Source organism: Nitrospirillum amazonense (genome assembly GCF_029594735.1).
Classification (GTDB): domain Bacteria; phylum Pseudomonadota; class Alphaproteobacteria; order Azospirillales; family Azospirillaceae; genus Nitrospirillum; species Nitrospirillum amazonense.
Genome location: NZ_JARPAF010000003.1, coordinates 96,056 through 153,726 on the forward strand (window position 1 = coordinate 96,056; position 57,671 = coordinate 153,726).

The 57,671-nt window shown below is 66.8% G+C and carries 45 protein-coding genes (1 of these 45 cut by a window edge); 9 read left to right on the forward strand and 36 right to left on the reverse strand.

Annotation, left to right across the window (positions count from 1 at the left end):
- Positions 1 to 355 precede the first annotated feature (355 nt).
- Entirely contained in the window at positions 356 to 568 is a 213-nt protein-coding gene (locus P5F91_RS18895) for a hypothetical protein (protein WP_145613156.1), read from the forward strand.
- 61 nt (positions 569 to 629) lie between these two features.
- Here P5F91_RS18895 and P5F91_RS18900 read toward each other — a convergent pair whose 3' ends face one another.
- The 14 genes from P5F91_RS18900 to P5F91_RS18965 all read right to left on the reverse strand — a co-directional run bounded on the left by P5F91_RS18900 (position 630) and on the right by P5F91_RS18965 (position 16,248).
- Complete coding sequence (locus P5F91_RS18900; protein WP_145613155.1) at positions 630 to 3,824, reverse strand: efflux RND transporter permease subunit; 3,195 nt, start codon at positions 3,822 to 3,824, stop codon at positions 630 to 632.
- A 52-nt stretch (positions 3,825 to 3,876) separates the two neighbouring features.
- Positions 3,877 to 5,070 carry an efflux RND transporter periplasmic adaptor subunit gene (locus P5F91_RS18905; protein ID WP_145613154.1) on the reverse strand — a complete coding sequence of 398 codons (1,194 nt, stop codon included), beginning with the start codon at positions 5,068 to 5,070 and terminating at the stop codon, positions 3,877 to 3,879.
- 34 nt (positions 5,071 to 5,104) lie between these two features.
- Positions 5,105 to 5,878, reverse strand: coding sequence for an alpha/beta hydrolase (locus P5F91_RS18910; RefSeq protein WP_246134568.1), 774 nt, complete (start codon positions 5,876 to 5,878; stop codon positions 5,105 to 5,107).
- Positions 5,879 to 6,139: 261 nt separating this feature from the next.
- A complete protein-coding gene (locus P5F91_RS18915) occupies positions 6,140 to 6,349 on the reverse strand; it encodes a hypothetical protein (protein ID WP_145613152.1) in 210 nt (69 codons plus the stop codon).
- A gap of 472 nt (positions 6,350 to 6,821) precedes the next feature.
- Positions 6,822 to 7,328, reverse strand: a complete 507-nt coding sequence (locus tag P5F91_RS18920; protein ID WP_277907926.1) for a hypothetical protein — start codon at positions 7,326 to 7,328, stop codon at positions 6,822 to 6,824.
- Positions 7,277 to 7,705 carry a C40 family peptidase gene (locus P5F91_RS18925; protein ID WP_277907927.1) on the reverse strand — a complete coding sequence of 143 codons (429 nt, stop codon included), beginning with the start codon at positions 7,703 to 7,705 and terminating at the stop codon, positions 7,277 to 7,279. Before P5F91_RS18925 ends, P5F91_RS18920 begins: the two co-directional genes overlap by 52 nt.
- Positions 7,706 to 7,801: 96 nt before the next feature.
- Positions 7,802 to 8,791, reverse strand: coding sequence for a LysR family transcriptional regulator (locus tag P5F91_RS18930; RefSeq protein ID WP_145613149.1), 990 nt, complete (start codon positions 8,789 to 8,791; stop codon positions 7,802 to 7,804).
- A gap of 79 nt (positions 8,792 to 8,870) precedes the next feature.
- Complete coding sequence (locus P5F91_RS18935; protein WP_145613148.1) at positions 8,871 to 10,370, reverse strand: 5-methyltetrahydropteroyltriglutamate--homocysteine methyltransferase; 1,500 nt, start codon at positions 10,368 to 10,370, stop codon at positions 8,871 to 8,873.
- Positions 10,371 to 10,385: 15 nt separating this feature from the next.
- Entirely contained in the window at positions 10,386 to 11,177 is a 792-nt protein-coding gene (gene phnC, locus P5F91_RS18940; RefSeq protein ID WP_145613147.1) for a phosphonate ABC transporter ATP-binding protein, read from the reverse strand.
- A complete protein-coding gene (gene phnE, locus P5F91_RS18945) occupies positions 11,177 to 11,992 on the reverse strand; it encodes a phosphonate ABC transporter, permease protein PhnE (RefSeq protein ID WP_186454955.1) in 816 nt (271 codons plus the stop codon). Before phnE ends, phnC begins: the two co-directional genes overlap by 1 nt.
- 14 nt (positions 11,993 to 12,006) lie before the next feature.
- Positions 12,007 to 12,891 (reverse strand): phosphate/phosphite/phosphonate ABC transporter substrate-binding protein, encoded by an 885-nt coding sequence (locus tag P5F91_RS18950; protein ID WP_145613145.1) that lies wholly within the window; start codon positions 12,889 to 12,891, stop codon positions 12,007 to 12,009.
- A gap of 22 nt (positions 12,892 to 12,913) precedes the next feature.
- The gene (locus P5F91_RS18955; protein ID WP_145613144.1) at positions 12,914 to 13,276 is read right to left on the reverse strand and encodes a DsrE family protein; all 363 of its coding nucleotides are present in this window, start codon (positions 13,274 to 13,276) and stop codon (positions 12,914 to 12,916) included.
- A 24-nt stretch (positions 13,277 to 13,300) separates the two neighbouring features.
- Positions 13,301 to 13,537 (reverse strand): sulfurtransferase TusA family protein, encoded by a 237-nt coding sequence (locus P5F91_RS18960; RefSeq protein WP_246134578.1) that lies wholly within the window; start codon positions 13,535 to 13,537, stop codon positions 13,301 to 13,303.
- Between the two features lie 365 nt (positions 13,538 to 13,902).
- Positions 13,903 to 16,248 carry a TonB-dependent receptor gene (locus P5F91_RS18965; protein ID WP_145613143.1) on the reverse strand — a complete coding sequence of 782 codons (2,346 nt, stop codon included), beginning with the start codon at positions 16,246 to 16,248 and terminating at the stop codon, positions 13,903 to 13,905.
- Positions 16,249 to 16,562: 314 nt separating this feature from the next.
- Here P5F91_RS18965 and soxR point away from each other — a divergent pair, with 314 nt between their 5' ends.
- On the forward strand, positions 16,563 to 17,036 hold the full coding sequence (gene soxR / locus P5F91_RS18970; RefSeq protein WP_145613142.1) for a redox-sensitive transcriptional activator SoxR: 474 nt from the start codon (positions 16,563 to 16,565) through the stop codon (positions 17,034 to 17,036).
- Between the two features lie 168 nt (positions 17,037 to 17,204).
- Here the strand turns inward: soxR and P5F91_RS18975 are convergent, their stop codons facing one another.
- The gene (locus tag P5F91_RS18975; protein ID WP_277907928.1) at positions 17,205 to 17,429 is read right to left on the reverse strand and encodes a type II toxin-antitoxin system Phd/YefM family antitoxin; all 225 of its coding nucleotides are present in this window, start codon (positions 17,427 to 17,429) and stop codon (positions 17,205 to 17,207) included.
- Between the two features lie 163 nt (positions 17,430 to 17,592).
- Here P5F91_RS18975 and P5F91_RS18980 point away from each other — a divergent pair, with 163 nt between their 5' ends.
- A complete protein-coding gene (locus P5F91_RS18980) occupies positions 17,593 to 18,654 on the forward strand; it encodes an alpha/beta hydrolase (protein ID WP_277907929.1) in 1,062 nt (353 codons plus the stop codon).
- Here P5F91_RS18980 and P5F91_RS18985 read toward each other — a convergent pair whose 3' ends face one another.
- On the reverse strand, positions 18,655 to 19,629 hold the full coding sequence (locus tag P5F91_RS18985; RefSeq protein WP_277907930.1) for a fumarylacetoacetate hydrolase family protein: 975 nt from the start codon (positions 19,627 to 19,629) through the stop codon (positions 18,655 to 18,657). It abuts the gene before it with no gap.
- Positions 19,629 to 20,783: an alpha/beta hydrolase family protein gene (locus P5F91_RS18990; protein WP_277907931.1), complete on the reverse strand. Its 1,155-nt coding sequence runs from the start codon at positions 20,781 to 20,783 to the stop codon at positions 19,629 to 19,631. The genes P5F91_RS18985 and P5F91_RS18990 overlap by 1 nt, the downstream gene beginning before the upstream one ends.
- Positions 20,784 to 21,175: 392 nt before the next feature.
- Here P5F91_RS18990 and P5F91_RS18995 point away from each other — a divergent pair, with 392 nt between their 5' ends.
- Positions 21,176 to 24,604 carry an AAA domain-containing protein gene (locus P5F91_RS18995; protein WP_145613137.1) on the forward strand — a complete coding sequence of 1,143 codons (3,429 nt, stop codon included), beginning with the start codon at positions 21,176 to 21,178 and terminating at the stop codon, positions 24,602 to 24,604.
- A 102-nt stretch (positions 24,605 to 24,706) separates the two neighbouring features.
- Here the strand turns inward: P5F91_RS18995 and P5F91_RS19000 are convergent, their stop codons facing one another.
- The 4 genes from P5F91_RS19000 to P5F91_RS19015 form a co-directional block, all read right to left on the reverse strand.
- On the reverse strand, positions 24,707 to 26,887 hold the full coding sequence (locus tag P5F91_RS19000; RefSeq protein WP_277907932.1) for a methyl-accepting chemotaxis protein: 2,181 nt from the start codon (positions 26,885 to 26,887) through the stop codon (positions 24,707 to 24,709).
- 458 nt (positions 26,888 to 27,345) lie between these two features.
- Positions 27,346 to 29,727 (reverse strand): TonB-dependent receptor plug domain-containing protein, encoded by a 2,382-nt coding sequence (locus P5F91_RS19005; RefSeq protein WP_277907933.1) that lies wholly within the window; start codon positions 29,725 to 29,727, stop codon positions 27,346 to 27,348.
- A gap of 302 nt (positions 29,728 to 30,029) precedes the next feature.
- Complete coding sequence (locus P5F91_RS19010) at positions 30,030 to 30,431, reverse strand: Rieske (2Fe-2S) protein (RefSeq protein ID WP_277907934.1); 402 nt, start codon at positions 30,429 to 30,431, stop codon at positions 30,030 to 30,032.
- Position 30,432: 1 nt separating this feature from the next.
- Entirely contained in the window at positions 30,433 to 31,368 is a 936-nt protein-coding gene (locus P5F91_RS19015; protein ID WP_277907935.1) for a VOC family protein, read from the reverse strand.
- Positions 31,369 to 31,677: 309 nt separating this feature from the next.
- Between P5F91_RS19015 and P5F91_RS19020 the strand changes: the two genes are divergently transcribed.
- Together P5F91_RS19020 and P5F91_RS19025 are read left to right on the forward strand one after the other, a co-directional pair.
- A complete protein-coding gene (locus P5F91_RS19020; RefSeq protein ID WP_277907936.1) occupies positions 31,678 to 33,036 on the forward strand; it encodes a metal-dependent hydrolase family protein in 1,359 nt (452 codons plus the stop codon).
- A gap of 21 nt (positions 33,037 to 33,057) precedes the next feature.
- On the forward strand, positions 33,058 to 33,507 hold the full coding sequence (locus P5F91_RS19025) for a GlcG/HbpS family heme-binding protein (protein WP_145613133.1): 450 nt from the start codon (positions 33,058 to 33,060) through the stop codon (positions 33,505 to 33,507).
- Between the two features lie 12 nt (positions 33,508 to 33,519).
- Here the strand turns inward: P5F91_RS19025 and P5F91_RS19030 are convergent, their stop codons facing one another.
- From P5F91_RS19030 to P5F91_RS19065, 8 genes are all read right to left on the reverse strand, one after another.
- On the reverse strand, positions 33,520 to 35,433 hold the full coding sequence (locus tag P5F91_RS19030) for a CopD family protein (RefSeq protein WP_277907937.1): 1,914 nt from the start codon (positions 35,431 to 35,433) through the stop codon (positions 33,520 to 33,522).
- An 18-nt stretch (positions 35,434 to 35,451) separates the two neighbouring features.
- Positions 35,452 to 35,826 (reverse strand): copper resistance protein CopC, encoded by a 375-nt coding sequence (locus P5F91_RS19035; protein WP_145613131.1) that lies wholly within the window; start codon positions 35,824 to 35,826, stop codon positions 35,452 to 35,454.
- 46 nt (positions 35,827 to 35,872) lie between these two features.
- A complete protein-coding gene (locus P5F91_RS19040; RefSeq protein ID WP_145613130.1) occupies positions 35,873 to 38,185 on the reverse strand; it encodes a TonB-dependent receptor in 2,313 nt (770 codons plus the stop codon).
- 176 nt (positions 38,186 to 38,361) lie between these two features.
- A complete protein-coding gene (locus P5F91_RS19045) occupies positions 38,362 to 38,904 on the reverse strand; it encodes a hypothetical protein (RefSeq protein WP_145613129.1) in 543 nt (180 codons plus the stop codon).
- Positions 38,905 to 39,140: 236 nt separating this feature from the next.
- A complete protein-coding gene (locus P5F91_RS19050; RefSeq protein ID WP_211107157.1) occupies positions 39,141 to 42,221 on the reverse strand; it encodes a TonB-dependent receptor domain-containing protein in 3,081 nt (1,026 codons plus the stop codon).
- A gap of 336 nt (positions 42,222 to 42,557) precedes the next feature.
- Positions 42,558 to 43,475 (reverse strand): ROK family protein, encoded by a 918-nt coding sequence (locus tag P5F91_RS19055; protein WP_277907939.1) that lies wholly within the window; start codon positions 43,473 to 43,475, stop codon positions 42,558 to 42,560.
- Positions 43,472 to 45,364 carry an alpha-amylase family glycosyl hydrolase gene (locus P5F91_RS19060; RefSeq protein ID WP_277907940.1) on the reverse strand — a complete coding sequence of 631 codons (1,893 nt, stop codon included), beginning with the start codon at positions 45,362 to 45,364 and terminating at the stop codon, positions 43,472 to 43,474. Before P5F91_RS19060 ends, P5F91_RS19055 begins: the two co-directional genes overlap by 4 nt.
- Before the next feature lie 114 nt (positions 45,365 to 45,478).
- Entirely contained in the window at positions 45,479 to 47,944 is a 2,466-nt protein-coding gene (locus P5F91_RS19065) for a TonB-dependent receptor (RefSeq protein WP_277907941.1), read from the reverse strand.
- Between the two features lie 340 nt (positions 47,945 to 48,284).
- On the opposite strand from P5F91_RS19065, the gene P5F91_RS19070 reads away from it, so the two are divergent.
- A complete protein-coding gene (locus tag P5F91_RS19070) occupies positions 48,285 to 49,886 on the forward strand; it encodes a sodium:solute symporter (protein WP_277907942.1) in 1,602 nt (533 codons plus the stop codon).
- On the opposite strand, the gene P5F91_RS19075 is transcribed toward P5F91_RS19070, so the two are convergent.
- The 3 genes from P5F91_RS19075 to P5F91_RS19085 form a co-directional block, all read right to left on the reverse strand.
- Positions 49,855 to 50,952, reverse strand: a complete 1,098-nt coding sequence (locus tag P5F91_RS19075) for a LacI family DNA-binding transcriptional regulator (protein WP_277907943.1) — start codon at positions 50,950 to 50,952, stop codon at positions 49,855 to 49,857. The two genes, P5F91_RS19070 and P5F91_RS19075, sit on opposite strands and share 32 nt — an antisense overlap.
- A gap of 60 nt (positions 50,953 to 51,012) precedes the next feature.
- Positions 51,013 to 51,933 carry an ROK family protein gene (locus P5F91_RS19080; protein WP_277907944.1) on the reverse strand — a complete coding sequence of 307 codons (921 nt, stop codon included), beginning with the start codon at positions 51,931 to 51,933 and terminating at the stop codon, positions 51,013 to 51,015.
- Between the two features lie 79 nt (positions 51,934 to 52,012).
- Positions 52,013 to 52,453, reverse strand: a complete 441-nt coding sequence (locus P5F91_RS19085; RefSeq protein ID WP_145613122.1) for a baeRF12 domain-containing protein — start codon at positions 52,451 to 52,453, stop codon at positions 52,013 to 52,015.
- Between the two features lie 403 nt (positions 52,454 to 52,856).
- Between P5F91_RS19085 and P5F91_RS19090 the strand changes: the two genes are divergently transcribed.
- Positions 52,857 to 53,441 (forward strand): chorismate mutase, encoded by a 585-nt coding sequence (locus tag P5F91_RS19090; RefSeq protein ID WP_277907945.1) that lies wholly within the window; start codon positions 52,857 to 52,859, stop codon positions 53,439 to 53,441.
- A gap of 122 nt (positions 53,442 to 53,563) precedes the next feature.
- Positions 53,564 to 54,142, forward strand: coding sequence for an NUDIX domain-containing protein (locus P5F91_RS19095; RefSeq protein WP_145613120.1), 579 nt, complete (start codon positions 53,564 to 53,566; stop codon positions 54,140 to 54,142).
- 7 nt (positions 54,143 to 54,149) lie between these two features.
- Here P5F91_RS19095 and P5F91_RS19100 read toward each other — a convergent pair whose 3' ends face one another.
- The 4 genes from P5F91_RS19100 to P5F91_RS19115 all read right to left on the reverse strand — a co-directional run.
- A complete protein-coding gene (locus tag P5F91_RS19100; RefSeq protein ID WP_277907946.1) occupies positions 54,150 to 54,647 on the reverse strand; it encodes an RES family NAD+ phosphorylase in 498 nt (165 codons plus the stop codon).
- Between the two features lie 8 nt (positions 54,648 to 54,655).
- Positions 54,656 to 55,006 carry an MbcA/ParS/Xre antitoxin family protein gene (locus tag P5F91_RS19105; RefSeq protein WP_277907947.1) on the reverse strand — a complete coding sequence of 117 codons (351 nt, stop codon included), beginning with the start codon at positions 55,004 to 55,006 and terminating at the stop codon, positions 54,656 to 54,658.
- Between the two features lie 71 nt (positions 55,007 to 55,077).
- The gene (locus P5F91_RS19110; RefSeq protein WP_277907948.1) at positions 55,078 to 56,457 is read right to left on the reverse strand and encodes a serine hydrolase domain-containing protein; all 1,380 of its coding nucleotides are present in this window, start codon (positions 56,455 to 56,457) and stop codon (positions 55,078 to 55,080) included.
- A gap of 211 nt (positions 56,458 to 56,668) precedes the next feature.
- Positions 56,669 to 57,671, reverse strand: the 3' portion of a protein-coding gene (locus tag P5F91_RS19115) for a catalase (RefSeq protein WP_277907949.1). 479 nt of this gene lie beyond the right edge of the window; the window shows 1,003 of its 1,482 coding nt (coding positions 480-1,482); its start codon lies beyond the right edge, outside the window; its stop codon occupies positions 56,669 to 56,671.

Below are 57,671 nucleotides of genomic sequence, written 5' to 3' on the forward strand. Positions count from 1 at the left end.
GTCCGCCCCCACCTCCCACCACAGGGGGTAGGCCTGCTCCACCAGCCAGGCCTTAAGCTGGCCGCGCACGGCCGCCGCGTCGGCCACGGCGCCGGTGGGGGTGGAGTTGGGGGTGATGGAGGATTGGACAGCCGCGTGCATCATGGTTCGCTTTCCGGTCCAGCCTTGGGGGAAGAAATGATGGTGACCATAAAAGCGCGGCTGCCTGCCGGCCAGCGCCAAGGCCGTGACCGGCCGTAATATTTCGGTGACCGATGGTCCGACCGCTCGGTGTCCGCTCATGGGGACGCAGGGAATCGCCGCGGAGAACCGAAACAGCACGGTGGCTCGAGGTAATGTTGTGGGGAGTTCTGGCATGACACGACGAGCGTCCAAGAACATCTTCGTGGGCATGGCGATCTGCGGGATGGTCGGCGCGGTTACCACGATGCGGATCATCGAAAAGCCGCTTCTCTTCCGCTGGCTCATATCCGGGGTGCTGATCTGTTCGGCCCTTATCCTTTTGACCCCAGTAGTCTCGCGGGCACTCAAAAGGCGTGCCGATAAGAAAACGGCCCAGGTCCGGTGAAGGACCTGGGCCGCATCGTAACCGCCGCCTGTAGGGGGGGAGAGGAAGGCGGCGGGTGCGATCACTCGGCGGCGTGCTGCGCCGCGTGGCTGCCGATGGCCGGCTGATCCAGCTTCTCATGCGTGATCAGCTTGCCGCCCGCCAGCTTGCGCAGCAGGACGTAGAACACCGGCGTCAGGCCCAGGCCGAAGAAGGTCACGCCCAGCATGCCGAAGAACACGGCGACGCCCATGGCATGGCGCATTTCCGCACCCGGCCCCGTCGACATCACCAGGGGCACCACACCCATGATGAAGGCGATGGAGGTCATCAGGATGGGACGCAGACGCAGGCGGCTGGCCTCGATCGCGGCCTGGACGGGGGTCTTGCCGTGGATTTCCAGTTCACGGGCGAACTCCACGATCAGGATGGCGTTCTTGGCCGACAAGCCCACCAGCACCATGAAGCCGATCTGGGTGAAGATGTTGTTGTCGCTGCCCGTCAGCCACAGGCCGGCCAGGGCCGACATCAGACTCATGGGCACGATCAGCAGGATGGCCAGCGGCAGGGTCAGGCTCTCGTACTGGGCGGCCAGCACCAGGAAGACCAGCAGCACGCTGATGGGGAACACCCACAGGGCGGAGTTGCCGGCCAGGATCTGCTGGTAGGTCAGGTCCGTCCATTCCAGCTTGATCCCCCGGGGCAGGACCTCATGCGCGATCCGCTCCGCGGCGGCCTGGGCCTGGTTGGTGGAATAACCGGGGGCCGGGCCGCTGTTGATGTCGGCGGCGGTGTAGCCGTTGTAACGCACCACCATTTCCGGACCATAGGTCGGGCTGACGCTGACCAGCGACGACAGCGGCACCATCATGCCCTGGGCGTTGCGGGTCTTCAGCAGGCCGATATCGTCGGCATGGGCGCGGAACGGGGCGTCCGCCTGCACCCGCACCTGGTAGACGCGGCCGAAGCTGTTGAAGTCGTTGACGTACAGCGAACCCAGATAAATCTGCATGGTGTCGAAGACGTCGTTGACCGACACGCCCAGCTGCTTGGCCTTCACCCGGTCCAGGTCCACGTTCAGCTGCGGAACGTTGATCTGGTAGCTGGAGAATGTCGGCCCCAGCTCCGGCGTCTTCATGGCCTTGGCGATGAAATCGTTGGAGGCCTTGGCCATGGCCTCGTACCCCAGGGCGCCGGTATCCTCAAGCTGCAGCTTGAAACCGCCCAGGGTGCCCAGGCCCATGACGGGCGGGGGCGGGAAGACGGCGATGTAGGCGTCCTTGATGCCCGCGTATTCCTTGCGCAGGTTGGCGGCGATCTCGGCGGCCGAGATGTGGCCGGGACGATCGTCGTAATGTTCCAGCGGGACGAAGACGATGCCGGCGCTGGAGCTGTTGGTGAAGCCGTTGACCGACAGCCCGGGGAACGAGACCGCATGGGTCACGCCCGGCTGCTTCATCGCGATCTCCGACATCTTGCGGATGACCTCCTCCGTGCGGTCCAGCGAGGCGCCGTTGGGCAGCTGGGCGAAGGTCACCAGGTATTCCTTGTCCTGGGCGGGCACAAAGCCGCCGGGCACGGTGTTGCCCAGGAAGACGGTGGCACCCAGCAGGGCGACATAAATGCCGACCATGATGCCCTTGTGCCGGATGACGCCGCCCACGCTGTTGCCATAGGCCTGGGACCCGCGGTGGAAGACCTTGTTGAAGCCCCGGAAGAAGGGGCCCAGCACGGTGTTCATGCCGCGCGTCAGCCAATCCTGGCCGTCATGGTGACCCTTCAGCAGCAGGGCCGCCAGGGCGGGGGACATGGTCAGCGAGTTGAAGGCGGAGATGACGGTGGAGATCGCGATGGTCATCGCGAACTGCTTGTAGAACTGGCCGGTCAGGCCGCTCATGGCCGCTAGCGGCACGAACACGGCCACCAGGGTCAGGGCGATGGCTATGATGGGGCCGCTGACCTCGCGCATGGCCTGGTAGGTCGCTTCCTTGGGCGACAGCCCCGCCTCGATGTTGCGCTCGACGTTTTCCACCACGACGATGGCGTCGTCGACCACGATGCCGATGGCCAGCACCATGCCGAACAGCGATAGCGCGTTGATGGAATAGCCGAAGGCCAGCAGCAGGGCGAAGGTGCCGACGATGGAGACGGGCACCGCCAGCAGCGGGATGATGGACGCCCGCCAGGTCTGCAGGAAGACGATGACCACGATCACCACCAGGGTGATGGCTTCCAGCAGGGTGTGGATCACCGCGTTGATGCTGGCGCGGACGAACTGCGTCGGGTCATAGACGATGCGGTATTCCACGCCGGGGGGCATGTCGGTGGCCAGTTCCGCCATGGTCTTGCGGACCTCGTCGGAAATGGCCAGCGAGTTGGCGCCCGGCGACTGGTTGATGGCCATGGCCACGGCCGGCTTGTTGTCCAGCAGCGCCCGCAGGCCGTATTCCGAGGCGGCCAGCTCGATGCGGGCCACGTCGCGCAAGTACGTCACGCCGCCATCGGCCGTGGTCTGCAGGATGATGTCGCCGAACTCCGCTTCCGTCTTCAGACGGCCGCGGGCGTTCACCGACAGCTGCAGGGGCACGCCCTTCACCGACGGGGACGAGCCAATGACGCCCGCCGCCACCTGGACGTTCTGGTCACGGATGGCCGCCACCACGTCCTCGGCGGTCAGGTTGCGCTGGGCCACCTTCTGCGGGTCCAGCCAGACGCGCATGGAATAATCGCCCGAACCCCAGACCTGCACCTGGCCCACGCCCTGGATGCGCTCCAGCCGGTCCTTCACGTTCAGGACGGCATAGTTGCGCAGGTAGGTCATGTCATAGCGGTCGTTGGGCGAGATCAGGTGCACCACCATGGTCAGGGTGGGGGAGCTCTTGATCGTCGTGACACCCAGGCGCTGCACGTCCTCCGGCAAGCGCGGCAGCGCCTGCGAGACGCGGTTCTGCACCATCTGCTGGGCCAGGTCGGGGTTGGTGCCCAGCTTGAAGGTGACCGTCACCGCCAGGTTGCCGTCGCTGTTGGCCTGCGACTGCATGTACAGCATGTTCTCGACGCCGTTGATCTGCTCTTCCAGCGGCGCCGCGACGGCTTCGGCGATGACCTTGGGGTTGGCGCCCGGGTATTGGGCGTGCACCACCACGGTGGCGGGCACCACCTCGGGATATTCCGAGATGGGCAATTGGAATACGGATATCAGGCCGGCCACGAAAATGGCCACCGACAGCACGCCGGCGAAAATCGGCCTATCGATGAAGAAGCGGGAGATGTTCATGGCTGTTCTCTAAGGGAACGGGCGTTCATCCAGGCACCTCGGGGGTTACGCCTCACAGGGCGGAACCGGCGGCGGTCTGCCGGGTCTGGGCGGCGGGGTTCTCGCCCGCCATGGCGACGTTCTTGGGCTTCACCGCGTCGCCGGGGCGGGCGAACTGCACGCCGTTGACGACGATGCGCTCCCCGGCCTTCAGGCCCTTGGTGATGACGCGCAGGCCGTCCTGCATGCCGCCCAGGGCGACCTCGCGGTAGGCGACCTTGTTGTCGTCACCGACCACCAGGACGTACTTCTTGTCCTGGTCGGTGCCGATGGCGCGGTCGTCCACCAGCAGGGCCTCATGCGGGCTGCTGCCGCCGACCTTGATGCGGGCATACAGGCCGGGAACCAGCAGGCCGTCCGCGTTGTCGAACTTGGCGCGCACGCGGATGGTGCCGGACACGGTGTCCAGGTGGTTGTCCACATGCTCCACCGAGCCGGTCCGGGAATAGCCGTCCTCGGTGGCGAGGCCCAGCTGCACCGGCGCGGTGCCATCCTTCACGCTGGCGATGTAGCGCAGGTAGGTCTGCTCATCCACGTCGAAGGAGGCGTAGATGGGCGAGACGGAGACCAGCGTGGTCAGGGGCACGCTGGCGGCACCGGCGGCCACGATGTTGCCCACCGTGATCTCCGCCCGGGAAACGCGGCCGTCGACGGGGGCCACCACGCGGGTGTAGCTGAGGTTCAGGCGCGCCACCTCCAGCGCCGCCTCGGCTGCCTTCACGTCGGCGGCGGCGGTGCGGGCGGTGTTCTCGCGATCGTCCAGGTCCCGCTGGGGGATGGCGTTGCTGGTGATCAGCTTGCGGGCGCGCTCCAGGTCCGTGGTGGCGAAGCGCAGGCGCGACTGCGCCGACGCCAGCGCCGCCTCGGCCCGGTCAACCTCCGCCTGGAAGGGCCGGGGGTCGATGGTGAACAGCAGGTCGCCCTTCTTCACCAGGGCGCCGTTCTTGAAGTTCACGGCCACGATGGGGCCGGAGATCTGCGGACGGATGTCCACATGCTCCACAGCCTCCAGCCGACCGGAATAGCTCTGCCAATCGACGACGGTGCGGGCCAGCACCGGGGCCACATCCACCTCGGCCGCCGGCGGGGCGGCAGGGGTGGAGGCGGCCTGGGCGCCGGAGGGGCCGTGCAGGAAAAAGCCGCCGATGGCGACCAGGGCGACGCCGGCGGCCAGCGCCAGCACCAGCTTCGTGCGCGTGTTGGACATGAATGATACTCCTTGAGACGGCGTTGGCGGGGCGTTACAGGCGACGCCCGAGAAAGTTGGCGATGGCCGCCAGAGCCGCGGGATTGGCGGCCAGGTCGGCATGGGAAACGCGGGGGAAACGGGTCACCTCGGTGGGCACGCCGGCCCCGATCAGCTGACCCGCGTACTTCTCGGCCTCGACGTGCAGCACGTCGTTCTGGGCCGTGACGATCAGCGCCGGGGGCAGGCCGGCCAGGCGCCGGGACTCCAGCGGCGCCGCATAGGGATGCAGGCGCTGCGCCGCTTCGGGCAGATAGGCGCGGTAGCACTTGGCGCAGTCGGCGATGGTGATGTCCGAACTCAGCAGCGTCTCGTCCCCCACCCGGGTCAGGCTGGGGTCCAGCATGGGGCCGATCAGCACCTGCGCCTTCAGCGGCACGTCGCCCTGGTCACGGGCGATGAAGGTCAGCGAGGCGACGATGTGCCCGCCGGCGTCGTACCCGGCCACGCCCAGGCGGTTGGCGGCGCCGCCGAAGTCCTTGGCGTGTTCGGTGGCCCACAAGGCGGCGCGGTAGGCGTCGCCGGGGGCGGCGGGGAAGGGGTGGGCCGGGGCCAGGGAATAGCCCACGGAGATGACGAAGGCCGGCGTATGCGTGGCGATGAAGCGCGCCGCCGGATCGGCATCGTCCAGCCCGCCCTTGGTGAAGCCGCCGCCGTGGAACACCAGCACGACCGGCAGCGAGGGCCGCAGGGTCTTGCGCGCCACGGCCGGACGGTACAGGCGCAAGGTCACCTCCTGGGCATAGCCCGGGATGCGCGTCTCGCACACGGACACCTCATCCGGGCCGCTGGCGGTTGTTTCACAGGGATTATGGCGCGATGGCCTGGACATTTCACACGGACGCGGGCGCGTCCCTCCTGGTTTATGACAGGGTGGACTGTATGAGGGGTGCCGCGGCGAATAAATAAGTGTTTCGCTGCTACACAATTCGGATTGCCAGAACAATCGCGCCATTCGGAGACGGCGACGCGTACCGCGGCCGGTGCGCTGCGGTACGCATAGGGCGAATTGTCAGGGAGAGGGCGGTACTCAGAAACCCCGGAGCATGACGCCGATGAAGGGCAACAGGTCGCACAGCGCAAGTCCGGCGAACAGCGACAGGCCGGTGCCCATGGCCGCCAGGACGGCCAAAGTCATGCGAGCGTCCGGGGTCAGCAGGTGGCTGGAGGCAGGCGCCTCCCCCACCAGTGATGTGGGAAGCGTCAGGCTGTTCTGGACATCAAAGGTCGGTGCGGCCATCGAACGAACTCCTCACGAACGGGTGACGCCAGGCATACGCCAGGAACTGCGGCGGTCGCGTCCCGTTTCCCGCCGTCAAATCGGCGCGGATGCGGGCGGCGGTATCGGCCGCGGGTTCCGGCAATGACGCCGGCATCAGGCAAGGGGCGGCGCGACCGATGGCTGCCAAGACCAAGGGTCACGCCAGGGACAACGCGTCCGCGCCCCTCTCCAATGGAAAAGGACGATCAGGCCGCGAGACTAGGTTGGGGCCCCGAACGGGGCGGTTTCGCGAAGGGCGGACCCTCGGAGCATCCCTTGGATCCGGGCCGCCTACCGGTCCGTGACCGGCACTGCAGCAACGGTTCCATCATAGCGAACGCCGCTCTAGGCGGAATACGCGATAATGCGAATAGTCTGTTTAGAAAAAACCGTATAATCGGGGCATTGGGGGCCGCAATGCCGCGAAGGAGGCTCCGCTACGGGGCTGGACCTACTTGAGGACCAGAACGGCACCAGCTTCATAAAACAAATAAGCCTTCTGTGCATCAACGAAGGCGAAGGCACCGACATTGCTCCCGTCACAGCGGATCCAGCCGTAGGTGGCCTGGGGCTGCGGAAAGGCTGGCCATTTCCAGCTGCCGCCGAAATGTTGGCCGAGGTCGGCGACCGGCCGGGACTTGATGTCGTCATAGCTCAAGGCGTGTGTACAATCCTCGGCGAAGGGATCCGTCAGCGCGTCGGCCTTCATGACGACCTGCAGGCCAATGGCGGATGACAGGAGTGCCCGATCCTGGGTGGTCGCCCCCTCGATGGCGGTGACGGTCCAGGTCTTCTGCCAGAACGGTGCAGCCGGCTGGGCCCCCGCCGGCTGAGCTCCCGCTGGCAAGCCTAGCGACAGGGACAGGAGGACGCTCAACGCAGGGATCGACTTCATGGACGGTGACCTCAACTGATGGCTTTCACCAGCCTGATGAAGAAATGCGGTTTCTTTGACCAAAAGAAGTCATCCAGCGACACGAGGGCTACGCCGGTCGATGATTGCGATCCGATCCAGTGCGTAGTGTCGTAAACGATGCCGACATGATCGTATGGAATCTCCGGGCCCTTGCGGAAGCAAATGAGATCGCCGACCTCCGGGGTGCCCGTTACCGCAATGAAATTGGGGCTGCTGAAGATGCTGTTGGCGGTCATGAAGGTGAGGCCCCGGGACGGATACGCCTGCTGCAGCACGTACATCGTGAAGCCGGAGCAATCGAAGCCGTTCGTCGTGTGGCCTTCCCAGGTGTAGGGCTTGCCCTTGGCCTGGTCCCACACGCTCTTGGCGACAGTGGCAATCTTGGCGTCGCCGGGACCGATAGCTAACGTGGCACTCATACCTTTCTCCGCACCGATCTATTCCCTTTGCCAGTTAGGGTAGATCGGCGTGCGGGGCTGGCAATGCCTGTCCCAAGGGCGTAGCCCCATGGAAGGTCAGGCGCAGATCAGGCACTTCTCCTCATCCTCCACGTCGACCGTGACCGGGGCTGGGGGCTTTTCGGGGCAGAGGGTGGCCTGGCCGTTGAACAGGGGGCAGCTGTCGAACAGGTCGGCCACCCAGTCCACGAACACCCGCACCTTGGGCGACAGGTGGCGGTTATGGGGATAGACGGCGGAGATGGGCATGGGCTCAGGCTTCCACCGGGGCAGCAGTTCCTTCAGCTGGCCGGACAGCAGGTAGGGCTTGGCCATGAAATAGGGCGGCTGGATGATGCCCAGCCCCTCCAATCCGCAGGTGAGATAGGCGTCGGCGTCGTTCACGGCCACCGGGCCGGCGGCCTTCACCTCCTGCACCTCGCCCTCCACAATGAAGGACAGGTCGATGATCTTGCCGGTGCGGCTGTGGAAATAGTTCACGGCCTGGTGCCGCTCCAGATCCTCCAGCGTTTCGGGCACACCGTAGGCGGCGATGTAGGCCGGGCTGGCGCAGGTCACGCCCTGGAATACGCCCACGCGCCGCGCGATCAGGCTGCTGTCCTGCAGATGGCCGACGCGCACCACGCAGTCCACGCCGTCCTGCACCAGGTCCACCGGCCGGTCGCCCATGCCGATCATCAGGTCGATGTCGGGATATTGCCGGCGGAATTCATGGACGCGCGGGATGATCAGCAGCCGGCCGATGGCGCCCGGCATGTCCACGCGCAGCTTGCCGCGCGGGTTCTTCTTCATGTTGGCGAAGGAGGACTCCGCCTCGTCGATGTCGGACAGGATGCGGACGGCGCGCTCGTAATAGGCGGCGCCGTCGGGGGTCAGGCTCAGGCGCCGCGTCGTCCGCTGCAGCAGGCGCACGCCCAGGAAACCTTCCAGGTTCTGGATGATGGTGGTGACGGACGCGCGGGGCAGGCCCAGCGTGTCCGCCGCCTTGGAGAAACTGTTCACTTCCACGATGCGGGTGAACACCTGCATCGCCTGCAACTTGTCCATGGAACCCACCGGTTTTCACACGATCCGGAACAATGTAGGTAATTGGACGGTCCGGTTCCAGGTTCGCGGTGACGGGCCGTCAGCGGAAGCGCGCCGCCCCGCGCGCGATGGCGGCCAGCTTGTCCTGCGCCGTGCCGCCGGCGCAGATGGGGTTGTCGGCGAAGGTGGCGAAGCCGCAATCGGGGTGCAGCAGCACCCGTTGCCGCCCGAACAGGTCGATGGCGTGCCCGATGCGGGCCGCCACCGCGTCCGCATCCTCCACCGCCGCGTGCTTCTGATTGACCACGCCGACCCCCACGCGGGCGTCCTGCGGCAGGGCCTGCAGGATTTCCATTTCCCCGGCGCGGGGTGTGCACATCTCCAGCAGATAGGCGCCGACCCTCACCTGGGCCAGGGTGGCGACCAGGGGGGCGTAGCTGCCGGACAGGGCCACGCTTTCGTCCGGCGTCCAGTTGCCCCGGCAGACGTGCAGGGCGGTACGCTCGCGGGGGAAGCCGGCCAGGACGGCGTTCAGCAGGTCGCGGGCGAAACCCAGCTCATGGTCGGGCCCCAGCGATTCCGAGAGCGCGCCGCACATGAAGCTGCGTTTGTTCTTGGCACCGGCGAACACCACTTCCGACAGCACCGGCTCATCGAATTGGACCAGCGTGGCCCCGGCGTCCAGTACCTCCGCCAGTTCTTCCCGCAGCACCCGCACGATGTCCTGGGCCAGGGCCTCGCGGCTGGCATAGGCTTGGTCGGAAATGCATTCCATCCACATGGTGCGGGTCAGCAGATAGGGGCCGGGCAGGGCCACCTTCACTGGCTTGGCCGTGACCGTGCGGGCGAAGTCCACCTCGTGCGCCACCAGGGGGCGGGAACGGACCAGCGGTCCGAACACCGCTGGATGGCGCACCTCGCCCGCTGGAATGTCCAGGGCCCGCAGTTCCGCCTCGAACTCTTCGGGATCGTCCACCAGGGGCAGCAGGTCGGTCAGGGGAATGAGCTGGCAGTTGTCCAGCCGGCTGGCGACGAAGCTGGCATAGCTGTCACGCCGCTGCTCCCCATCCGTCACCACATCCACGCCCGCCTTTTCCTGGGCGGCGATCGCCAGCCGCACGGCGTCGTCGGCGGTCTCATGGAAGGCCTGCTCCGGCAAACGGCCCTCGACATAGGCATGCATGGCCTCGGTCATCCACCGCGGCCGCGGCCAGGATCCGATGCCCATGACCGCTAACTCCGGCAGGAGTGGCGCCGCCACCGGCTCGCGCCGCCGGGCGGGGGTGACGGGCGCTGTCACCATCGGTGCCGCCGGCTTGGGGGATGCCGCCGTCCGTTCCGCCAGGGCGCCCTTGCACACCAGGAAGCTGCGCTGGCGTCCCGTCTTGGTCCAGGACACCAGTTCGTTGCGGGTCATGCGGCACCAGGCCGGCAAATCCTCGTCCACCGACACCTCGGACGACAGGATCTCCAGCAGGCCGCCACGCGGCAGCGGGTCGATATGCTTGCGGATCAGCAGCAGCAGGCCGTTGCCGCAGTCAAGCTCCCCCCCGTCGAAGGAGACGTCCGGGCTGTGGGCGTGGCGGGCGATGGGGTCCATGGGGAAGCTGTCCGATCAATTGCCATAGAGACGCGCGGCGGCGGCGGCGTCGAAAAGACTGGCGGGCAGGTCCGCCATCACCCGGCCACCGGCCAGGCCGATGATGCGGTCAGCGGCGGCGCGGGCCAGGTCCACCTGATGCAGGCTGCATACCACGCCAACGCCGCCATCGTTGCCTTGGGCGTCGCGCGCGATGTCGCGCAACAGGTCCAGCACTCCGGCGGCCGTGGCGGGGTCCAGGCTGGCCACCGGCTCGTCGGCGACGATGAGGCGCGGGCGCTGGGCCAGCGCCCGCGCGATGGCCACGCGCTGCTGCTGGCCGCCGGAGAGGGTGTCCGCCCGCTGTCCCGCCTTGGCCAGCAGGCCGACGCGGTCCAGGCACTCCAGGGCCAGCAGGCGGTCGGCGCGATCGAAGCGGTGTGACCAGCCGCGCCAGGCCGGCACATGGCCCAGCCGGCCGGCCAGCACATTGTCCAGGGCCGTCAGCCGGCCCACCAGGTTGAACTGCTGGAACACCACGGCCACGTCGCGCGCCAGGCGCCACCGGTCGCGGCCGGCGGCCCGCGCTATGTCCTGCCCCCCCACCCGCACGGACCCCGCATCGGGTGGGGCCAGGCCGGCCAGGCAGCGGAACAGGGTGGTCTTGCCCGCGCCGCTGGGGCCCAGCACGGCCACCACTTCACCCGCGCGCACGCTGAAGCTGACATCCGCCAGGGCGGTATGGCCGTTGAAGGCTTTGGCCAGGCCGTCCGCGCGCATCAACGGTTCCGCGGGATCGACGTCAACACGGGGAAGCGGCGCGTCCATCACGCCAGCCTCCGGCGCAGCCAGCCGGAAAACTGGTCCAGGGCCGTAACCACCACCAGGATGACGGCGATGATGGTGACCAGGCGGGGGAAATCCAGCAGATCCATGCTGTTCTTCAATTCCTGGCCGATGCCGCCGGCGCCCACGACGCCCAGCACGGTGGAGGCGCGGACATTGAACTCCCACCAGAACAGGGCGGTGGACAGCATGACCGGCGCCACGTCGGGCACCAGGGCGTAAAGGATGGCCGTCAGCCGGCCGGCACCGGTGGTGCGCACGGCCTCCAATGGGCCCAGATTGGCGCTTTCCAGATGGTCGGCGAACTGCTTGGCGGCGCTGCCCCAGGTATGCAGGGCGATTCCCAGCACGCCGGCGAAGGGCCCCAGGCCCACCGCCGCCACGAACAGCAGGGCGAAGACGAAGCTGTCGATGCCGCGCAACGTGTTCAGGAACCAGCGCGCCGGATGGTACAGCCGTGGCCAGGGCGTCAAGGGGCGGCTGGCCAGGATGGCCATGGGCAGGGCCAGCAGCACTGCCAGTGTGGTGCCGATGGCGGCCATGGCCACGGTCTCGGCTGTGCGCAGCGCGAACAAGGGCAGCTCATGCAGGTCAGGCGGCCAGGCCGTGGCCAGCCAGCGGCCCAGCTTGGGCAGGCCCACCGCCAGCTTGTGCAGGTCGATGCCTGCCAACCGCCAGGATATGGCGTAGAAGGCCAGCAAGGCGGCGCAGATCACCCACAAGCGCAAGCGGCGGGCCGTGAACCCCCGGTCCGCCGCCTCCATGCGCCGTAGCGCCTGTTCCGCCCCGCTGGTCATCAACCTGTCCGATCTCAAGCCTTGGCCTTGATCTTCCCCAGCGCCAGCCCCGCCTTCTCGATCATGTCGTAAGAGGCATGGGTGGCGGCCACGAAGCCCGTGTAGCGGTTGGGCAGCAGGGCCTTGGCCTGGTCCACCGTGATGGCGGTCAGGATCTTGCGCACCTGGTCGCCCATGCCGGCTGGGGCGTTGGCCGGCAGGACGATGGCGTCGTTGGGCAGGGGGTCGGAGGTCCAGACGATCTTGTTCGCGTCCTCCTTCACCTTGCCGCTGGCGATCATGGCGTTGCGGTTGCGGTCAAAGTCGGTCGCCAAATCCACCTGGCCGGAGCTTACGGAAATCTCGTTGGCGGCGTGGGTCGCGCCTTCCGTGTAGGTCCAGAAGGTCTTGGGATCGATCTTCCAGACCTCCTTGGCGTAGTAGCTGGGAATCAGCCAGCCGGAGGTGGAGCCCACGTCGGCGAAGGAGATGGTCATGCCCTTGGTGTCGTCCGGGAACTTGGCGACCTTCAGGTCCGGCCGGGCGATGATGACGCCCAGGTAGGTGGGCTTCTCGTCATACTTGACCGTGGCCACCGCCTGGCAGCCGGTGGCGTTGTTGGCGATGATGTAGCCCCAGGGCCCCATCCAGGCCAGGTCCAGCTGGCCCGAGCCCATGGCCACGGCCATGCCGGCCCAATCGGTGGTGGCCACCAGCTCGAAATCCACGCCCAGTTCCTTGGCCAGGTGGGCGAACAGCGGCATGTAGGCCTTCTTGGTGTCCTCCGGCGAGGGCAGCAGCGGCCCGATGCCGAAGCGCAAGGTCTTGCGGGCCTGCGCCAGGGCCGGCGTGGCCAGGGCGGCGGCGGCCAGGCCGGTGCCCGTGACGATGCCCCTGGCGATGAACGTCCTGCGATCCATGTGCGTATCCTTGTCCCCGGGGTCAGTAGCTGACGCTGGGGGCGCCGTCGCTCATGAACTCCACCAGCTTGGCGCCGCCCACGATCTTGGCGCCGGGGACCAGCTTGCCCTCGTCCAGGCCGCGCTTCTTGAAGCAGGGGGAGCAGACATAGATGGTGCCGCCGGCGGCGGCGAAGTTGGCGATCAGCTCCCTCAGGGGGGCGAAGCCTTCCTCATGGATGTCGTCGGCATAGCCCGCCTGGGACAGGCGCGTGCCCTCGATGGACAGGAACACCACCGTCTCCTTGTCGGACGCCACGGCGGCGTTGGCGATGACGAAGGCCACGGTGGCCTTGTCGGTGTCGTTCTTGGCGCAGCTTAGGGAAACGACGAATTTTCCAGGCATGGTTACTCTCCGGTGAAGGGGGGCTCACGGCCAATCGGGCCGGGAGCGGATCCAGAAGCTGTGGGTGGCGGGGTCGTGGCGGATCAGCGTATTGCGGGTCATGCGGCACCAGGCCGGCAGATCCTCTGGCGCGCCGCCGTCATGGGCGATGACGCGCAGCACGGCGCCGGGCATGGCTTTCAGCCGGACGCGCAGCAGCATCACCAGCTCGCCGCAGCCCATGTGGCCGGCATCCCAGGTGTCGCTGTCCATGTCACGCATCTCCGCCACGCCAACCGCTTTCCGCCCATGCCCGACCCGGACATGAACCGCCGCGCATGCGCCCAGGCGCACGCGATCCCATGAGGATTCCTGAAGGGAAGGAGCGTGTGACGGCCACGGACGTCCCCGTGGTCACACGGGCATCGGGCCAGCCCGGACCGGGCATGACGTGGGACCGAAACGCTCAGCGATCACCCTAGGTTAGCGCCGGGACGGGCGTCAAGGCGCGGCGGTCGCCCGCCCGGTACCGGGCCCTGTTCGGCGGTGTTTTCTTATAAAAAGGTGTCAAGGATACAAGGCGTAAAGGAAAGGGCCGGCACGCGGACGTGCCAGCCCCTCGCGTCAAAGCCGCTGAGACGGCGGGCTTAGAACCCGGCCTTCAGGGTGACGAAGAACTGGCGCGGGGCCAGCGGGTAGATGGCGTAGGTGCCGGAGGCCGAGCCCACGGTGATGGTGCTGGCCGCCTTCTTGTCCATCAGGTTGGTGACGTTCAGCGCGATGGAGGACGACTTCACGCCTGGGGCGATCGCGCCCAGGTCGTAGCTGGCTTCCAGGTTGAACTGCCAGTAGGAAGGGACCCACAGGTCGTTGGTGTAGGTGGCGTAGCGCTTGCCGTAGTACTCGCCGCTGACCTTGGCGCCGAAGGCGCCGTAGTTGCTGCTGACGATGAAGCGGTTCATCCATTCCGGATCGCCGGGGATCAGCTTGCCGGCGGTTTGCACGGTGCTGGCGCCGCTGACATAGTTCTGGTCGTACTGGGAGTGGTTGTAGGACAGGGCATCGTAGACCGAGAAGTGGTCGCCCAGGTGCACGGTGGCGGCCACGTCGACGCCGTCGGTGGTGACGCTACCCACGTTCTGCAGGATGCCGACGCCGCCCACGAAGCTGGTGAGGGTGGCGTTCGGGCTGATCAGCAGCTGACGATTGCTGAAATCGACGTGGTAGTAGTTGATCTGGCCACCGATGCCGGTGATGAAGCCCAGGTCCACCGGGTGGTCGCCGCGCCAGCCGGCCTCATACGTCCACGAGGTTTCGGGGTTGCCGGTCCGCTTGAACAGGTCGAAGGCCGCCTGGCTGCCCAGGCTCCATGGCGAGGCGCCGCCCAGGCCATAGGTGATGTACTGGCGCAGGTTCTTCTGGATGTTGAAGAAAAGCTGGTCGTTGCTGGTGATGTCCCACAAGGCGCCGACCTGCGGCAGGAAGCCTTCCTTGGTGTCGATCTGGCCCTGCGGCAGGTTCACGGTGGTGCCGCTGTAGGAACCGGACAGCGGCTGCACCGGCATCTTGCCGTCGGCGAACTGCAGGCTGGCCTTGAAGCCGGCCTGCAGCTTCACGGTCGGCAGCACCTGCCACTGGTCCTGCAGGTAGGGCTGGATCACGTCGTTGGTGATCTTGCTTTCCACCTGGGTGAACAGCGCGTTGTCCGGCACGTCATAGGGCGTCAGCGGGTTGGTCAGCGACAGCTGATACCAGCGCCGGGCGGTGGTGGTCTCGTTATGCTCCCACCACACCCCACCTTCGATCTGGTGGTCGCCCAGGGTGTAGGTGGCGTTGGAACGCACGCCTTCGCGGTCGATGGTGTACTCGGTGGTGCGCACGCCGTAGCCGGTGTTGCCCAGGATGGTCTTCAGGTTCTGGCCCGGGTAGTAGACGTTGAACACCGAGGCGGCGCCGCTGATCGGCAGGGCCACGATGCCGCGGCCGTCGTCATGGTGATAGTAGACTTGGTTGTGCCAGACCAGATCGTCGCTGAACTGGTAGTCATAGCTGACGTAGCCCAGGTAGTCGGTACGCTGCGCCGCGCTGAAATAGTTGGAATAGTTGGCGCCCAGGGCCGCCGGGGTGTTGCCCTTGGCATCGACGTAGGTCAGCGCCTTGGCCAGGTCCGGGTACAGGAAGGGGCGGGTATAGGGCTGGTAGGCCTGGTTGGCGGCGATGGAGGTCGCGTCCTCGTTGGGCTCGACCTTGTCCGACCAGTCGAAGAAGGCCTTCAGCGTGCCCTTGTCACCGGCGTGCACGAACTTGCCGTTGACCTGGTAGCCGCCCTGCTGGCCGTTGAAATCCCAGGCGCGGGAGTCCTGGCGCACGAAGGAGACGTAGCCGCTGTTACCGCCGCCCAGGTCGCCGGTGTCGATGCGGGCGAAGGTGCGGAAGGTGTCGTAGCTGCCGAACACCTGCTCCACCTGCGCGCCGGCGTCAGCCTTGGGGTCGTCGGAGAACACGGCCAGCGTGCCGCCCAGGTTGCTGGTGGAGGCGGTGCCCAGGTCACCGGCGCCCGACGCCAGGCTGATGCGGCCGATGTTCTCGCTGATGATGGCGCGCTGCGGCGACAGGCCGTTGTAGTTGCCGTAGGACTGGTCGCCCAGCGGCACGCCGTCCAGGGTGTAGCCCAGCTGCTGGGCGTTGAAGCCATGGATGTAGAGCGAGGAGTTCTGCTCGTTGTTGCCCCACGGGTCGGCGTTCTGGAAAATGACGCCGGGCAGCATGTTGATGGCCTTCACCGCGTTCACGCCGGGCATGATGGCCTGGATCTCGCGGGTCGGCAGCTCGATTTCCGACGCGGAGCGGCGGGACGAGGTGACGATGACCTCCTGCATCTGGTCGGTGTCAGCGGCGACCGCGTCGGGCGCCTGCTGCGCCGAGGCCGGCAGGGTCAGGCCAGTCATCAGCGCCAGGGCGGCGGCCGATGCCAACAGGTGACGGATTTGCATTTCTTTCCCCCAGGGCTACGAAATTGCTGGGGTAATAGCCACGCTACCGCAGTGCGGCAAATTAAGATTTGATTTCAAAATCGGTGCGGCGATATTACAGGATCATGTAGGTTATACTTACAACGAATGGTTTCTGACCGCCGTGATTATGCCTTAAGGGCAATATACTGCACAATTGACGCGGTGGCGAGATGCCGCAGACACGAAAGGCGCTTGCTGGCGGGCGGTGGCGCCCGTCCTGTCGTCGCATCCTTGCCCCGTTTATCGGTGGGCCCTATAAAACCTCATCCATTGTTCAGGTTCAGGTCCACTCCATGCCCGCTCAGCCCAAGCTGAAACGTGAACTTTCCGTGGGGGAGGTGGCGAGACGCGCCGGCGTCGCCGTCTCCACCCTGCATTTCTACGAGTCCAAAGGCTTGATAACCGCCAGCCGCAGCACCGGCAACCAGCGCCGCTATCCGCGAGAGGTGCTACGCCGCATCGCCATCATCCGCGTGGCTCAGCGCGCCGGCATCGCCCTGGCGGACATCCATGCCGCCCTGGGCACCATCCCGGACGGGCGCACCCCCACCCAGGCCGATTGGCGCCGCCTGTCAAGCGGCTGGAAGGACATGCTGCAGCAGCGTATCGACAGCCTGATGCAGCTTCGCGACCAGTTGGAAACCTGCATCGGTTGCGGCTGCCTGTCACTGGGCGACTGCCCCCTGCGCAACCCCTACGACCGCTTGGGCGCCGATGCGGCGGGCCCTGTGCTGTTGCAGCTGGGTGTGGGCGGGGCAGCGGAGTGAGGCGACGGTGGTCTTACGGCAACATCAGGCGGACGTTGCTTGCCGCAACACCGTGCTCAAAGTGGCGAGCGGCAGGCCCGACCTCAACGCCAGTTCCAAACGGATTGCATCATGACGGAGAGGCGTAGGGCGAGGTTGGAGACCGCGTCCAGGGCCTGCGCCATAGGGTCATCGGCGGCCTTCAAGGCGGTATTCATCCAACTCAGCCATTGCGAAGGGCGTTTGGTCCTTCGCCGCAATGGAATGGCGCAGCGTCGTCAGCGCGGACGCTGCCGCTTTCGCTGAGGCGATATCCTTGCCACCATCGATAGGACTGAGTTTGGCGACGGGACGACCGTGGCGGGTGATGATTACTTCCTCGCCCGCTTCGACCTTATCAAGCAGCGCAATCAAGCAGCGCAGCCAAATGGGTTTTAGCTTCAAATGCGCCCACGGTGGCCATGGCGGGTCTCAAACTGGTTGGAAGACCAGTTTAATTGAGGGTGAGCTTTTGTCCCCGAAAACTTTACACCCCCGCGCCCGTATCACCGGCTGTGACGGGGTGGGAAGGGTTGACATGGCGGTACGGCGATTGATGGCGCAGGGGGTGGTGCTGGCGGCCTTGCTGCCCTTGTGCACTGGTTGCTTCTTTGCGGCGCGGCAGGGGGTGAAGGCGCTGCGGGGGGATAAGCACACGGCGCCGGCGGCTTGCGACGGCACGGTGCTGCCGCCGGGCATGCCGGCCGGGGTCGATGGTCCCTATGCCCTGGTCCAGCATACCGTGCCGAGCGCCGCCGCAGGGCGGGAGGTGCAGGTCTTTCTGCCGGCGCAGGCGCTCGGCCCCAGCCCGGTGATCCTGTTCGCCCATGGCTTTGGCGCCGACCGCTGGACCCTTTATGAAGGGCTGATCCGCCACCTGGTCAGCCGGGGGGCGGTGGTGGTCTTCGCGCCCTATCCCACCCTGGGCGCCACGCAGGACCAGCGCTATGGCGCATTGTGGGATGGCTTTGCCGCGGCCGTGGCGGCCGAGGGGGCGGCCATGGACCTCAGCCGCGTGGGCATCATCGGGCATTCCTTCGGCGGCGGGGCGGTGCCCTTCCTGGCCAGCCGCGCCTTCGTGGATCGGGGCTGGGGCAGCCGGGGCGGCTTTATCCTCATGCTGGCGCCCTGGTACAGCTATGGCACCAGCGACAATGACCTCGCCCACCTGCCGTCCTGGATCCTGCGCGGCTGGCAGGTCTATGACGGCGACACCGTGAATGACCAGCGCATGGCGGCGGACCTCTACGCCCACACGCCGGCCACGGCCGGGCGCTATTTCTTCCAGGCCAATTCCGGCACGCTGAGCCTGCCCAAGGGGTCCACGTGCCCGCTGACGGCCGATCACCGAACACCCGTTCAGGGCAATTCCCCGCTGCTGCAACGCCTGGCGGTCTATCCGGTGGTGGATGCGCTGGCCGACCAGGCCTTCATGCCCAGCGCCGACACGGCCGCGAAACTGGCGGCCCTGGGGCACCAGGGCGGCGGATACCGTCCCCTGGTACGTGAGGATACGCCCGTCCCGGCCAAGCCGCAGGACGCCTACCGTTGGCCTTGGGCGCATCCCCGCAACCCGCGCCAGGGTGAAGGCACCCCCTGATCAGCGCACTACGGGCACGACCCGCTGGTCGATGGCGCCGAAGACGCTGGCGCCGTCGGCCAGCTTCACCTCCATGCGCACCCGGTCGCCATAGCGCATGAAGGGGGTCTTGGGCTCTCCCTCGTCCAGGATCTCGATGCCCCGCCGCTCCGCGATGCAGCTGGACCCCACGGTGCGGTAGCTGTCGTTGGACACGGTACCGGAGCCGATGATGGTGCCGGCGCACAGGTCGCGCGTGCGCGCTGCGTGGGCGATCAGCTCGTGGAAGCCGAAGGCCATGGCCCCCCCATCCGCCGCGCCGAAGCGGGCGCCGTTGAACCAGACGTCCAGCGGCCGGTGCACGCGTCCCTCCCGCCAGGCGTCCCCCAGCTCATCCGGCGTCACCGCCACCGGGGCCACGCTGCAGGGCGGCTTGGCCTGTACCCAGCCGAAGCCGGTCTTCATCTCGCGCGGTGCCAGCACGCGCAGGGACCAATCGTTGATCTGCACCACCAGGCGCACATGGGCCAACGCCTGCTCCGCCGTCACGCCCAGGGGCACGGCGCCGGTGATGACGCCGAACTCCCCCTCGAAATCGATACCGTCCGCCTCCGATGGCAGGGGTACGTCCGCCGTCGCCGCCAGAAAGCGGTCGGAGATACCCTGGTACATCAGGGGCTCCGTCCCCTGGACGTTCTCGATCTTGAACACCTTGGCCATCAGCTCGCCATGGCTGAGATAGGCGGAACCGTCCAGCCACTGCCAGGCGCGGGGCAGGGGCGCCAGGGCCTGGGCGGGGTCGAAGGGGAAGGTGTCGCGGCCGATATTCACCGCCTCATACAGGGCCTGCAGCGCGGGGGCGACCTCGTCCCAGCGCTCGATGGCATCCTGCAGGGTGGCGGCGATGCCGTCGGCGTAGGCGGCACGGCGCAGGTCACGGGAGACGACGACCAAGCGGCCGTCGCGCGTTCCGTTGGGCAGGGTGGCGAGTTTCATCAGCCCACCTGTTCCCCAAACGTCTCGGCGATCCAGTCGGCGATGTAGTCGCGGCCATAGGACATGTTGTCCACGCCCACATGCTCGATGCCGCCCTCGCGCGGGGTGAAGATTTTCAGCTCCCGCTTGGGGCTGTTGACCAGCTGGTCATAGGTCTGATGGGCGTAGTCCAGGCTGATCTGGCGGTCATTCTGCCCATGAGTGACCAGGAAGGGCACCTTGATGCGTTCCACCACGCCATTCAAATTCATGCCCTCCGCCTTGGCGAAGAAGTCGTCCATGTCCTTGGCGCCGAACACCCAGCTGACATGGGCCCAGTAATGGGGCACGGGGTTCTCGCCTTCGCGCGCCAAGCGCTTGTGCTGCACCTCGGCCCAATTGTGGTTCGCACCCCAGACGACGCCCAGGGCGAAGCGCGGCTCGAACGCCACGGCGCGCGGGGTGAAGTAGCCGCCCAGGGAAATGCCGGTGAGGCCGATCCGTTTGGGGTCGATATCCTCCTGCGTCTCCAGCCAGTCCACCACCTTGGACGCCCATTCCTCCGATTTGTGGGTGGCGGGCAGGTTGTGCAGGCGCAGGGCCTCACCGCTACCCGGCTGATCAATGCACAGGGTGGAAACACCCCGGCGCAACAGCGCCTCCGGCAGGCGGGACCAGTACAGCAGCTCCTTGCAGCTATCCAGGCCATTGACATAGACGACCACCGGCTTGCGGCCGGGGCCTGGCGCGCGGGTGTAAAGGCCGGCGATGACGCCGCCCTGGTAGGGGATCTCGATGCGCTCGGCGTTCTCCTTGCCCAGCGCCATGGCGCGGCGAAAACTGTCCTGCGCCTTGGCGTAGGTGTCGGCCCGGCCGGGATGGCCGTGGCCCTGCATGCGCTCCGCCGTCGTGTAATAGAGCGACGCGCGCTGCAGCTTGGTCCCGGCGGAGAAGTTGCGGCCCCGGGCCTCATCCTCGGCGGCCAGGTCGACCAGCTTGTCGGCCATGGCCACCCAGTGCTTCAGGAATTCGCCCGTCCCCGCGTCCTCGCCCCGCGCGGCGGAGTCGCGCAGCGGCCGGCACATCTCGTCGATCTCGCCGATCTGGGCGCCGGACTCGATGGCGATGTCCACCGACAGGTTCCAGACGTAATTCTTGGGGAAGTATTCGAACATGGGGTCCTGGCCTCTGGTCGCGAAAGGGGCGCTGGGCCTGGGGTGTCCGGTTGGACCACGGGGGACGATATGGGCGCCGTGGCACCCGGTCAGGGGACCATTCGGCCCCTATTCTCGATTTTCCTCCCGCCGTCCACCGCCGCCGCAGGCATCAGCGATACGCACGGCAAGCACCCTGACGCGGAGGAAGCTATTTGGGAAATCGAACGATGCGATGGAACGCTAACGGTTTGGGTGATGATGCGGTGTCACAATCCGCACCTATGATTTGCCCCCTTTCGGGTTGCCTGGGGGTGTGACTACACTCGTATTGAGGGCATATCTGCTTGTGCGCCCGACGGGGCAAAGGCTATCAGGGGCTGCACGATTTCGACTTTCTGAACGGTTCGGCCATGGCGTTTCAGCTTCCTGCTCTTCTCCGCTATTGGCGCGCGGCGCTGCTGGATAGTTTGCGGCTTATCGATCCGCAGTCGCTTGACCTTCTGGCTTGCTCCCGCGAAGCGCTGGCCCAGGGTCGGATCGACGGTAACGCGCTGACGGAAATCTGGCACAAGGCGGAGACGGGGCTTTCGGATAAGGAAAAGAAAGAACTGCAAACTGTGGCCGTGGTGATCGCGCCGCAGGTGCTGGAGCCCGAGAAAGACCATTCCGACAGCTACAGCACTCTCAAGCGCTACCGCGTGCCCCTCTGGCTGTATGGCCGCGTGAACCGGGAGGGGCTGCTGCAGCCGACGAATGACCCGCCGTTGGTGGACCGGGCCGTGATGATGCCATTGGCTTCCGCCGTCCCCGTCTTTACCACGGTGGAGGCGCTGGACAGCCACCTCGACAATAATCGCCCTCCCGAGGCTGGCAGTGACTGGGCCGCTGTCTGGGGCTATGCCATGGCCATGTGCGACAGCCTATTCGGTGGTCGGCCAGGGGCGTGGGTTCCGGATCGCTACGTTGATCAGCAGACCGCCTTCGTCGCCTTAGGCAAGCCGCCCGTGGATACGACCAGCGCGATCCGCGCTGTGTATGAGGTGCTGATAGACACCCCGGAAGAAGCGCCGCCTCTGCTTGCGCGTCTGGCGGCACCCCCGCCGCCGCGTGAGATCACCAATTGCCTGGATGTCGAGACAGCCCGCGCTGCCCGCCACCTGGGTGAAATGGGGGGCGCCTTTCCGCTAAATCCTAGCCAGCGGCAGGCCTTGGGCGCCTTTCTTGCCCTTGCTGACGGTGACGTCCTGGCATTGAATGGTCCCCCTGGAACCGGAAAAACGACTTTCATACAGAGCGCCGTGGCGTCGATCTGGGTGGAAAGCGCGCTGGTTGACGGGGGTGAGCCACCGGTGATCTTGGCAAGCTCGACCAACAATAAGGCCATCACCAATATATTGGATTGCTTTGAGCGGGCCGCCTTGCCGGACGGGCATGCGCTATCGGGGTCACACCTTGTCCGCCGCTGGCTGCCGGACCTAACGCAATATGGGCTCTACCTGCCCTCCCAACGTGAGGTCAAAAACGGGTTGCGCACGGGGTTGGCGGCGGCTTGGTGCCCGCAGAATGGCCAGCCATGGGCAGGCTTGCCAGGAGCGATGGAAACCCAGGACTATATTAATCGGGCCGAACCCCATTGGCGCGCGCAGTTTACGCAATGGGCCGGCAAATCACCTGCGAACATGGCGGAGGCGGTGGCGACGTTGCGCGCCGCCCTCACCGCGAAAGTCGAGGCGGTCAAGGCCTTGGAACCTCGGCGCGCAGCGGCCCAGGCGATGGTGGGCGCCTATGGGGCGGTGACGGCTGAGGCCATCAAGGCGTTGCGGCTGCAGGCGGCGACCCTTCGCCGACAAATGGACGAATTACGCCAGCATGGCGGTCACGCGGTGCACCTGGTCGAGGGGTCGCTGATCGAATCGCTTCTTTCATGGTTGCCGCCGGTCAAGCGCCGGCTGTGGATGCGGGCTTATGGATACCTCGAGGTCCATGGCTTGGCGGACCCCGCCTGGGATTGGGATACTGTTCTGGACGCCACATCTTTGCGGCGTTGGCTCGCAGAGCGGATCCGGCTGGTCACCGCGGCTATGGCCGCCAACACGGCGGCACTCTCCGCTTGGGACTGCTGGGTCGCCGCAGTTGCCGACTTGTTGCCGACTCTGCCACCAGAAGCAGCGCTTGCCAGTGCCTCGGTCGTCGATGCGGCACTGGATACGCAGGTTCGGCCCGAGCTGTTCCACTTGGCTGGCCGCTATTGGGAAGGCCGCTGGCTCATCGAGGTGGGCCAGGCGCTGGAGCGCAATGACAAGACTTTCACGGGCCGAAGCCGGGATGTGTGCGAACGCCGGTGGCGCCGGTTCGCCAAGTTAACCCCTTGCCTCGTCTCCACCGCGTTCACCGCGCCCCGGCTGTTGGACTATTACAACGGTGACACCCGGCGATTGTTTAGTTTCATCGACCTGCTGATCGTTGACGAGGCGGGCCAGGTGCCCCCCCAGGTCGGTGCTTGCCTTTTCGCGTTCGCGCGCAAGGCCTTGGTGGTTGGCGACACCTTGCAATTGGAACCGGTCTGGGGCGTCAATGCAGACATCGACGGTGGGAATCTCGCGCTGTTCCAATTGGACGGCGATGCGCTGCGCGGCGCCGGCATGCTGGCGTCAGAGGGGTCGATGATGGCGATGGCCCAGTCCGCCACGACCTTCTCGGCGAAGCCGCACCAGGGGCTGTTCCTGGAAGAGCATTGGCGTTGCCGGAAGCCCGTGATCGCTTATTGCAACGAGTTGGCATATCGCGGTCGGCTTCGCCCCATGCGTGAAGACGCGCCTTATCCACTGCCACCACTGGGCTATGCACATGTTCGTGGCCGTCCTTCGCGCTCTGGTCTCAGTCGGATCAATGCCGATGAGGCGATGGTCATCGCTAATTGGCTGAAGCGTCGCCGTAAGGCACTGCTGGACCAGCATGGTGTGACTGTGCTGGGTGCCATCGTCGCCATTGTTACCCCCTTCAAGGCGCAGATTTCCATCCTGAGCCGGGCACTGAGCGCTGCCGGCCTGGATGGGGACGATATTACGGTGGGCACGGTGCATACGCTTCAGGGGGCGGAAAGGGATATCGTTCTATTCTCTCCTGTCTATGGGGCCGACGACGGGACGACTGGGGGGTTGTTCTTCGACCGCGGTGTCAACATGCTCAATGTCGCCGTGTCCCGCGCACGGCAGAGTTTCCTGGTGTTCGGCGATTTGCGGCTGTTCAACCCAAGTCAGCCGTCACTGCCGTCAGGCCTCTTGGCGCGCCACCTATTCTCCGCGCCCGAGAATGAGATCGCCGATATCGACCCTGTGGGTGGAATCGCCGCGCGTCCATTGTCAGACCTGGAGCGTTTGAGCGATCTAGCCACCCATTGCTCTACGCTACGCCAGGCTATTACCGAGGTTCGTGAGCGGCTCCTGGTTATTTCCCCCTATTTATCGCATGCCGCGATCGAGGCGGATGGACTTGCGCCTTTGCTGGCGTCGCGTCGGGGCGGGCCCAAGATTGTTGTCGCTTATGACGCGGATTTGAATAGTGGCGCCGGCCAAAAATTGTACCCCCGTGCCGCGAAGGCGCTTGAGATGCTCGGGGCCGCCGGCGTGGAACTTTGGGCGTTGACGGGCGCGCACAACAAAACATTGGCGGTAGATGATCAATGGATCGTCGAAGGATCGTTCAACTGGCTGTCGGCTGTGCGGCAACAGGACAGCATCTATCATCGCCACGAGGTGTCATTGCTTTACCGTGGCCGCGAGGCATCCACGCATGTGGACAGCGCCTGGCGGGAGGCGGAACAGCGCCGCAAGAACTGACGCCGCTGCCGCTCCAGGCAAACGGCGCTGTTGCCAGGAATGGGCGGTCCGGCCTTGGATCCGTTTTCGGCGGAGCTCAAGGCCGGACATGCCGCCCTCCCATCACGCCGCGCGGACCTTGGCCAGGAAGCCGTCGACAGCCTGACCCAAGCGCCCGGTTTCGTGAGAGATTTCGCCAGAGACTTTCATGACCTGGCTTGCCGCCTCCCGCGTGTCGGCGGCGGCCTGGGTGACGCCCTGGATGGTGACCGTGACTTCCTGCGTTCCGCTGGCCGCCTGTTGAACGTTGCGGGCGATTTCGGCCGTGGCCGCGTTCTGCTCCTCCACCGCCGAGGCGATGCCTGTGGTGATGCCGCGCATTTCCTCGATCACCCGGCCCACGCCTTGGATGGTGGTCGCGGATTCCCGCGCCACCTGCTGCATGTTGGCGATCTGCTGGGCGATCTCATCGGTCGCCTTGGCGGTCTGGTTGGCCAGGCTTTTTACCTCCGACGCCACGACGGCGAAGCCCTTGCCGGCATCACCCGCCCGCGCCGCCTCGATGGTGGCGTTCAGTGCCAGCAGGTTGGTCTGCCCGGCGATGGAGGAGATCAGCTCCACCACGTTGCCGATCTTCTCGGCCGCCGTGGTCAGGCCCATGATCTGGACGTTGGCCGCGTCCGCCGTGCGTACCGCGTCCGTGGCGATGGTCGTGGACTTGGCCACCTGGCTGGCGATCTCCTTGATCGAGACCGACAGTTCCTCGGTGGCGGCGGCGACTGTCTGCACGTTGGCGCTGGCCTCCTGCGAGCCTTCGGCCACCAGGTTGGCCTGACTATTGGTCTGGTCCGCCGTGGCGGTCATGCTGGTGGCGGCACCGCCCATCTGGTGGGCAGCACCGCTCAGGCTGGCCACCACCGCCTTGACGCTGGCCTCCAGCTCGCCTGCCATCCGCCTCAAGGTTTCGCGCCGCTCCGCCTCGGCGGCGGCCTGCATGGCGCCCCGTTCCTGCTCGGCGCGTTTCAGGTCGGCCGCCATCTTGTTCAGGGCCTGCGCCAGGGTTCCGGTCTCATCCAGCTGATCGACCACCAGATCCTTGTCCGCCCGGCCGGCGGCCACATCCTCGGCGAAGTGGGCGCTGGCGCGGATGGGGCGGGCGATGCCGCGGGCGACGAACCACATGCCGCCGACGGCGCCGGCGGCGATGGCCAAGGCCACGACTAGTTGCAGCGCCGTGTCGCGGTTGCCGCGCTGCTGCAGCGCGCTGTCCAGGGCCGTCGCCTCCGCCATCGCCACCGCCCGCGGCACGTCCACCAGCACGGACCAGGGCGTCTTGGTCCGGCCCAGGGTGATGGGGGCGAACGCCTTGATGGAGTTGGACGCCGCGTCCATCGTCACCTGCTGCTTGCCGGCCTGGATCACCGCCAGATCGGCCTGCCAGTTGTGGTCGAAACGCTCGAAGGAACTGCCGATGGCGTCGGGATGCTCGCTGGACGCGACGATCAGGCCCATGTGGCTGATGATGGTGACCGACGCCTTGCCACCGAAGACAGAGGCCTTCACCTGTTCGGCCAGTTGCTGCACGAACGCCAGGTCGAAGTCGGCACCGGCGACGCCGCGGAACTTGCCGTCGATCATGATCGGCACCGACATGGTGGCCAGATACACGCTCTTGCCCTGTACGATATAGGGCAGGGGGTCCAGGATGCTTTCGCCGCCGCCGCCCTGCGGCCCTATATACCATCCGCCCTTCATGACGCCATTGGGATGCAGCGCGTGGCTGTCGTATTCCACCAGCGGCTGGATGGCGATGTGGCCTGAAGCGTCGCGCGTCCAATAGGGCAGGAAACGTCCCGTGGCATCGGAACCCACGTCATGCTTGTCCTTGAAAGCGGTGTCCTGGCCGTCCAGGGCATCGGGTTCCCAGGCGCTGTAGGTCCCGTTGAACCGGGGGTTGGCCTTCAGGACATTCAGCAGGACGGCGTTGAACTGCGCGCGCCGCAGGGCCGGCGCGGTGCCGACCTTGTCCTGGGCGTCGGCCAGCACCTCGAACGCGCGGGCCATGTCACGGGCGCTGTCGAACGCCCCGTCAAGCGTGGAGCGGATGATGCCGGCTTGGGTGGAGGCCAGGGTTTGCAGGCCCTCCCGCGTCTTGCTATCGGTCAGCTCCCCGACTTGCTCGCCAACGAAGGCCTTGGTGTTGCTGGACGCGACCAGTCCATAGCCAACCAGGGCGCCCGTTGCCCCCAAGACGCACAGCGCGGAAAGTAAACTGATCTTGGTTTGTAAGGACTTAAAGCGCATGGCAGCTCCCGGATTAAGTGGGCCGGCGAAGTCGGCGTCTATCCAGGGAAAAATACATATGTAGGAACGTTATAAGGTGATCCAGATCAAAGGAAAATGGTTAATTGTCTTGATCATATACCAACGGATATGTTTATTGTGGGGTTTCATACGTAAATCAATGCCAATTTAAAATATAAACGAATGAGTATCGTTAACAGCGTTTTGAGATTGGCCTCATTCAATACGACTTCACCGGGTATCGGGTGCCGATCAGTCGGAGTTCGAGCCATTTCCCTTGTCGAAGGTTGGGGCTTCCTTTCCCCGATGCGCCCCGCAATTTCCGTCACCCAAAAAAGGGCCGCCGGCGGGAAGTCCGGCGGCCCCGAGGTGCCTTCCAGGGGGCCAACCCGAGGAAGGGAACTGGGGAACGATCACCCCATCCCGATGGTACGTTCGGGGCGGGGCGGTTCCTGTCGTCAGAAATCGTATTTCAGGCGCACATAATAATAGCCGCCGTCATAGCCGTAGGGGCTGCTGAAGGAGTACTGCTGGCCCACGCCATAGGTGCCGAACTCCGGCCGGATCTTGGCGGGGTATTTGTCGCCCACATTCTGGCCGCCGATGCTGGCGGTCAGGTCGTCCAGCACCTTGTATGAAACCTCGGCGTCGAAGATCCAGGCGGGGTCGAAGTTCTGGCCCAGGCAGGTGGTGCCGCAGATGCTGACGTTGTCCTCCCAGGCGCCGAAATAGCTGGCGCGGCCCAGGATGCTGAACTTGCCGATGTCCCACACGCCCGTCAGCGTGGCGCGGTAGTGCGGGCTTTCGTTCTGCAGGTCCTGCACTTGGCCCAGGCCGATGACGGTGGGGTTGTACTTGGTGACGACCGTGTGGTTGATGTTCATGGCCGCCGTGGCGTGCAACTCGCCCGCCGTGTCCAGGTCGAAGGTCTTGTTGGCGACGATGTCCACACCCTGGGTGCGGGTGTCGAAGCCGTTGGCGAAGTAGTTCACCTGGCCGCCCACGCCCACCGCCGCCAGCGCCGGCTGGGCCACGATGTCGGCCGCCGTCACCGAATAGGTGCTGGTGATGCCGATGCGGTCCTCGACCTTGATGTTGTAGTAATCGACGGTCAGGTTGACCTTGTAGGGCAGGTCGAAGACCAGGCCGCCGGCGATGTTGAACGAGGTCTCGGGCTTCAGCGCCTGGGCGCCGTAATAGCGGGCGATGGCGCTGCCCACGGGGTAGGTGCCCTGCTCTACCGGGTTGCCGTTCTGGAAGATGGTGGTGACCTTGGACACGTTCTCCTGGCCCGGCGTCGGCGCGCGGAAGCCGGTGTTGACGGAGGAGCGGACGGCCACCCAGTCGGTCAGCTGATAGCGGCCGGTGACCTTCCAGTTGGTGGTATTGCCGAAGTCGCTGAAATCCTCATAGCGCAAGGCGAAGCCCAGGCTCAGGTCCTTGATCACGTCCGCTTCGGCGTCGGCGTAGAAGGCGTAGTTGCTGCGTGGGAACTGGCCGGCGTCGGTGGGGGTGAAGCCCGGCATGCCGTTGGACCCCACCGGCACGTAGGCGGCATAGGCGCCGGAGGTGTACGAGGCCGCGTCGCCGGGGGTGATGGTATAGGTCTCGCGCCGATATTCCGCGCCGCCCGCCAGGGTCAGGGGGCTGGCCAGCCAATCGATGTGGACCGGGTAGGTCAGGTCCAGGTTGAGGTCGGTCTCCTCCTGCGTCTGGGTGCCCACGTAGAATTGGGTGGGGCTGATGGGACCCAGCGAGGGGTTGACCGTGTTGGTCAGGTTGTAGCGCACCTCATCACGGCCGTAGCTGGCGCTGGCGTCGATGATCAGGCCGGACTTGAGCGTGGTCTTGTAGCCGCCGGTGATGCTGCTATCCAGGATGTCGCCATAGAACCAGGGGTGGTAGCCGCCGGGGTAGACGCTGGCCCAGGAGAAATTGCCGCCGCTGGTCAGCGGGAAGGTCGTGCCCAGCCAGCTGCTGACCGGGTCGCGGTAGTAGAAGCTTTCCTTCTCGTTGCTGTGGCCGAAGTTGCCGAACAGGTAGATCTTGGAGTTGTCGGTCAGGTCGACGCCGCTGTTGATGAACAGGCGCTCCGCCTCCACCGCGTTGTCGCCCCAGCGCTGGTTGGGCGTGGGATAGCCCTTGGGGCCGGGGTTGTAGCCCGACGCCTTGAGGTCGGTGACGTCGCTGCGCTCCACGCCCCGGTCGGTGGGGTCGTTCTTTTGGTATTCGGCGCTGATGTTGACAAAGCCCCGGTCACCCAGGGGCAGGCCGGAATTCACCTGGATGTGGCCGGTGGCGCCGTCGCCGGCATAGTCCTGGCCCCATTGCACGATGACGCTGCCGCCGTCGGCGGCATCCTTCAGGGTGAAGTTCATGACGCCGGCGATGGCGTCTGACCCGTATTGGGCGGAGGCGCCGTCGCGCAGCACCTCCAGCTGCTTGATGGCGATGGCCGGGATCTGGTTCAGGTCGGCACCCTGCGAGCCCGAGGTCTGGGCGTCGCCGGCGATCTGCACCAGGGCCGAGCGGTGGAAGCGCTTGCCGTTGATCAGCACCAGGGTCTCATCCGGTGGCAGGCCGCGCAGGGTGGGCGGGCGCACAATACCCGAGCCGTCGTCGCTGGAGAAATGGCCGACGTTGAAGGAGGGCACCAGGGTGCGGATCAGGTCCTGCGTGTCGCTGCCGGCCTGGCGTTCCAGGTCCTCTGGCGTGAAGACATCGACGGGGGAGGGGCTGTCGGCCACCGAGCGATCGATACGGCGCGTGCCCGTGACGATGATCTCGCTGAGGTTGTCCGCGTCGGCGGGTGCCGTCGCGGCCCAGGCCCCGGATGACATCGGAATCGAGGTCAGCGCCGTGCCGGCCAGAAGAGTCAGCGCAGTAAAAACGCGCGCGCGTCGCCATTCATGCGCGGAACACCGCGCACTGCCGCAAAATCCCATATGAAGTCTCCCAGATTATCGTTTCGATACGCTCTGGGTCGCTTCGTGGTGATTTATCCCTATTTGCCCGTTTCGCGCTTGCAGCACGTCTTGCTCTTGGGGAAAGCGTACGGGACGCGACTTAGGGTTGGGGATGCGACATTTCGCCTTCGGCTGAACGGGATATGACCGTGCCGTGACGCTGATGGGCAGGGGGATCAGCGCAAGAGGGGGCTGTCCAGGGCCACGGCCAGGTAAAGCCAGCCGTCCTCGATGACCAAGGGCAAGGATGCCAACGACATACCGCGGCAGGGCCCGTCGGTGCACAGGCCGGTGTCGGCTTCGAAATGGGCGCCGTGGGCGTAGCAAAGGATGCGCTGACCGTCACCGGACAGGAAGCGGTCCTTGCGGTATTCCAGCGGCACGCCTTGGTGGGGGCAGTGGTTGCGGTAGACCCGGATGCCGTCGCTGCGGCGCAGCGCGAAAACCGTGTCACGGCCGGATTTGGCGGGGTCGAAGCCCCGCGCCTGGCCCACCGGCGGCAAGGCATCCAGGGCGCACAGCGGGGTGCGGGTGTCCCCCGGGGCCGGCGCCCCGGGGGTATGAGAAAGTGCGGCCACCTTAGTGCGCGCCGCCCTTGGGCGGCGGACCGCTGGGGAACCACTTCTCCCGCGCCGTGAACAGGAACAGCTGGGAATTGTCCGCCCCCGGCGGACGGTGGCGGGCCTCCCACGTGTCGTCGTGCAGGTCCATGTCGGCGTCGTACTCCACATGGCAGCCCAGAGGGCTGTTGAAGTACCAGAACCAGTTGGACCCAAAGTAGTGACGGCCGGGGCCCCAGAAGGTGGTGTAGCCCTTGGCCTCGAACTGGGTGCCGGCGTACAGCACTTCCGTCCCGCTGCCCAGGTGAAAGGTGAAGTGCTCCACCCCCTTCATGAAGGGCGGCGTCTGGATCAGGAACAGGGTGTGGTGGTCCTCCGTGCCCGCCGGGCGCAGGAAGGGGCCCACGCCGATGAACTTGTCCGTCAGGCGGAAGCCCAGGCGGTTCACATAGAATGCCTCCGCCTGCTCCATATTGGGAACGAACAGTACCACGTGTGACAGGGTGCGCGGCTCGACCTTCATGTCCCAATCGATGCCCAGCAGGTTGGGTCCGCGCTGGGGCGGATGGCCGGGGGCGTTGGTCAGGTCGGCCGGGGCGGTGTAGGGCCGGCGGATGGTCAGCGCGAAGCTGAGATGGAAACCAGAGTCGTCATCGGCGTGCACGCTGCCGCCCTCGCCCCGGCGCACCTCACGGTCCTTGGACAGCTCGGCGGCGATGGCCTCCAGCGTCGCCGCGTCGCCCACGCCATAGACGATCTCGCGGATCGAGGGGGCGGGGCCGATGGCCGGCGGCAGGCGGGGGTCGTCGGCGGCGCGGATGATGACGCAGGTACCGTCCAGCGCCTCGAACCGGCCGTCACCGGCCGGCTTCAGGCCGTAATCCGTCAGGTACTGGCTGCAGGCGTCGACATCGTCGACACCGAACACCAGGGCGTCCGGTCCGATGATATTCATGAGGCGTTCGTCTCCCGAGTAGGATTCCGCCCTCTCCCGTGGGGCGATCCAGCCTGAACCTTAGGGGGTGGCCGCCTTTAACGAAAACCGTTCCTTTCCATGCTGATGTATGGACGAAACCGATGGGTCGGGCGCGGGGAAGGGTCAGCATCTATGGACGCCGCCAATAGATCCGCAGCGGAAATATCCATTTCACCACGGCCCATCGGCCCGCCTAGCGTGGTCGCCAAACAAGACACAACCAAACAAGACCCAGAGGGAGAGGCCCGGCCGCGCCAAGAGGGCGCCGCCGGGAGGGAGACCGCAGCCATGCCCCGCACCTTCGTCCGTTGCCGCCGCCTGTTCACCGGGCTGGAGGATGGATCGCGCGCCGACCAGACCCTGGTGATCGAGGACGGCCTGTTCACCCATATCGGCCCCACTGCCGAGGCGCCGGCACCGGGTCCGGATGATGATGTGCTCCACGCCGGCGACCGTTTCGTCATGCCGGGGCTGGTGGACGCCCATACCCACATCGTGTTCGGCAACGCCCGCAGCGAGGAGGATATCGATTTTTGGGGCACGCCGGAGTTCCGGGCCCTGCGCGGCCTGTTCTTCGCCCAGCGCGTGCTGGCGGCGGGCTACACCTCCATCGTCGTGCCGGGCGATGCCGGCAACTGCAGCATCTCCGTCCGCGACGCCATCAACGCCGGCCTGTTCACCGGTCCTCGCATCGCCGCCAGCAGCTGCGTCATCGCCAACCGGCACAGCCTGAACGACTGGTTTCCCGAGCATGTCGGCACGCCGGACTATGTCACCGGCCGCCTGTGCACCACCCGCGACGCCCAGATCGAGGAGGTACGGCGCCAGGCCAAGGCCGGGGTGGACGTCATCAAGATCGCCATGGACGGCACCCACTTCCGCGAGGACGGCACCCACATCGCCGCCTTCACGCAGGACGAGATCGGCGCCATGGTGGCGGAGGCCCACCGCTTGGGGAAGAAGGTGGTGACCCACGCCTATGGCAAAGAGGCGGTGCTGTACGCCGCCCGGGCCGGCGTGGATGTCATCAACCACGCCTTCTTCGCCGATGATGAATGCATCGAGGCGATGGTGAAGTCGGGCAGCCATGTCAGCCCGACCCTGACCTTCCTGCGCAACAACGTGGAATTCGGGCAGCCGCATGAGCCCACCGCCGGTTCCGGCTACCAGGGGGCGCAGCGCCGCATCATCGAGGTGGCCAAGCGCACCCTGGGCCGCATGCGGCAGGCCGGTGTGCCCTTCATGACCGGCAGCGACAGCGGCTTCGCCGTCACCCCCTATGGCGAATGGCATGCGCGGGAGATCGAGATCCTGGTGGACTGGCTGGGCTTCACGCCCGCCCAGGCCTTGCGGGCAGCCACCAGCGTCTCCGCCCGCGCCATGCCGCGCGGGCACACCCTGGGCGCCATCGACGCCGGCCGGCGGGCGGACTTCATCTTTGTGGACGGTGATCCGCTGGCCGACATTGCCGTGCTGCAGCGGCCGGGCGCCGTCACGGCGGTCCACATCGGCGGCGTGGCGGTTGCGGTGGAGGCGCGGCGCTATGATCCGTACAAGGTCACCCACCTCAGCAGCCTGAAATGGACCGACGTCTACACCCGCGATCGTGCTGCCGAGCTGGGCCTATGGCACAGTGCAGGCCAATAGGTCGCCTTGAGGGAGAACGCGATGACTGTCCTGACCTGCGCCGTGGCGCTGAAACTGGTTGAGGCCATCCTGGCCGAGGGCAAGGCGCGCGGCTTCGCGCCGCTAACCGCCGCCGTCCTGGATGCCGGCGGCCACGTGGTTGCGCTGGCACGCGACGACGGGTCCAGCCTGCTGCGGCCGCAGATCGCCACGGGCAAGGCGTGGGGCGTGCTGGGCATGGGCTTTGGCGGGCGCGAGCTGGCGCAGCGCGCCGCCAAGATGCCGGCCTTCTTCACCGCCGCCATCGAACTGGCCGATGGCAAGATGGTGCCGGTGCCGGGCGGCGTGCTGATCCGCAATGCCGAGGGCCATATCGTCGGCTCCGTGGGGGTGTCCGGTGATACCTCCGACAATGACGAGATCTGCGCGGTGGCGGCGCTGGAGGCCGTGGGCGGCCCGTTGGGACTGAAGGCCGATACCGGCGCCGCCTGACCTTACTGCCGGTCAGTGATGATGATGCCCGCCGCCGCCGGTGGCGAAGGGATGGCGTTCGGCTTCCTCCGCCTTGGCCGCCAGCACGGCGATCGCGGCTGGCGTCGCCGGGAAGGGGCCCTGCCAGATGGTGCGCAGGGCGCCCCGGCTGTCCACCAGTACCAGCAGCGGGCCTTCCGGCGCGCCGCCAATGGTGCGGTAGGCCACGGCCGCTTCCGGACTGGTACTGCCGCAGGCCGAGGCGGGCGGAGCCTGGTCCGGGTTGGTGCTGACGATGACCGGCACCACCGGCGTCGCCCGCACCGCCGCCAGGGCCTGGGCGGGGATGTCGCCATAGCCGATGGCCAGCAGCAGGGGATGACCGGCCAGGTCGGCCAGGCTGCCGGCCTTGGCCAGGGCGCCGTCGGCCGGGCAAGTGAGGTCCAGTTCCGGCGCCGGCATGCCCCAGGTCCACACGCCCTTGGCCTCCGCCACCGTCGTGCCGCTGTTCAGGGTGTGGATATAGTCGATCAGGGCCCAGCGCTCATCTTCCGACAACTGGTCCGCGAAGGCCGGCATGACCGGTTTGCCGTCCGGGTCGGGCATGCCGTGGCTCAGCCACCAGAAGATATCGCCCTCGCTATGGTCCAGCAGATGGTGGGCCGTCAGGTCGGCGGGCGGGATGCTCAGCTTGGCCGCGTCCGGCCCGTCACCGGCGCCCCCCGCGCCGTGACAGCGGGCGCAATGGCCGGGGAACAACGCGGCCCCCTGCGCCACCGAGGCGGCGGTAAAGCCGGTGGGGGACGACCAGTAGCTTGTCGGGAAGGCTTCCACCGTCAGCAGGTCCAGGTCGGGCACGCCGAACCACAGGGCGATGCCGGCGGCGGCCAGGGCTGGCAGGCGCAAGGCCAGGGCGGGACGGCGCCAAGCCCCGGGCCAGGGCGGCAGCATGGCCAGGGCCAGGCCCAGGATGCCCAGGCCGGTCAGGAGGATGGCCTTCCAGGCCAGGCCGCCGTAATCGGGATCGGACAGGATCTCGCCGCTGAGCTTGCGGGTGAAGGGCCACAGCGGCTGGTCGTGCACCCCCGGCACGATGCTGGCCAGCCAGGCGGCCAAGGCCACCACGGCAATACCCAGGGACAGTTCCACCAGCACGCAGGCGCGCAACAGCGCCAGCGGCACCGTGCCCTGGGCGAGGCCGGGGGCGATGCGCCAGCGATTCAGCCCGGCGCAGCCCAGCATGAGGGCGTACAGGGCGGCCTTGGCGATGGCGACCTGGCCATACGTGGTGCCGATCAGGCCGGCCAGGGTGCCGATCAGGCCCACGCCGTTCAGCAGGGCGGTGGCGGCCAGCAGGGTGACGCAGGTGACGCCCAGGGGGGAGAAACGCACGGCCAGATCGGCCGCCAGCGCCGGGCGCGACAGGGCCAGCAGCAGCCCGGCCATGCCGCCCAGCCAGGCCCCGGCCGCCAGCAGATGCAGCACCTCCGCCGCCAGGCCCGGCAGGCTGGCGGCGTCGAAGGTGACGGCGACATGGCCGACGCCGGCGTGCAGTGCCAGCGACAGGCCCAGCAGGCCGGCCAGCCTTTGCACCGACAATCGCTTTTCCAGGACCACCGCCGCGACCAGCAACGCCAGGCGGGGCAACACGACATGCCCGTAACGGGTCGCCGCCGTGGCGGCCAGCGCACCCAGCACGGCGGCGGGGTTGTCGTCCCCCACGAACACGGCCGCCTGCGCGGCGAACCATAGCAGCCCGGCCACGACGGCTGTTCCCGCCGCCCCGCGCGTCCAGCGGCGCAGGGTGGCGGTCAGGTCTTCACGGGCGGGGCCGGCGGGCGCCTTCGCCACGACCAGGGCGGCGAAGGCAGGCAGGCCCCAGGCGGCCAGCGCCAGGGCGAGATGCAATGCCCGGGCGATGGCCAGGCCGGTTTCCAACGTGTTCATAAGATGGGTTTAGACGCCTTACTTCTGAACCTCAAACGTGAAGCTGCCATTGGACTTGTGGGTATCGACCGAGGTGACGGCCCAGGTCACCGTGTAGGTGCCGGGCGCGGCCCCGTCGATGCCGACGATCAGGTGCTTGGCGTCGGCCGGGTCGGTGTGGGTGTCGCCTTTGTCCACCTTCTTGCCGTTCGGGCCGGGGCCCGTGACGGTGATGGTGCTGAACTTGGGCTCCAGATCCTCGGTGAACCAGGCCTCCACCTGGGTGGGGCCGGCGACGGTGCCGCTGGCCGTGGGGACGGAACGCTTCAGGTGGGCGTGGGCGGCGGCGGTGCCGGCCAGTCCCACGGCGATGATGAAGGCGGCGGCGGAGGCCGCGACGGTGCGGTAGGTCATGGGCGTATCCTTGAGATGAAGGGGAAACGGGTGACGTGACCGGGCGTCAGAGCGACACTTTCAGGCCGCCGAAGAAAGTCCGCCCCGGGAAGGGGTGGTACAGGAAGTACTTCTCATCATTGAGATTGTCGACGCCCAGGTCCAGCGTCAAATTGTCCAGCACCTTGTAGTTGATGTGGACATCGGCGACCAGGAAGCTGTCGAAGGCGCCGAATACCTTGGCCACGCTGTCGGTGTTGTCCAGGGTCGAATACTGCTTACCACTATAGCGGCCGGCAACGGTGAAGGCCCATTGCTCGTCCGGCCGGTATGTCGCCGCCAGCGTGACGCGCCAGTCCGGGACGTAGGGCACATGCTTGCCCGTGGCCGTGGTGCCGGCGCTGCTGGCGAAGTTGGGGTCGGACAGGATGGTGCTGTCGACATAGGTGACGCTGCCCGACAGCTCCAGCCCCTTGACCAGCACGTCCTGCTGGCTGGCGGCCAGCTCGACGCCGCGGTTGCGCACCTCATCCACGTTCACGGTGTAGCTGACCGGCGTGGACCCTGTCAGGAAGGCCGTCTGCGCGATCAGCGCGTCCCGGGTGTTCTCCTGGAACAACGACAGGCGCACCCGCCCGCCCGCGAGGGGCCCATCGGTGAAGGCACGTTCCACCGCCAGCTCGCCGCTCAACACCCGCTCCGGCTTCAGGTTGGCGTTGGGTGCCGTGTAGGTCGTGCCGGTCTGCACCAGCTGGTATAGCTCGCTGACCGTGGGAAAGCGGTAGGCCTCCCCGAACGACGCGGTGACGTGCCAGTCGGTGTCGGGCGTCCAGGTCAGGGTCGCCTTGGGTGAGAAGGCGCCCCTTTCCGTGTCCGGCTGCTCCACCCCCTTGCCGCCGCTGTAGTTATAGCCGTCGAAGGCCTGCCAGCGCTCCAGCCGGCCGCCCAAGGTGACGGTCCAGTCGGGCAGGAAGGTCCATTCGTCCTGCGCCCACAGGGCCAGGGTCTGGGTCTTGCCCCGGCCGCTGCTGTACAGGCTTTGGCCCTGGTCGCTGCCGCCCTGCCAGGTGGCGGTGTTGTAGGTGGGGTTGACCAGCTCATACTGGTCGGCGTGCAGGCCGGCGCTGACGGTATTGGACGGCGTGGTGCGCCACAGCGCCTTGGCGTCCACGTTGGTCCAGTTGGTGCCGTCCATGCGGGCGATGCGACCGGCGGCGCTGAAGTTGGTGCCATTGGCGCTCACCCCGGTGGGGGTGCGCTGGATGTCGTCCAGCATCTGATAATGGCTGACCGTCACCTCCGCATCCCAGGGCCCCTTGCTGTCGCTGCGCAGGGTGACGCTCTGCGCCAGATGGCTCTGCCACAGGCTGTACTTGCCGCTGGCGAAACCGGACAGGCCGGCGAAGGTGGCGGCGCCGGCGCTGTCGCGCAAATAGGTCTGCACGTCCGACGTGGCGTCGTTCTGCCAATACCCTAGCGTGTAGTTCAGGCGCCAGACCGGCGACAGGTCATACCCCAGCTTCAGCTTGGCGTTGGCCATCTGGGTGTGCAGCAGGCCGCTGGCACCCACGACGTCGGCCACGGCCCCGGTCTTGTTTAGCGCCAGGAAGGTGCCGCTGGTGCCGGTGGGCACCTTGCCGTTGGTGACGAAGCTCAGCGGCTGGCTGTCGCTGTTCTGGTAGTTGGCGCTGAGCGACCAGGTGAACCGCCCCATGCGGTCGCCGATATGGGCGCTGGTCTGCGAGGTCACCAGGTCCTTGTGCGTGCCGTACAGGCCGAAGCTCTGCACCGCTTCCGACTGGCGGGCATCAGCCTCCAGTTTCTCCGGCGTGCGGGTGGTGATCTGCACCACCCCGCCCATGGAATTGCCGGCATAGGCGGCGGAGTAAGGGCCGTACAGCACATCGACCCGCGCGATCTCCTCCGGCGCCACCAGGCCCCAGCGCGGGGCGCCGATGGTGTTGTTGTTGGCGATCAGGGCCGAGATCAGCACGTCGTCGGCATAGACCAGGGTGCGGGCGCTGGAGTTGACGCCCCAGGTGCGGGTGGCCAGGACGGCCTGGGTGTCGCCGTTGTTACGCTTCCGCAGGAACAGGCTGGGCAGGTATTTCAGCGCGTCCTCGCTGTCCAGGACGTTCTGCGTTTCCATGACCGTGGCGCCGGTGACGCCGACGCTGGTCTGGGGGGCGGCGTATTTCTCCAGTGCCGGCCGGTCGGCGGTGATGACGATGGGGTTGGTGGCAAGGTCAAGGTCGGAATCGACATCCGGCGCCGGGGCGGCCAGGGACGAGGTGGACGGAACCATGCCCAGCAGGCCGACGCCCAAGGCGATGGCGGCGGTGAGCGGGCGGCGCGACGGGCGCCGGGATAGGCATACCATGAAGGCAATCCCTTCGGGGGACGGCCGGCGGCGGCCCGGGACGGTGCCGGGCGGCGCGGGACACGGCCGTTCAGGACAGGGGTGCCGTCGCCGGCCCCGGAAAGGGGCCGGACGGCGATCGATGTCGGGGATGCCTGGGGGTGGGAAGGCCGCTGGAACGCGGGGGGCCCCCGGGCTCAGGCGGCCAGGGGCGGGGCGCGGGCGCCGGGCGTGCCGGGCAGGCGCGAGGTGAAATGGCGGGCCCGGGTACTGGGCCGCCAGTTTTGCCGCGCCTGCCGCGTGGGCAGCGCCAGGATCAGCAGCAGCAGCGGGACGGCCAGCGCCGCGAGGGCGGCGAAGGCGCAGGGCCCCATATGGTCCTGGTCGCCGCCCGGCCGGTGGTCGTGATGGCCGGCATGACCCGATGGCATCAGCAGGCCGCCGGGCTCGGCATCGGGATGATGGTGATGCGCGTGCGCCACGAAGGCGGGCGGCATCGGGGCATCCTGGGGGGCCATCACCTGGACCAGCACGTCATGCACGCCGGGGCAAAGCATGAAGGGTGCCGGCCCGCCACCGGTGTTGACCATGTAGCCGACAGGGATCAGCCCGCGCAGCAACACCGCCGCCAACACCAGCCAAGCCCATCCGCGCGGCATGCGCCGGGCCCGGCCGAGGTCCAGGAACCTCAGCGCGGCGGCCGGCACAGCCGACAGGGGGGACAGGGGGCGGGGCGTCATGATGCTACTTTTATGCGCGTAAAGAGTGTTTGTCGGCAACCCGAATGATGTGTTGCCAGCATCCTATTCCGGCTTCGATTTGTCTACCCTGAGATGGGTCAAGCCTGCCATCGGCACCGGATCACCGATGTGGATTCGGCCGGGTGTGCGCTGCGTCGATCCGATTCTATAAAAGAAAAGGCCCGCCCCCGGGACACTGGGGACGGGCCTTTTCACGACTCCGAACTGCCGGCGGATCAGAACTTGTAGCCGGCCGTCAGCCGATAGTACCGTCCCAGGACGGCGCTGTAGTAGCGGGGAAGGGCCGTGCCGCTCGCCCCCGTATAGCCCGCCTGTGGGAAGGGAACGTGGGAGTTCAGCACGTTATCCACCAGGAAGCGTATGCGATAGCCGCCCTCGAACTCGTAGCCGGCCGAGGCATTGTACATCACGTACGGATCCATGACCGGGTACTGGTAGTTGGATAGCGGCGTGTTCACGTTGAGGCGGGTTTCACTATAGTATTGGGTCTGCCAAAGGAAATCGAACCCGCCATTCTTGTAGTTGATGTTGGCGGTAAAGTTGTTGCGGGGCTCTTCCACCGCACCTACCGTGTACTGCTTATCACCAGTACCCACCTTATAATAATGGCTGAAGGTGTGCAGGTAATTGACGCTGAAGTCGATGGCACCATAGCTGGCTGGCAGGCCCACGTCCTCTAGGTTGAACGCATAGTCCAGTTCGGCCTGCAGGGCCTTGAAGCTTTCGATGGCGGCGTTGTAGTAGCCCTCGGCTACCGAGGTTACCTGCCCACTTCCATCGCGCACGAAGGTGCCGCAGAACGAATTGCCGGGGGCGCCGTCATAGCAGGCGTCCAGCAAGTCGGTGGCGCTCAGTTGTGCGATTTCATTGGTGATGTCGATGCTGATGTAATCGGCGGATAGCGTCAGCCCGGGGGTGTAACGGGGGCGCAGCACCGTGCCCACCGTCCAGCTGTCGGCGATTTCGTTCTGCAGGTGTGGGTTGCCGGAACTGGTGCCTGGGCTGGTGAAGTCGACGATGTCGGACGTGAAGGGCTGGGTGATGCCGGCGGCGGCGCAGTTTGCGGCGCGGTTGGCCGGGTTGGGGCCGCCGGTAATGTAGCGTTGGTCGCAGGGGTCGTCGGCGGTAGTGTAAATCTGGCCAGTGGGGCTATAGGCCTCGGTCACTGCCGGGGCGCGGAAGGAGCGGGTGTAGTTGCCGCGCAAGGTGATATCGCGAATGGGCTGGTAGGTGCCGCCACCGCTGTAGGACCAGAAGGTGCCGGTCTGGCTGTTGTCGACGAAGCGTGCCGCCCCCTGCAGTTCCAAGCTGTAAACCAGCGGCACTGCCATGTTGGGCGCCACCACCGGGATGTTCACCTCACCGAAACCTTCGTTGGTGTGGTACTCGCCTGCCACCGGGTCGATGGGAATGCTGTTGCCGAATTGGGTGCGGGTGCCGTCGCCGTTGGGCTGTCCGTAATAGAACGCACCGGGGTCGAAGGCCGTCGTCTCGCGCCTGTATTCATAGCCCAGCGAAAACTTTGCGTCGCCGGCGGGCAAAGTGACGATGCTGCCGCTGATGTTGGCCAGCACGTCGTACTGGGCATTGTCTTGGCTGGGGTCGGCGATAGCGGTGATGTAGTCCGTTGCCGCCTTGCTGGCGTGGTTGATACCGAAGATGTTCAACGGCGCGCAGGTGCCGCTCAGCGTGGCGATGGCGGCGTTGGTGTAGCCGGGGGCGCAGACGATGTTGCCGCTGCTATCCCGCACTGCGTTGATGGCGTTGAAGAGGTTCTGGGTCACCACCTGCCGGTCCTCGTTCGAGGTTTCCGACTTGCCGTAGGTACCTGTCACGTCCCAGTTGAAGGTGCGGTTAAGCGCCGAGAAGTCGCCCTCCAGCCCCGCTACGACGCGATAGACGTTGGTGGTGGTGCGAAAGGCGCCGGTGGCGAGATCCGTGTTGGCGCGGGCCATATAGAAGGTGCTGGGGTCGGCGTCTGCGGCCACCAGATTGTTGATGATGGTTTGGCGGTCGGCGGCGCTTAGATAGGGGTTGTCCGTGCTCAGGATGAGATTGCCGTTGGGGTCGCCTGCATTGCCGAATTGCGCGGTATTGTAATAGGGCTGGTCGCGCAAGTTGGCGGCACGGAGGTGGCCGTACCACAGCTCTGTATTGAAACGCACATGATCAGTCAGGTCGTAATGGCTGAGCAACGTGACCTGGGTCCTGTTGCTTTCCACCTGCAAGTTACCGTAATCGGCAATGGGAAAGCCGCTGCCGCCGGCTTGATAGATGGCGTTGCCTGTCAGTTGGCCATTGATGAACGGCGTCAACTGGCCGTCGGGGCCGAAGTACAGGGCCTGGCCGGCGCTATTGGTGATGGCAGACGCGGCTTGGCCCCGGGAAATGGGTATGCCATCGTCCACCATGGGCATGCCAGTGTTGGTAAAGATATTGTAATGCCGGCCGCCGGAATAGAGCTGCTGTGTGAAGGTCTGGCCTTTGGTAGCGCTGCCGAAGAATTTACTGGCGCCGCCAATGGTGCCCTTGCGGTCTTCGTCCGTCAGGCCATTCTGCTTATCGTACTGGACGGCGACAGTGATGTTGCCGCGGCCGTTGTTGAAGTTCCGGCCCAGCACCGCCGAGGCGTTGTAGTCGGCAGCGTCGCCATATTCCGACAGGCCGCTGGACACGCTGACATCGGCGCCCTGGTAATCCTTCTTCAGGATGATGTTGACGGTGCCGGCGATGGCGTCGGAGCCGTAGATGGGCGCGCCGCCCACCGCCACCACTTCAGTGCGGTCAACCAGGGCCGTGGGGATGGCCGACAGATCGACCGGGCTGCCAGCGACGGCGCCGAAAATGGACGAACTGGCGGACGACACGAAACGGCGGCCGTTCACCAGCGTCAAGGTGCGCTGGGAGCCCAAATTGTACAGGTCGGCGAAGGTCTGGCCGGCGCCAAAGGAACCCTGGCTGCCCACGGGACTATTGCCCGGGACACCGAACGCCGGCAGCTCTTGCAGCGCTTGGCCCAGGTTGGTAAAGCCACGCTTCGCGATCTCATCCGCGCCCATGACCTCGGCCGGCTGCATGGTGTCGAAGTTGGCGCGCTTGATGCGTGAGCCGGTGATGACGATTTCGTTGAGGGAGGTCGTCTGCTGCGTGCCGGTGGCGGCGGTGTCGGCCGGCTGCTGAGCGGCTTGCGCCACCTGCGCCGGCGCAGGAGTTGCGTCCCCAGCCTGCTGAGCCCAGGCGCTGGCGGCCGTTCCCATGGTGCCGATGGCGGCGCCAACCATCAGGGATAGGCGCAAGTGGTTGATTTTTTGGCAGAAGTGCGACGATTGGGTAGACCGACCCATAGTTGCCCCCGTTGTTCTTGATGCCTGTTATGACATCAATGGGAGGTTGACCAAACGGTCAGGGTCAATCCTGTTTTGTTGCTCTCTTGTTGATGTCCAAAACGAACGTCGCAAGAATGCAACACAATCGGTGAAATTTTATAACTTTTTGGTGCGGTGCAATGGTCGCATCCATCCCGTTCAGGGTAGGATGGCTCCACCTATTGGCATGACCATTCGAGGTGCGTGATTACGATGGTAGCTTGCTTATTCCGACAGCCGATTGGTGAGTGGTGATAGGGGAGCGACTCAGGCGGAAACGGTTTCAAGGCGCGTCCACCCGAGGGCCAAGGCGCCGGCCAGGCCCGCTTCTCCACCCAGGCCCGGCGCCACGATGAAGCCGGCCAAGCCCTCGGCCATGGCCGGGTGGTCGATGTAGCCGCCGATGTGGCGTTCGGCATGGTGGCGGACGCGGTCCAACAGGCCGGGACGTCCACCCACGCCGCCGCCGATGACGATGCGTTGGGGCGACAGGGCGAAGAGCAGGTTGGCCGCCATCTGCCCCAGATAGTCGCCCACCAGGTCCCAGACGGGGTGGTCGTCGGCCAGGTCCGTGGCCGGCCGGCCCACGCGCGCCTCGATGGCGGGGCCGCAGGCCAGGCCCTCCAGGCAATCGCCGTGATAGGGGCAATGGCCAGCATAGGGGTCGCGGGCCGGGTCGCGCCGCACCAGCAGGTGGCCGCCCTCGGGATGCACCAGGCCGTGCTGAGGACGCCCGCCCACCACTACGCCCACGCCGATGCCCGTACCCACGGTGACGTAGACATGGCTGTCCAGGCCCTGCGCCGCGCCCCAGCGGCCTTCGCCCAGGGCGGCGCCGTTGACGTCGGTGTCGATGGCGACGGGGACACCCAGGGCATTGGCAAAACGATCACGTACCGGCGCGCCGGACCACCCCGGCTTAGGCGTGCGGGTAATGCTGCCGTAGTCCGGGCGGCGGGGATCCAGTTGCAGGGGCCCGAAGCTGGCGACACCCACGGCGTCCAGGCCGCCCATGCGCCCGCCCAGCTCGCGCAATGTCTCGGCACAGCGCGCCAGCGTCTCCTCCGGCGTGGTGGTGGGGATGCGGACGGTCTCGATGGACTGAGGCCGCCCTGTCCCTTCCATGACGGCCGCGCCCACGACGGCCTTGGTGCCGCCCAGTTCCACCGCCCCGACGCGCCTCATGACCGGACCTCGATCCAGCGTGTCTGCCAGGGGCCAAGGGGCAGGGCCGCCGGGTCGACGTCCTCTTCCGCTACCACGTCCCGCCCGGCGAACCCGGTGGGCAGCGATACCGTGACCGTCTCGCCCATCAGGTTGGCCAGGCATAGCAGCGGGCGGGACCCGGTGCGCTGGAAACCCAGCACCCCGCCGGGCAAGCCGGCCAGGGGGCGGGCCGGTTCCGCGCCATGCAAGGCGGGCAAGCCGGCGCGTACCTGGATCAGCCGGCGCAGGGCCGCGCGGAACATGCCTGCGGCGGTGCCGCCGCCACGCTGGGCGGCCCGGTCCCAGTCCATGTGCGGCCGGTGCAGCCAGCGGCCTTCCCCGGCGGGGACGCTAGCCACCGGGGCGTTGGTCAGCGCGACCTCATCCCCCATGTACAGCACCGGCAGGCCATCCAGCGCCAGGGTGACCTGGTACAGCTGCAGCAGGCGCGCCAGGGCGGCATCCGTGTCCGCTTCGCCGGGGTGCCCTTCCGGCCGCAGGCCCACCAGTGAGGCCGCCATGCCGTTGGTGCTGGGTGCGCCGCCGCCATCCGCCTGGAAGGCGGCGCCCAGGGCGTAGCTGCCGGCCGTGGCGCCGGCGTAGAAGGCGGAAACCCGATGCAGCGTCTCTTGCGGGATCAGGGCGGCCAGCGCGTCCCAGATGATGTCGTCATGGCAGCGGACATAGGTGATCCAGGCCGCCTGCCGCGGACGCCCAGCCAGCCGGTCCAGCAGGGCATGGGCGGGGGTCGCGTCGCCGGTCGCCTGGGCCAGCCACAGGGCCGTCATCATGCCGTTGTTGTAGGCCAGGTGGCATTCGTTGGCGGCCGGCTGCCCAGTGGCCTCATCCCGGCCGAAGAAGGACACCACGTCGTCCGGGTCGACGATGGCCTCGCCCTTCAGCAGCACGCCGGGCGCCGCGATGGCCAGCAGCGCCCGCCAGGCCTGCACGATCCAATGGGTTTGGGGCAACCCCCGGCAGGACGTGCCCGGCGCCTTCCACAGGAAGGGCGTGCTGTCCAGGCGGAAGACATCGACGCCCTGGTTGGCCAGGTGCAGCAGCACCTCCAGCATTTCCAGGAACACGGCCGGGTTGGCGTAATTCAGGTCCCATTGATAGGGGTAGAAGGTGGTCCACACCCAGGCGCCGCCGCCATCGCGGGCCAGCGACGGCTCGGGGGTGAAATTGCCCGGCGCCGTCTTGGGGAAGACCTGGCCCAGCGTGGCCTCATAGGCGGCGACCTCGTCCGCGCTGTCCAGCACGTGGTAATAGGCGCGATAGGTCGGGTCGCCCACCAGTGCTGCTTGGGCCCAGGCATGGTCGCGGGCGGTATGGTTGCACACCACGTCCAGGCACAGGGCCATGCCGGCCTGGTGGGCATCCTCCGCCAGCGCCCTCAAATCCTCCGCCGTGCCCAGGCGGGGTTCCACCGAACGATAGTCGGCCACGGCGAAGCCGCCGTCATTGTCGCCGGACTGCATGGCCAGCAGCGGCAGGGGGTGCAGGTAGGTCACACCCAGTTCCGCCAGATAATCCAGCCGCCGCCGCACCCCGGCGAGCGTGCCGGCGAAGCGGTCGACATAGAAGCAATAGCCCAGCTGGTCCGGTCGCTGGAACCAGTCCGGCTCCGCCTGACGCCGCGTGTCCAGGTCGGCCAGGGCCTGCGGCCGGTTCCTCGCCGCCCGGGTGACGGCCTCACGCACCTGGCCCAGCCAGTGGTCCAGCCAGCGGTCCAGCCAGCGGTTCGGCCAGTGGTCCGGTCCGGGGGTGCCCCCATACAGGCGCCGCAGCAGGGTGTCGGCCACGGGCCAGTGCCGGTCCAGGCGGTCATCCAGGGCCGCGGCCCGGCTGAGGACGGAAGAGGTCATGCCGTGAAAATCCCAGAAGGCTCGATGTCAAAAAGAACCGGCTGGCGGGAGGGTGCCCGCAATGGGCGTCCCACCTGGGGAGGGAAAGATGGGGCCCGCCAGCCGGTGCCAGGGTCAGAAGCTGTATTTGACACCGGTCTTGAAGGTGCGACCGTTGATGGACCGCGCCAGCAGGATGCCGTTGCTGGGCACGGCATCGGTGGTTCCATCCACCTCGGTCAGGCCCAGGGTGTTGAACAGATTGTTGGCGGAGAACGACCAGACGATGTCCTTGGTCAGGTTATAGGTGGCGAACAGGTTGACCTGGGCATAACCGGGCATCACCAGCTTGTTGGTGGTGTCGGCGTAGCTGTCGGTGGTGCCGATGATGTTCACGCCCACGCTGTAATCGTTGCCCACGTAGGACGGGGTGATCTGATAGACGAAATCGGCCTGGCGCTGGGGCACATTGCCCACGTCGCTGGGGGTGATCTCATCCTTGGTGATGCGGGAATGGGTGTAGGTGACGCCCGCGTCCAGCTGGAAGGCGCCGTAACGGTAGCTGGCCTCCAACTCCGCCCCTTCCGCGTCATAGACGCGGGAGATGAAGCGCTGGGTCAGCGAGGTCACGTCCTGGTTGGCTTCCTCGGTGTTGGCGTAGAAGCCGGTGAGGAAGACGCTGAGGCCGATGTCCGACCGCCACTTCACACCGCCCTCAGCCTGTTTCACCTTGTTCACCGCGTTCTGGTAGGCGGTGGAACCGTCGGGGTTGATGGAGCCGAAGGCCAGGCGGTCGGCGTTGGCGCGTCCACCTTCGCTATAGCGCACGAACAGCGCCAGATCGCGGTCGATGGCGTAGTTGGCGCCAATAGAATAGGAGATGTAATGCCAGTCGTAGTTGACCGGGCTGGCCGCCAACTGGTTGACCACCGGCACCGTCAGCTCCGGCACCTGCAGCACACCATCCTGGTTCACGTCCAGGGACGTGGTGCCGGTGGGCCCGGCATAGCTGCCTGAGGCATGGCCGTAGTCATAGCGCAGGCTGGCGTCCACCGTCAGCTTGTCCCAGGCCCAGTTCAGGGCGGCGTACGGCGCGTCGATGTCATAGTGCATGTCATAGCTGCGCACGCAGCAATTGCCCCAGTAGGGCTCGCCATAGGCGACCAGGCCGTTGGAGGTGACGGCCTTGCCGCTGGCGTTCAGCACGTTCAGCAGCACGCCGTCCTTACCGTTGACGGTTTCCAGATAAGTGTTCCAGTGCCAGTCCATGTCGATGTTCTGGCGGGCCTTGTAATAGCCGAAGGAGACGGCGCCCTTGCCCAGCGGCAGGGTGTCCAGCGTCTTGGTGACCTTCAGGTCGTTGGTGTAGGTGCCCAGGTCGTTGAGCTTGACGTTGAACAGGGCGATGCGGGACGCCAGCCCGTTGCCGCCCACGCTGGCGGCGCCGACCGTCTGGCCGGCGTTGGGACCACTGGCGTATTGCAGGGTGGCGCCGGTGCCGCCGATTTCCGTCGCCAGGACGGAGGCGCGGTCCACCTCCTGCGGGTAGGGGCCGACGAAGTCGCCGGTGTTGTCGGCCACGCGGAACTTGTCGTCCAGCGTCCAGCCGGGCGCCACCTCGAATGAGGCCTCGCCGCCGAACGCCGTGCTGACGGGGTGATAACCGTCGCCGATGTTAGTAGTCAGGCGGTTGCCGTTGGCGTCTATCGCCAGGTCCTTGCGGAAGTAGGGTGATTGGAAGGCGCCGCTCAGCGCGTCAAACCCGGCCAGAGAGGAGATGTGCGGGTTGCTGCCGCTGCCGGAAATGGCCAGCGGCACCGGCAGGTAGACGGGCGAGCGGTCATTCAGGTACTTGAAGTCCAGGCGGATGAAGCCCTTCTCCATGTCGTGGGTGACGTTGGCCTTCACCTGGCCGCCGTTCATGGCGTCGTCATAGCCGACGGAACGTGGGCCCTCCCCGGTGTGGTAATAACCGCCAACATGGAAGCGCCAGCCGGGGGCGATGGGGCCGCCATAGGCGAAGTCCGCCCGCGTCTCGTTATAGTCCAGGCCACGAGTCAGGCCGATGGCGCCGCCCTCTTTCTCGCCGGTGTCGCTGACGAAGTTGATGACGCCGCCGGGCGCGTTGCTGGCGAAGGTGGACGCGGAGCCGCCGCGTATGGCCTCCACCCGCGCGATGTTGTAGTCGGCGCGCAGATAGGTGTCGGCGGTGCCGAAGGCGATGTCGCCGAACTGCATGACCGGCAGGCCATCCTCCTGCAGCTGCAGGAACTTCGCGCCACCGGAGGCGACCGGCAGACCGCGGACCGCGATGTTGGCGTTGCCTTCGCCGCCCGACGCCTCGGCCCGGAAACCGGGGATGTTGCGCAGGATGTCGGCGGCGCTGCTGGGCGCGGATTGGGCGATCTGGTCCGGGTTCAGCGTGCTGACCGAGACGCTGGTGTTGAATTTGCTCTGCGGCAGGGCGGTGGCGGTGATGACGATCTCATCCAGGTCCAACCCCTGCTGGGCCGGGCCTTTGGCGGGATCCTCGGCCGCCAGGGCGGGTGTGGCGGTGACGGCGGCGCCCAACAGCAGGGCGCGGGCCAAATGGCGCTTCATGGTGATCTCCCTCGTTCGTTCTTTTTTTGATTGTCGTTTTGGGGCGGCCTCCCCGGCCGCCTCGGACGCCGTTACCCAAACACACGTTACAACCGATTGCAATACCGTTTATAGGCCAGATCTACACGACTTCCAAAAGATAGATGGGCCGGTCAAGAAAATGGAAGGGCCAAAATCCAACAATATCAGGCAGTTTCCTTATGAAAATCGACCGACGGCGCCTCCAAGGGCGGCCCAACCCTATACAACCGATTGCAATTTGATCGCAGCGGCGTCAAGGTGCGACCAGTCCGGGTTTGGCCCGGGAGCGAAAGACAAGCAAAATACGAGGGAGGACGGGATGAACGGCGGCAGCCCGCTGGGGTCCTGGGATGTGGCGATCATCCTGGTGTATGTCGTGGCCATCATCGCCATCGGCCTGGCGGTCAGCCGGCGTCAGCGTACGGCGTCGGACTATTTCCTGGCCCACAAGTCCAAAACCTGGCCCGTCATCGGCCTGGCCCTTCTGGCCTCAAACATCTCCAGCACCACGCTGATCGGCCTGGCGGGCGCCGCCTACGACCACGGCATCGCCGTCTTCGATTATGAATGGATGGCCGGCATCGTCCTGGTGTTCTTCTGCATCTTCCTCTTGCCCTTCCTGCTGAAGACCGGCGTCTACACCACGCCGGAATTCCTGGAACGGCGCTATGACCGGCGCTCGCGCCTGCTGTTCTCAGGGCTCACCCTGTTCCTGAACATCGCGGTGGACACGGCCGGCACGCTGTACGGCGGGGCGTTGATGTTCCAGCTGGCCTTCCCGGCCGTGCCCATGGGCGTCATCGTGCTGCTGCTGGCCCTGGGCGCCGGCATCTACACCACGGCCGGCGGCCTGGCGGCGGTCATGGTGACGGAAACCATCCAGGCCGTGCTGCTGCTGACCGCTGCCGCCGTCATCGCCGTCATGGCCTTCAGCCAGGCGGGCGGCTGGGACGCGGTGATGGCCGCCACCAAGCCGGAGATGTTGAGCCTCATCCGCCCGGCCGGCGACCCGGTGCTGCCTTGGACGGGCCTGGTCACCGGCGTGCCGCTCATCGGCTTCTATTTCTGGTGCACCAACCAGTTTATGGTGCAGCGCGTGCTGTCGGCGAAGAGCATCGACCATGGCCGCTGGGGCTGCCTGTTCGCCGGGCTGCTGAAGCTGCCGGTGCTGTTCCTGATGGTGCTGCCCGGCACCGCCGCCCTGCTGCTGTTCCCGGGCCTGCCGCGCGGCGACCTGGTCTACCCCTCGCTGGTGTTCAAGCTGCTGCCGGCGGGCGTCGTCGGGCTGGTGGTGGCGGGCTTCCTGGCGGCCATCATGTCGGCCACCGCCTCCACCTTCAATTCCGCCTCCACCCTGGTGACCATGGATTTCGTGCGCCTGCGCTGGCCACACCTGGGGGAGAAGCGGCTGGTGACCACCGGGCGCTTGGCGACCTTGGCCTTCATGGCCCTGGCCGTGCTGTGGGCGCCGCAGATTGCCCGCTTCGGTTCGTTGTGGCAGTACCTCCAGGCCATCCTGGCCTACGCCGTGCCCCCGGTCGTGGCCCTCTTCCTGGTGGGGCTGTTCTGGGCGCGGGCGAACGCCACGGGGGCTTTCGCCGCCTTCGCCGGTGGGTTGGCCCTGGGCTTGGGCCTGTTCGTCTACTGCGTGGTGCTGGGCCACGGCGGCCCGCACTTCCTGCTGATGGCGCCCCTGCTGGTGCTGGCCTCCGCCCTGATCCTGGTGGTGGTCAGCCTGGCCACGGGCGACGGCAGGGCTGGCAGCGGCGAATCGAAAGAGGGCCCGGCGCTGGTATGGACGCCGGCCGTCTTCCGGGCGGAAACGGCCACCCTGGCGGGGCAGCCGTTGTGGATGAACTACCGCGTGCTGTCGCTGGGCCTGGTAGGCCTCACCGCGATCCTGGTGTGGTGGTTCCGCTGAGGGCGCCGCCGCTGCTGGCCCGCACGACCAGCTCGGTCGGCAGCATGACCGAGCGGGCGGCGCGGCCGGCGATCTGCGCGAACAGCAGGTCCACCAGTAGGCGGCCGCCGGTGGCGGTATCCTGGCGCACGGTGGTCAGGGCGGGGTTGTAGAAGGCCGCCATCTGGATGTCGTCGTAGCCGACCACGGCCACGTCTTCGGGCACCTTCAAGCCCTGGTCCTGCAGGGCGCGGATGGCGCTGATGGCGATGACATCGGAACAGGCGAACACCGCGTCGAAAGATGCGCCGCCGGCGATCAGGCTGCGCATCGCCGTCAGGGCTGAGGCGCTGGCGAAGCGCGTGGGCACGTCCAGCGCCGGATCGGGTTCGATGCCCGCCGCCGCCAGGGCCGCGACATACCCCTCATGGCGCAGGCGGATTTCCGGCACCGTCCGCTGGCCCAGAAACACGATGCGCTGCCGCCCCTGGGCGATCAGGTGGGCCACGGCGCGCTCCGCTCCCGCCCGGTTATCGGATCCCACGGTCACATAGTGTTGCTCGGGCAGCTGGGCGCCCCAGACCACCAATGGCATGCCGCGGGCGGCCAGCCGCTCCAGCCCCAGATGGGCGGTGCTCTGACCGATGGCGATCAGCCCGTCCACCCGCCCGGTGTCGACCAGGTCGGCCATGCCGTCCGTCCGTCCGGGACCGATCTTGGACAGCAGAAGATCATAGCCGTGGTCGGCAACGGCGTCGGCGATATGGCCCAGCAATTCCAGGAAGAACGGGTCGGAAATGGGCTGGTCGTGTTCATGCAGCAGGGGGATGACCACGGCGATGGTGTGCGTGTGGCCTTTGCGCAAACCCTGCGCCCGCGTGTCGACCCGGTAGGAATGGGACTCCACCAGGGCCTGGATGCGGGCCCGCGTCTCCTCGTTCACCAGCGGGCTGCCGGACAGGGCGCGTGATACGGTCGATTTGGAAACACCGGCCATACGCGCGATGTCGTCCATCTTGACCGCGCCCATCTTGGCCCTGGCCTGGCCTTCCTGCGTCGCGGCCGTTGCGGCCGGCTTATCAGCCATGTCCTATTCCTGACAGTTCAACCAGCGGACCATACAACAGCGGGTTTGGATTGCCGACGGTCATGGCGCGTCCCACCCCAGGGCCAAGGCGCCGGCCAGACCCGCCTCCACGCCCAGGCCCGGCGGCACGATGAAGCTGGCCAAACCATCAGCCAGGGCGGGGTGGTCGATGTAGCCGCCGATGTGGCGTTCGGCATGATGGCGGACCTTGTCCAACAGGCCGGGACGTCCACCCACGCCGCCGCCGATGACGATGCGCTGGGGCGACAGGGCGAACAGCAGGTTGGCCGCCATCTGCCCCAGATAGTCGCCCACCAGGTCCCAGACGGGGTGGTCGTCGGCCAGGTCCGTGGCCGGCCGGCCCACGCGCGCCTCGATGGCGGGGCCGCAGGCCAGGCCCTCCAGGCAATCGCCGTGATAGGGGCAATGGCCAGCATAGGGGTCGCGGGCCGGGTCGCGCCGCACCAGCAGGTGGCCGCCCTCGGGATGCACCAGGCCGTGCTGAGGACGCCCGCCCACCACTACGCCCACGCCGATGCCCGTGCCCACGGTCACGTAGATATGGCTGTCCAGGCCCTGGGCAGCACCCCAGCGGCCCTCACCCAGGGCGGCGCCGTTGACGTCGGTGTCGATGGCGACGGGGACACCCCCCTCCTTCAAGTGTCCAAGCGCGTTGGCCAGGTGATCGCGCACCGGCGCGCCGGACCACCCCGGCTTGGGCGTGCGGGTAATGCTGCCGTATTCCGGACGGCTGGGGTCCAATTGCAGGGGGCCAAAGCTGGCGACGCCCACGGCGTCCAGGCCGCCTATGCGCCCGCTCAGCTCGCGCAGCGTCTCGGCACAGCGCGCCAGCGTCTCCTCCGGCGTGGTGGTGGGGATGCGGACGGTCTCGATGGACTGAGGCCGCCCTGTCCCTTCCATGACGGCCGCGCCCACGACGGCCTTGGTGCCGCCCAGTTCCACCGCTCCGACGCGCTTCATGCCTGCCTCCCGCCTTTGAGGCAGGCATCCTGCCAAGGGCGGGGCCGTCTGACAACGATGGCAGTTGCCGGCCCCGTGGTCAGGCGGCCAGCAATTGCTGGATGTCCGGCACGGGCAGGTTGGTCAGGTCCTTGGCGACCTCCGCCACGATGACGTCACGGGTCGCCGGGGTCAGATGCTTGCGCAGGATACCCAGGGCGCGCGGCGGGGCGGCCAGCACCATGCGGCCGACCGTGCCGGCCTGCACCATGGTGTCCAGATGCCGCGCCACGTGGGCCAGGAATTCCGCCTCCGCCTGTTCCTGCCAGTCGGTTTCCTCCGTGGCGCTGCGCACGGTGCCCATGCCGAAGCGCCCGGGCTGGTCGGTGCCCAACTCGCGGGTGGGGGTGGTCGGCCGCGTTTCCGTGTGCTGGACGGTCAGGTTCAGGGCTTGGGCGTCGCCATCGTTGCGCAGGACCAGCATCTTGGCGCCGTCGCATGTCACGATCCAGCTGTGCCGGGCAATCACAATACCGTCCATGATCTTATCCCTCCCAGTCGATGCTCGTTCGTCACCCAAACTTTGGGACCCTAGCCTTCGGGACCCAAGCTTGCGGGCGACGCCTGCCGGGGAACGAAGGACCGTGGGAAAGGTTCCAGCCCTTCATGCCTGCGCCTCCTCCCGCCGGACCGGCCTGCACGGGATCCAAGGGACGTGCGACACAGGGCGGAGTCGACAGCTGGCCCGATGGGTGGAAAATTTTGCGGCCATCCCGAAGGCCGGGAATTCCGCTTGTCTCCACACCCGTTCGCACGCCAGTCTGAGGCGGGAAAGCCAGACCAAGCCTTGAAAGGGGAACCATGACCGTCGCGTCCAACGACCGCCGCCTTGATGGAATCCCGGTCCGCATGGATCGTCGCTTCACCGGAACGGATGGTCGCTGATGGTTCGCTGGTGTCTCCTGGCTTGTGTCGTCCTGGGTATGGCCGTCATCGGCATGGCTTCCCCGGGCAGGGCCGCGCCGCCGGCGGACACGGCTGACAGCCTGCGGGCCGTGGTCGAAGCCTCGGCCGATCGCCTGGCATTGGCCCATCAGGTGGCATTGTCCAAGTGGGACAGTGGTGCCGCGGTGGAGGACGGCGGACGCGAGGCGGTGGTGATCATGAGCGCCGTCTCCCAGGGCGAAGGCCAGGGGCTGGAGCGCATCTGGGTGGCCAGCGTTTTCCGCGCGCAGATTGAGGCCAACAAGCTGGTGCAATACGGCTTGATTGCGGACTGGGCGCGAAGCGGGGCGGCGCCGGACCATGCGCCCGTCGACCTGGTGCGCGATGTGCGTCCGCAGCTGGACACGGCGCAGAAGGCGCTGATGGCCGCCCTGCCGGGCGTGGCCCCCTTGCGCGCGCGGAAGACGTGCCGGGCGGAGGTGGCGGCGGCGGTGAACGATTATCTCTATCGTCGCCAGCTGCCGGCGGGCACGCTGGACGCCATCGCGCTGGACCGCGCCATGGCCGGGGTGTGCGGCGGCTAGCCCTGCGCGTGGGGCGCAGGTGGGGTTCGCGCCCGGGGGGATGCGGGCGGAACCGGTCTTGGGACAGAATGGTTGCCGTATCAAGCCAGCGCCCTGCCGCACCCATACGAAAGCGTATCCCCATGAAAGACCGCATTCGCGTTCGTGAGGACCGTCTCCTGTCCAAGGGCTGGTCCGAACTGCGTAGCGTCACCTTCGACTATCACCGCCGCGACGGTGACTGGCAGACCATGACGCGCGAGGTTTATGACCGGGGACACGGCGCCGTCATCCTGCCCTATGACCCGGTGCGCGGCACCGTGCTGCTGATCCGCCAGTTCCGCTATGCCGCTTACGTCGCCGGCTACACGACCCCCATGATAGAGGCGGTGGCCGGCCTGCTGGACGACACCTCGCCGGAGGAAACCATCCGCCGTGAGGCGGAAGAAGAGGCCGGCTGCCGCATCGGTGAGGCGCGCAAGGTGTTCGAGTCCTTCATGAGCCCTGGCTCCGTCACCGAACGCCTGACCTTCTTCGTGGCCCCCTACAGCGCCGCCGACCGTGTCGGCGCCGGCGGTGGCCTGGTGGCGGAGGGCGAGGACATCGAGGTGCTGGAGCCCACCCTGGATGAGGCGTTGGCCATGGTGGGCGACGGCCGCATCGTGGATGCCAAGACCATCATGCTGCTGCAGTACGCCAAGCTGAACGGGCTGGTGGGCTGATGATCCGTCAGCGGGCAAGCCGTTGTTCGTCGTCGATGAGGGTCAGCCGGCACGGGGCTGCGGAACCCCATCGCCAGAGCACCAAGTTCAGGTCCATCTCTCTGGCGCCACGGGCGTAGCTGCGGACCAGCAGGCCGTGGAAGCCTTGCGCGATCAGGCGCCGGGCGAAGGCCTGGGTGGGGGCCATCCCTGTCTGGCGCATCCGCTCGCGCCAAGCCGGGTCGGCCAGGCTGTCGGCATCCATGCCTTCGGAGGCCAGCGCGACGGTATCGCGGGTGTCGAAGACGGCGGCGATGTCCGCGTCATAGGAGACAAGGGTGGTGGGTTGCAGGGTGCCTACCTGGTTGGCCTCCCGCACCGCCGTCATGATGGAGAGGGAGCAATAGAGCGCTGGTGTGCCCTTGGGGTTGAAGCGGCCACCATGAAGCTCGGCTCCCCGCCCGGACAGCGGCTCCCGGGCATACACCGGATTCAGCGCACGATAGAGCAGGCCCCGATACCCCATGGGCGGGGCTAGGCGTGGATGCCGGCGTCGACGGCGTCGATATAGTCCAGCACGTCATCGGCCCGGCCGTCGCGCACCAGCTGCATTGCCGTTTGACCGGCGAAGCCCGGCAGAGGTTCGGAGCGGTACCAGGCATAGGCGATCAGGGCCGAGCCGAAACGTGGCTCGATCTTGTTGATGACCTCCACCATTTCCCGCAGCCGCCGTTGGGTCTTGGCGGACCGCAGGCGATCCTTGCGCTGGATGGCGTCACGGCCCAAGCCGGCTGACCGGGCAATCTCCTCGCTGGTGGTGCGCAGGCTGTCGGCGATCTTGGCCGGTGCGAACAGCCCGTGGTCCGCGTATTGGGTGAGGGGCATGGCCGCGATCCTCATAGCCACTATATATGACGCAATATGGCGTCATTTTTCGTGGCTATCAAGATTGGTAATCAGTCGACGTAGACGAGGAACTGTTCATACCGCCCCGCGTCCGCCCGGGCGACGATGCGCACGCCGCGGCTGGCGTAGCGGGCCTGGTAGATCTCCTCGGTGAAGCCGCCGCGCAGGCGCCGGGCCATGGGCTTCAGATCCGTTACCGTGCCCAACGGGCCTAAGGTCGCGGCATAGTCCGCCAGCGCCGCCGGGCTGAAATAGGCAGCGCCATTGGCGGTCAGGTGGGCGGCGTCGGCGTGGCCATGGGCCAGGCCCTCCAGGAAGGCGCGCGCGGTTGCGGTTTCCTCAGCGCTGGGTTGGGTCGCCAGCGGCAACAGGGCGCTGATCTTCTGGGCGATGCCGGCCGGGTCGCCATAGTCGCTGTTGACCAGCACGACGATGGCCATGCCCAGGTCCGGCCACACCCGGTTTTCCGCCAGGAAACCCGAGACCTCGCCGCCGTGGCGCAGCAGGCGGGCGGCGCCGTCGCTGGTGACCGTCAGGCCCAAGCCATAGCGCGCGTCCTGGCCGTTGTTCAGGCGCACGCTGGTCTCCATGGCGCGCCAGCTTTCCGGCTTCAGCAATTTCTGTCCCATCAGCGCGATGTCCCAGCGGGCCAAATCCTGCGGCGTCAGGGCCAATTGGGCGGCGCCCACCAGCCAGCCCGGCGCCTCCTTCGGGGCGGGGCGCGGCTGGCCCAGGGCATAGCGGGTGTAGCCGGCGGCGTCCTTGGGTCCCAGAGGGCCCTTGTCGATGTCGGCGGCGTCCAGGCCCAGGGGCTTCAGCACTCGGTTGGTGAGGAAGGTGAAGAAAGGCTGGCCAGAGGCCTTTTCCACGATGCGCGCGGCGATGGTGAAGCCGGTGTTGGAATACTGCCAGGCCTCGCCCGGCTGGAAATCCAGCGGCACTCGGGCCCAGCGGTCGAAGATGCCGTCGGCTGTGATGGGCTTTTCCATCATGGCTGGGACGTAGTCCTGCGGCCAGAAATCACGGTAGCCCGCCGTATGGCTCAGTACCTGGCGGATGGTGATGCGGTCCCCATCGGTCAGGTTGGGGATGAACTTGCCCACCGTGTCGTCCAGCGACAGCACGCCGTCCTCCACCAGCAGCATCACCGCGGCGGCCGTGAACTGCTTGGAGACGGAGCCGATGGCGAAGCGCTGCGCCGGTGTCGCCGCTCCCGCCGACTCCCGCCGCGCCTGGCCATAAGCGTGGACGTAGGCGATGGCCCCGTCACGTACCACGGCGATGGAGGCGCCCGGCGTGCCGCTATCCGCCAGCGCCTGTGTCACTGTCGCGTCGATCTTGGCGGTCACGTCGGGGGCAAGATCCGCGCCGGATGCGGCGCCGGACAGGAGAAGGCCGCTCATGAAAAGGGTGGCAAGCAAGGTACGCATGAGCTTCCTGGGGTGGGCTGAAGGGACGGCCATCCTGTCACTCCGTCCCGCTTTAGGAAACGGGGCTTAATAACGCGCTCATGCGCCTGCCATTCCAAAGACCATTGCCTACAGCGCAAGAAAAAGGGGCGGCCCTCCCGCTCCTTGGAGGACCGCCCCTCGGCCGGCACCGGCGGGGTGGGAGGACCCGCCGGCGCCTGTGTCACGCGGGTCAGCGCGCGGTGGCCACCGCCAGGGCCAGCAGAGCTTGGGCTACACCCTCGCCATAGGCCGGGTCGGCCTTGGTGCAGTTGGCGATGTGGCGCTCCTGGATCGCCGCCTCCGCCCCGCTCAGGGAGCGGGCGGTGTTCTCGAACAGCAGCTTCTGTTGCGCCGGGCTCATCTTGCGGAACAGGATGCCCGGCTGCTCCCAATGGTCGTCGTCCACGCGATGGTCCCAATGGGTGGCCGTCCCTTCCAGCGGCAGGGGCGGCTCGGCGAAGTCGGGGTGGTCCGGCCACTCGCCATAACTGTTGGGGTAATAGTGCAGCGTGCCGCCCCGGTTGCCGTCCGTGCGCATGGCGCCGTCGCGGTGATAGCTGTGGAACGGGCACTTGGGCGCGTTCACCGGGATGTGGTTGAAGTTCACCCCCAGGCGATAGCGCTGCGCGTCGCCGTAGGAGAACAGCCGGGCCTGCAGCATCTTGTCCGGGGAGAAGCCGATGCCGGGCACGATGTTGGCGGGGGAGAAGGCCGCCTGCTCTACCTCGGCAAAGACGTTGTCCGGGTTGCGGTTCAGCTCCATCACCCCGACTTCGATCAAGGGGAAGTCCGCCTTGGGCCAGGTCTTGGTCAGGTCGAAGGGATTGTGCTTGTGCGCCTTGGCCTGGGCCTCGGTCATGACCTGGATGGACAGGGTCCAGCGCGGGAAGTCGCCGGCCTCGATGGCGCCGAACAGGTCGCGTTGGTGGCTTTCGCGGTCCTTGCCGATGACGGCCTCGGACTCGCCGTCCGTCAGGTTCTCGATGCCCTGCTGGCAGGTGAAGTGGAACTTCACCCAGTGCCGCTCATTGGCGGCATTGATCAGGCTGAAGGTGTGGCTGCCGAAGCCGTGCATGTGGCGATAGCTGCGGGGAATGCCGCGCTCGCTCATGACGATGGTGACCTGGTGCAGCGCCTCGGGCAGCAGGGTCCAGAAGTCCCAGTTGTTGTTGGCGCTGCGCATGCCGGTGCGC

Bases quoted from the DNA above. Each gene is read 5' to 3' on its own strand.
- P5F91_RS18895 (WP_145613156.1), top strand. From the start codon at position 356: ATGACACGACGAGCGTCCAAGAACATCTTCGTGGGCATGGCGATCTGC.
- P5F91_RS18900 (WP_145613155.1), bottom strand. From the start codon at position 3,824: ATGAACATCTCCCGCTTCTTCATCGATAGGCCGATTTTCGCCGGCGTG.
- P5F91_RS18905 (WP_145613154.1), bottom strand. From the start codon at position 5,070: ATGTCCAACACGCGCACGAAGCTGGTGCTGGCGCTGGCCGCCGGCGTC.
- P5F91_RS18915 (WP_145613152.1), bottom strand. From the start codon at position 6,349: ATGGCCGCACCGACCTTTGATGTCCAGAACAGCCTGACGCTTCCCACA.
- P5F91_RS18925 (WP_277907927.1), bottom strand. From the start codon at position 7,705: ATGAGTGCCACGTTAGCTATCGGTCCCGGCGACGCCAAGATTGCCACT.
- P5F91_RS18930 (WP_145613149.1), bottom strand. From the start codon at position 8,791: ATGGACAAGTTGCAGGCGATGCAGGTGTTCACCCGCATCGTGGAAGTG.
- P5F91_RS18935 (WP_145613148.1), bottom strand. From the start codon at position 10,370: ATGGACCCCATCGCCCGCCACGCCCACAGCCCGGACGTCTCCTTCGAC.
- phnC (WP_145613147.1), bottom strand. From the start codon at position 11,177: ATGGACGCGCCGCTTCCCCGTGTTGACGTCGATCCCGCGGAACCGTTG.
- phnE (WP_186454955.1), bottom strand. From the start codon at position 11,992: ATGACCAGCGGGGCGGAACAGGCGCTACGGCGCATGGAGGCGGCGGAC.
- P5F91_RS18950 (WP_145613145.1), bottom strand. From the start codon at position 12,891: ATGGATCGCAGGACGTTCATCGCCAGGGGCATCGTCACGGGCACCGGC.
- P5F91_RS18955 (WP_145613144.1), bottom strand. From the start codon at position 13,276: ATGCCTGGAAAATTCGTCGTTTCCCTAAGCTGCGCCAAGAACGACACC.
- P5F91_RS18960 (WP_246134578.1), bottom strand. From the start codon at position 13,537: ATGCGTGACATGGACAGCGACACCTGGGATGCCGGCCACATGGGCTGC.
- P5F91_RS18965 (WP_145613143.1), bottom strand. From the start codon at position 16,248: ATGCAAATCCGTCACCTGTTGGCATCGGCCGCCGCCCTGGCGCTGATG.
- soxR (WP_145613142.1), top strand. From the start codon at position 16,563: ATGCCCGCTCAGCCCAAGCTGAAACGTGAACTTTCCGTGGGGGAGGTG.
- P5F91_RS18980 (WP_277907929.1), top strand. From the start codon at position 17,593: ATGGCGGTACGGCGATTGATGGCGCAGGGGGTGGTGCTGGCGGCCTTG.
- P5F91_RS18985 (WP_277907930.1), bottom strand. From the start codon at position 19,629: ATGAAACTCGCCACCCTGCCCAACGGAACGCGCGACGGCCGCTTGGTC.
- P5F91_RS18990 (WP_277907931.1), bottom strand. From the start codon at position 20,783: ATGTTCGAATACTTCCCCAAGAATTACGTCTGGAACCTGTCGGTGGAC.
- P5F91_RS18995 (WP_145613137.1), top strand. From the start codon at position 21,176: ATGGCGTTTCAGCTTCCTGCTCTTCTCCGCTATTGGCGCGCGGCGCTG.
- P5F91_RS19000 (WP_277907932.1), bottom strand. From the start codon at position 26,887: ATGCGCTTTAAGTCCTTACAAACCAAGATCAGTTTACTTTCCGCGCTG.
- P5F91_RS19005 (WP_277907933.1), bottom strand. From the start codon at position 29,727: ATGTCATCCGGGGCCTGGGCCGCGACGGCACCCGCCGACGCGGACAAC.
- P5F91_RS19015 (WP_277907935.1), bottom strand. From the start codon at position 31,368: ATGAATATCATCGGACCGGACGCCCTGGTGTTCGGTGTCGACGATGTC.
- P5F91_RS19020 (WP_277907936.1), top strand. From the start codon at position 31,678: ATGCCCCGCACCTTCGTCCGTTGCCGCCGCCTGTTCACCGGGCTGGAG.
- P5F91_RS19025 (WP_145613133.1), top strand. From the start codon at position 33,058: ATGACTGTCCTGACCTGCGCCGTGGCGCTGAAACTGGTTGAGGCCATC.
- P5F91_RS19030 (WP_277907937.1), bottom strand. From the start codon at position 35,433: ATGAACACGTTGGAAACCGGCCTGGCCATCGCCCGGGCATTGCATCTC.
- P5F91_RS19035 (WP_145613131.1), bottom strand. From the start codon at position 35,826: ATGACCTACCGCACCGTCGCGGCCTCCGCCGCCGCCTTCATCATCGCC.
- P5F91_RS19040 (WP_145613130.1), bottom strand. From the start codon at position 38,185: ATGGTATGCCTATCCCGGCGCCCGTCGCGCCGCCCGCTCACCGCCGCC.
- P5F91_RS19045 (WP_145613129.1), bottom strand. From the start codon at position 38,904: ATGACGCCCCGCCCCCTGTCCCCCCTGTCGGCTGTGCCGGCCGCCGCG.
- P5F91_RS19055 (WP_277907939.1), bottom strand. From the start codon at position 43,475: ATGAGGCGCGTCGGGGCGGTGGAACTGGGCGGCACCAAGGCCGTCGTG.
- P5F91_RS19060 (WP_277907940.1), bottom strand. From the start codon at position 45,364: ATGACCTCTTCCGTCCTCAGCCGGGCCGCGGCCCTGGATGACCGCCTG.
- P5F91_RS19065 (WP_277907941.1), bottom strand. From the start codon at position 47,944: ATGAAGCGCCATTTGGCCCGCGCCCTGCTGTTGGGCGCCGCCGTCACC.
- P5F91_RS19070 (WP_277907942.1), top strand. From the start codon at position 48,285: ATGAACGGCGGCAGCCCGCTGGGGTCCTGGGATGTGGCGATCATCCTG.
- P5F91_RS19075 (WP_277907943.1), bottom strand. From the start codon at position 50,952: ATGGCTGATAAGCCGGCCGCAACGGCCGCGACGCAGGAAGGCCAGGCC.
- P5F91_RS19080 (WP_277907944.1), bottom strand. From the start codon at position 51,933: ATGAAGCGCGTCGGAGCGGTGGAACTGGGCGGCACCAAGGCCGTCGTG.
- P5F91_RS19085 (WP_145613122.1), bottom strand. From the start codon at position 52,453: ATGGACGGTATTGTGATTGCCCGGCACAGCTGGATCGTGACATGCGAC.
- P5F91_RS19090 (WP_277907945.1), top strand. From the start codon at position 52,857: ATGGTTCGCTGGTGTCTCCTGGCTTGTGTCGTCCTGGGTATGGCCGTC.
- P5F91_RS19095 (WP_145613120.1), top strand. From the start codon at position 53,564: ATGAAAGACCGCATTCGCGTTCGTGAGGACCGTCTCCTGTCCAAGGGC.
- P5F91_RS19100 (WP_277907946.1), bottom strand. From the start codon at position 54,647: ATGGGGTATCGGGGCCTGCTCTATCGTGCGCTGAATCCGGTGTATGCC.
- P5F91_RS19105 (WP_277907947.1), bottom strand. From the start codon at position 55,006: ATGCCCCTCACCCAATACGCGGACCACGGGCTGTTCGCACCGGCCAAG.
- P5F91_RS19110 (WP_277907948.1), bottom strand. From the start codon at position 56,457: ATGCGTACCTTGCTTGCCACCCTTTTCATGAGCGGCCTTCTCCTGTCC.